Source organism: Actinacidiphila guanduensis (genome assembly GCF_900103985.1).
Taxonomy (GTDB): domain Bacteria; phylum Actinomycetota; class Actinomycetes; order Streptomycetales; family Streptomycetaceae; genus Actinacidiphila; species Actinacidiphila guanduensis.
In genome coordinates this window covers 343,663-399,232 of sequence record NZ_FNIE01000003.1, presented here as the reverse complement: position 1 = coordinate 399,232, position 55,570 = coordinate 343,663, and the positions used below count along the sequence as shown (strand labels likewise).

Below are 55,570 nucleotides of genomic sequence, written 5' to 3'. Positions count from 1 at the left end.
GGCTACGTGCTCGTGCAGCCCAGCGAGCTCATGCCGCCGCAGAACCTCGACCTGCACGGCCTGCGCGCGCAGTACGGCCTCGGGCCCCAGGGCGTCCGCGGGAGCAACCAGGGCAACGTCTGGGGGCGTTGACGCCCCCAGCGCCCACCGCCCGCGCGCCCACCGCACGCAGGGAGGCCGCCTCACGCAGGGAGCCCCCGTCCGCATCCGCGCGCGGGGCTCACCTCTGCTCAGGGTCCGCCGCCATGGCGGCGGGGCCGGCCGCCAGGGCGCCTCAGAGGAGCATCCGGGTGCGGGCGAGCAGCGCCGTGACCGAGCCGTCGGCGACCTCGGCCACTTCCGGGAAGGTGAACCAGCGCAGCGCCAGCGACTCCTCGCTGACGGCCTCCACCGCTCCCTGCGGGGCCACTGCCGCGTACTGGACGTCCAGATGCCAGGCACAGGGCGTCAGGTGACGGTCCAGCTGCACAGGGCCCGGCACCAGCAGCTCCAGGTCCGCGATGCCGGACTCCTCGACGCCCTCGCGCAGGGCCGCGGCCGCCAGCGCCTCGTCCTGCGGCTTGCAGTGGCCGCCGGTCTGCAGCCACATGCGCAGCTTGGCGTGCAGGGTGAGCAGCACCCGCTCCCTAGCGGCGTCCAGGATCAGCACGCTGCCGGTGAGGTGGCCGTCCTTGCACGCCTTCCACATGCCGTCGGGGTGGCCGGCCAGGTGCTCCAGGTATTCCTGGCGCAGGCGGTCCTGGCCGGTGTCGGGCGCGTGCCAGCCCGTGAGGACGCCGACGGCGTCCTGGTGGAGTGCGCTCACCTGCCGCTGTCGCCGTTCTGCCCGTCCTCGCCGCTGTCCGGGCCGCTCTCCTCGCCGCCTGGGTGCTTGCCGGTGTCCTCAGGGCCGGCGTCCTCGGTGCCCTGCCCGCCGCCCTTGGTGAGGTCCGGCCCCTTCGTGTCGGCTTCTGCGCCGCCGGCCGCCTCGCCCAGGATGCGGTCCAGCTCGGAGAAGTCCAGGGCGTCGCGGTGGACGAAGCCGTCCGGGTCGTCCAGGTCGGCCGCCGTCGGCAGCATGTCCGGGTGCGCCCACAGGGCGTCGCGCCCCTCCATGCCCCGGGCGTCGGTGAGCGAGGCCCACAGCCGGGAGGCGTCGCGCAGCCGGCGCGGGCGCAGCTCCAGGCCGATGAGGGTGGCGAAGGTCTGCTCAGCCGGGCCGCCGGTGGCGCGGCGGCGGCGCAGGGTCTCACGCAGCGCGGCTGCCGAGGGCAGGTGCGGGGCGGCGGCCGCGTGCACGACCGCGTCCACCCAGCCCTCCACGAGCGCCAGGGCCGTCTCGAGACGGGCCAGGGCCTGCTTCTGCGCCGGAGTGTCCTCCGGCTGGAACATGCCCTGCTGCAGCGCCTCCTGCAACTGCTCGGGCTGTGTGGGGTCGAGCTGGCCCACCGCCTCCTCCAGGCGCGCGGTGTCCACCTTGATGCCGCGGGCGTAGCCCTCGACGGCGCCGAAGAGGTGGGCCCGCAGCCAGGGCACGTGGGCGAAGAGCCGCTGGTGGGCGGCCTCGCGCAGCGCCAGGTAGAGCCGGACCTCCTCCTGCGGGATGCCCAGGTCCTTGCCGAACGCCGCCACGTTCGCCGGCAGCAGCGCCGCCTTTCCGGCGGGGGCGAGCGGCAGGCCGACGTCGCTGGAGCCGACCACCTCGCCGGCCAGGGTGCCCAGCGCCTGGCCGATCTGGGAGCCGAACATCGCGCCGCCCATGGAGCGCATCATGCCGAGCAGGGGACCGGAGACGGCCTGCATCTCCTCGGGCAGCACGTCCCCCATGGCGCCGGCCACGCGCTCGGCGACCGGGTCCACCAGATCGCGCCACACGGGCAGGGTGGCCTCGACCCACTCCGCGCGGCTCCAGGCCACCGCGGTGTTGGCGCCGGAGGGCAGGGACGTCACGCCGTCCAGCCACAGGTCGGCCAGGCGCACGGCCTCGGCGATCCAGTCGCGGTCGGCGCGGCCGACGCTGGCGTCCTTGACGCCGTCGGGGGTGCCCTGGGCGACGGTCTGGCGGGCGATGTCCTTGGCCATGTCCCAGTTCACCGGCCCGCCCTCGTAGGAGAGCATCTGGCCGAGCTGCTGGAAGGCGGCACCGAGGTCGCCGGGGTTCAGGGAGCCGAACATCGCCGCGAACGGGTTGTCGCCGCCGGCGCCGAAGGGGCTGCCGCCGCCGAAGCCGAAGGGGTTCGGCCGACCGTCGCCGGGCTGCTTGCCCTCGTCCCCGTCCTCGGGCTCCTCGGGAGGGACGCCGAATCCGAATGGGATGTCACTCACGGGATTCCTCGGATCTGTGTCGGGGTGTATCGGGCGCTACCTCCAGCCTAGACACCTGTCCGGCAGGATGGCTGCGTACGTATCTGAGACAACCGTGGGAGACACCCGGTGAGTTCCCCAGAAGCACACGTCAGCCCAGAGCGGAAAACGGCGCGCGCCGGATCGGGGCCGGTGGTCGCGATCACGGGGGCCGCCTCCGGGGTGGGCCGTGCGCTGGCACTGCGGCTCACCGCGTCCGAGCTGGTCCGCCAGGTCGTGGCGATCGACGAGCGGCGCGGCGACGTGCCCGGCGCGACCTGGCGGGTGCTGGACGTGCGCGACCCGGCGATCGCCGAGAAGCTGCGCGGCGCCGAGGTCGTGGTGCACCTGGCGCTCGACCTCGACCTGGAGTCCGACCCCAAGGCCCGCTCGGCGTTCAATGTGCGCGGCACCCAGACCGTGCTGACCGCGGCGGCTGCCGCAGGGGTGCACCGGGTGGTGCTGTGCACCTCGGCGATGGTCTACGGCGCCCAGGCGGACAACGACGTGCCGCTCGCCGAGGACGCGCCCTTGCGCGCCACCTCGGAGGCGAGCTTCGTCGACGACCTGCTGGAGATCGAGCGCCTGGGCCGCCGCGCGCCGCGCGCCCACCCCGGCCTCAACGTGACGATCCTGCGCCCTGCCGTCCTGGTCGGCGGCACCGACACCGCGCTCACCCGCTACTTCGAGTCCCCCCGCCTCCTGGTGGTCGCCGGCAGCCGTCCCTGCTGGCAGTTCTGCCACGTCGAGGACCTGGTCTCGGCACTGGAGTACGCGGTGCTGGAGCGGGTCGACGGCGAGATGGCAGTCGGCTGCGACGGGTGGCTGGAGCAGGAGGAGGTCGAGCAGCTGTCGGGCATCCGGCGCATGGAGCTGCCGCCCTCCATCGCCTTCGGCGCCGCCTCCCGGCTGCACCGGCTGGGCCTGACCCCTTCCCCCGCGGGTGATCTCGCCTACACCATGCATCCCTGGGTGGTCAGCGGGAGCAAGCTCCACGAGGCGGGCTGGCGGCCGAAGTGGACCAACGAGGAGGTGCTCGCCGAGCTGCTGGACGAGGTCGAGGGCCGCAACTCCGTGGCCGGGCGCAGGCTCGGCCGCAAGGACGCGACCACACTGGGCGCGGCGGGAGCCACCGTCGCCCTGGTGGGCGCCGCAGCGGTCGTGCGCAGGGTGCGCAAGCGGCGCGGGCTGTGACCTCCTCGCGCCTCTCGGTGGTCCTCCCCGGCGGTGGTCCACGAATGGAAGCGTCTTTCCGTATCGCGGTATCGAGGGGAGAATGAGGCACCATGGAAGGCATGGCACCCGCATCGGCCACACCGGAAGCGTCCGAGCCGGCACCGGCGCACGCGACATCGCAGGAGACCGCCGGCGAGCCGGCGCGTACCGAGACCGTGCGCCTGCTGGCGGTGCGCGACACCCCGCTGTCGGTGGACGAGGTCTTCGCCGCCGTGGGTGACGACGCGGCCGGCGGCACCACGTTCTTCGTCGGCACCGTCCGCGACCACGACGGGCACGGCGGCGCCAAGGTGACCGCCCTGTCCTACACCGCGCACCCCAGTGCCGAGGCGGAGCTCCGCCGGGTGGCCGAGAAGGTCGCCGCGGACTTCCCCGTGCGGGCGCTGGCCGCCGTGCACCGGGTGGGCGACCTGGCGGTCGGGGACATCGCGGTGATCGTCGCGGTGGCGTGCCCGCACCGCGCGGAGGCGTTCGCGGCCAGCCGCCGCCTGATCGACGACCTCAAGAGCGAGGTCCCGATCTGGAAGCACCAGGTCTTCGACGACGGCACCGAGGAGTGGGTCGGGGCGGGCGAGCGCTGCTGACGCGCGCCGCCCGGACACCCGCCGGCGCCGCAGGGCTCCGGCGGCAAGCGATCCGCCTCCATGGGCACGCGACCCGGTCGCCATTGCGGCCGGGTCTTCGCGTGTCCATGGACGGCCACCCTCCGTTCGTGGGATTCGCGGTTGCGTAACCGGACCCACCGTCGGACCGTTGTCCCACCGAGTGGTTAATCTGCTCATAGGTCCGATGGGGACCGGTCTGGGGCATTCGGGATCGGGGAGTCTTGGTGGCAGCACTCGTCTGGTTGCTCATTCCGCTGGCCGCCGCGGTCGCCGCCGCGCTGTGGGGCCGGTGGGCCGCCCGCAAGCGCAGCACCGGGGACGGCGCGTCCCTGGCCGGCTACGAGCGCTTCAGGGAGGCCATGCAGAACGCCGGCGGCCCTGTTGCCGGGGGCGAGGCGCCGAGCCCGCAGGAGGGCGGAGAGGACTCACCCCGGGGCCCGCTCGCCGGGCCGGTCCCGTAGGGTTCGGGGCATGCCACGCCGCACGGTGACGCTTCTCGCCTCGTCCCTCGTCCTGATAGCACTGCTGCTGGTGGCGCTGCTCGCGCCCACGCCGTACGCGGAGATGTCACCGGGGCCCACCGTGAACACCCTGGGCACCTACGGCGGCGCCAAGGTCATCCAGATCACCGGGCGTCAGACGTACCCGACGACGGGGCACCTGAACATGACCACCGTGCGGGTCACCGGCGCCGACTACCACATGAACCTCGTGGAGTCCGTGCTCGGCTGGCTGCGGCACGACGACAAGGTGGTCGAGCACGACACCCTGTACCCCAAGGGCCAGACCGCCGAGCAGGCCGACCAGCAGAACGCCGAGGAGTTCAGCCAGTCCCAGGACAGCGCCAAGGTCGCCGCCCTGGAGGAGCTGAAGATCCCCGTGCAGTCCCGGGTGATCGTGGCCGCCGTGGTCAAGGGCGGCGCCGCCGAGGGCGTCCTGCACGCGGGCGACGTGGTGAAGTCCGTCGACGGGCACACCGTCTCCGCCGCCGACCAGGTGGCCACCTTCGTCACCAAGCACCAGCCGGGCCAGCCGGTCACCTTCACCGTCGTGCGCGCCGCCGACACCAAGAAGAAGAACCCGCCCACCCACCAGGTGACGATCACCACCCGCACCTCGGACGACACCGGGCCCAAGCGCGCGGTCGTCGGCATCCAGGCGGGCGTGGAGCACCTCTTCCCGTTCACCATCGACATCCGCCTGGCCGACGTCGGCGGCCCGAGCGCCGGCATGATGTTCGCCCTGGGGATCATCGACGAGCTGACCCCGGGCAGCCTGACCGGCGGGCAGTTCGTCGCGGGCACCGGCACCATCGACGACAACGGCAACGTCGGCCCGATCGGCGGCATCAGCCTGAAGACGATCGGCGCCCGCGACAAGGGCGCGAAGTTCTTCCTCACCCCGGCCGACAACTGCGAGGAGGCCGCCAAGGACGTCCCGGGCGGCCTCACCCTGGTGAAGGTCAAGACGCTCGACGACGCCATGGCGGCGCTGAAGGACATCCGCGCCGGCCACCTGTCCGCGCTGCCCAGCTGCACCAAGTAGCGCCCCGCGCAGGGACAGGCGGGGACAGGCAGGGTTAGACGCGGACAGGCGGGTGGACGGTGCCCGGCCGGGCAGGGGCGGGCCGGGGGAGGCGGGGTCAGTCCTCGAAGGTCGCCGCCAGCGCCTCGGCCAGCCCCGGCACCAGGTCCGGCCCGGTGAGCACCTCCGTGGGGGTGTCCTTCTCGCGCAGCCGCAGCGCCGAGTCCCGGGTGCCGTCGCGCAGGACGCCCACCGTCATCCGCACCTCCTGCCGGTCGGGGTGCTCGGCGACCCAGGCGGCCAGGGCCGCCTCGTCCAGGCCGTCGGGGATGGCGGCCTCGGCGGACGGCGGCAGCATCAGCCGCTCCACGCTCAGCGCGCAGCCGGCGATCACCTCGGGCCAGGCGATGGTGGCCAGGAAGTCGTCGAGCGCTTGGCCGGCGGGCAGCTCTTCCTGCTCGATGGGGGTCAGGCTGCCCGGCACCGACTCGTCGCCGAGCCCCAGCTGCTCGGCCAGGGCGGGCTCCTGGGCGCGCAGGCCCGCCGTGTCGACCAGGGCGAACAGCCGCGCGGGCTGGTCCCAGCCGAGCCCGGCGGCGTAGCTGTCGATCTCCAGGACGGCTCGGGTGAGCGGGCTCGCCGACAGCGGCGCGCCCTCGTTCGCGGTGTTCGCAGTGTTGGACATGTCAGTATCCTGCCTCTTCCGCCACCCGGATCGGGAACCGGCCAAAGCGTCGATAAGTTGCACCTGTGGGAGGCCGGGCAGCGGCACCCGTGACCGACCGATCCACGACGAGGTGCGCACTTGGTATTCGAGATGCCGGACCGGGGCAGGGCGCCGTCCGGAACGCGGCCCGCCCCGGCCCGGGCCGCGCGGGGTACGCGCGCGCTGCTCGTCGCGGTGGCCGTCATCGCCGTGCTCATGGTCGCCTTCGTGATGTCCGCCGGCCTGTGGACGGACCTGCTGTGGTACCGGTCGGTGCACTACTCGTCGGTCTTCACCACCGTGCTGTGGACCAGGGCCGGGCTCTTCGCGGTCTTCGGCCTGGCCATGGCCGGCGCGGTCGGCCTGAACATGTACCTGGCCCACCGGCTGCGCCCGCCGCTGAGCGCCATGTCCGCCGAGCAGCACAACCTGGACCGCTACCGCATGGCGCTCGCCCCCTACCGGGGCTGGACGGTGCTCGCCGTCAGCGCGCTGGCCGGCCTGGTCGCAGGGGTGGCGAGCGCCTCCCAGTGGCGCCTGTGGCTGCAGTACGCGCACGCCACCTCCTTCCACACCAAGGACCCGCAGTTCCACAAGGACGTGTCCTTCTACGCCTTCGACCTGCCCTGGTACCGCTTCCTGCTCGGCTTCGGCTTCGCCGCCGTGGTGGTCTGCCTGGTGGCCGCCGCCCTGGTGCACTACCTGTACGGCGGGCTGCGCCTCACCTCCCCGGGCGGCGGGCGCGCCACCCGCGCGGCCACCGGCCACCTGGCGGTGCTGATCGGCCTGTTCGTGTCCTTGAAGGCGGTCGCCTACTGGCTGGACCGCTACCGCCTCGCGGTGAAGTCGGGCGGGATGAAGTCCGCCGGCGGCTGGACCGGGCTGCGCTACGTGGACGCCAACGCCTACCTGCCGGCCAAGACCACGCTGTTCTTCATCGCCGTCATCTGCGCCCTGCTCTTCTTCGCCACCGTGTGGCGCGGCACCTGGACGCTGCCGGGCACCGCCTTCGGCCTCATGATCCTCTCGGCGATCCTGATCGGTGGCCTCTACCCCGCAATCGTCCAGAAGTTCCAGGTGCAGCCCAACGAGGCGGCCAAGGAAGCGCCCTACATCCAGCGCAACATCGACGCCACCCGGGCCGCCTACGGCATCGACCGCACCGTGCAGACGCCCTACAAGGGCACCAGCACCGCCTCCAACGCCAAGCTGCGCGCCGACACCTCCGGTGCCGCCGAGATCCGCCTGCTGGACCCGGACGTGGTCGCGCCCACCTTCCAGCAGACTCAGCAGGGCGGCAGCTACTATTCCTTCCCTTCCACCCTGGACGTGGATCGGTACACCGTGGACGGCCGGGAGCAGGACACCGTGATCGGCGTGCGGGAGATCGACAGCGACGACATCCCGGACGGCAGTTGGATCAACGACCACTTCCGGTACACCCATGGGTACGGGGTGGTCGCCGCCAAGGGCACCGAGGTCACCGGCGGCCATGGCGGCGCGGCCGCCGGGGCGGGAGCCCAGGACCAGTCCGGCCGGCCCGTCTACACCGAGGGCGGCCTGCCCGCGACCGGCGACCTGGGCGGCTACCCCCAGCAGATCTACTACGGCGAGCAGACCCGGCAGTACGCCATCGTCGACGGCCCCACCAAGGAACTCGACTACGCCGACGGCTCCGGGGTGCGGACCACGCGCTACTCCGGCCCCGGCGTCTCGCTGGCCAACCCGATCACCCGCGCCGCCTATGCGCTCAGCTTCGGCGAGCCGAAGATCCTGTACTCCGGCGCCATAGGCGACGACTCGAAGATCCTCTACAACCGCACGCCCACCCAGCGGGTGGAGTCCGTCGCGCCCTGGCTCACCGTCGACGGCGACCCCTATCCGGCGGTCGTCGGCGGCCGGGTGGTGTGGATAGTCGACGCCTACACCACCACCGACGGCTATCCGTACGCCTCGCGCACCACGCTGGGCGCCGGCACCGCCGACTCCGCGACCGGCGGCCAGGGCCCGGGGGCGACCCGGCAGAACCAGGTCAACTACGTCCGCAACTCCGTCAAGGCCACCGTGGACGCCTACAGCGGCGCCGTGCGGCTCTACCAGTGGGACACCCAGGACCCGGTGCTCAAGACCTGGATGAAGGCGTTCCCGCACACCGTGCTTCCCAAGAGCGCGATCCCGGCCGGCCTGCTGTCCCATCTGCGTTATCCGCAGGACCTGTTCACGGTGCAGCGGCAGATGCTCGCGACCTACCACGTCACCGGCGCGGCGGAGTTCTCCGGCGGCAGCGGCGACTGGCAGGTGCCCGCCGACCCGGCCACCAAGTCCGGCAAGCCCGTGCCGCCGTACTACTTGAGCCTGAAGATGCCCGGGCGCAGCAGCCAGGACTTCTCGCTCACCTCCACCTTCACGCCGGTCAAGCGGGGCAGCCTCGCCGCCGTCCTGGCGGTGGACTCCGACGCCACGAGCCCCGACTACGGCACCCTGCGGCTGCTCGAACTGCCCGCCGACGCGCCCGTGGACGGCCCGGCGCTGGTGCAGGGCACCTTCGACTCCGAACCGGCCTACGCCAAGGCGATCTCCCAACTGCGCGGCAAGGGCTCCACCGTGGAGTACGGCAACCTGCTGACCGTGCCGCTGGACGGCGGGCTGCTCTACGTCGAGCCGGTCTACGTGCGCGGCGCCGGGACCGACTACCCGGTGCTCCGCAAGGTGTTCGTCAGCTTCGGCCGTAACAAGGCGCTGGAGGACACCCTGGGGCAGGCGCTCGACGCCGTGTTCGGCAGGTCGCCCGCGGCGGCGGCCCCCGCCGGAGCGCACTCGCCGCCGGGCGGCACCTCGCGCGACCCCGCGCTCCAGGCCGAGTTGACGAGGGCTCAACAGGCGTACGACGACGCCCGGGCGGCGATGCAGAAGGGCGACTGGGGCGCTTACGGCGCCGCGCAGAAGCGGCTGGGCCAGGCGCTGGCGCAGGCCCGCAAGAACGCCACCAACTAGTGCATGAAAAGGCCATGGTCAAGGAACTTTCGCCCTCTTCACTTGATCGGGGGGCGGCAGGTTTGAAACGTTTGGCGTGCCGTCTTGTCGGGAAGTCGACAAAACGCTGAAGAGACCGCCTGGGTTGCGATATACCGGGTGTACGCCGCTCACAGGTGGGTGCGACCATGGCGCTTATGGGGGATGGTGCAGGACTGCTGAACACTCGTCAGAACCACGAGGAGCGTGGGCCGGCGGGCGAGAAGGCCATGACCGTGGCCGACCTGCTGCCCGGGCCCCGCGCCGCCCTGCCCGCGTCCGGACCCGCCGTACGGGACACGCCGGACGCCGCTCTGCCCGCACCCGGGGACACTGCGCCCGGCGGTACCGGTCAGACCGAGCCCGCCGCACCCGCGCTCCTCAGTGAACTGCCCGACGAGGACACCCTCGCCATGCGCGAGGAGGCCGAGATAGCAGCTCGCCACCGCAAGGCCGCCGACGCCGGCGACCCCGCCGCGATGAGCGCGCTCGGCACTCTGCTGCTGCGCCGCGGCGACCTCGACGGCGCCGAGCCGTACCTGCGGGCCGCCGTCCAGCACGGCGACCGCGCTGCCGCCAACAACCTCGCCCTGCTGCTGCACCAGCTCGGCCAGTCCGAGGAGGCGGCCGGGTGGTGGCGGGTCGCCGCCGTCGCGGGGTCCGCCCCGGCCGCGCACGCGCTCGGCCGGCACTTCCGCGAGCGTGGCGAGGAGCCGGCGGCGGAGTACTGGCTGTGCCAGGCCGCCGAGGCCGGGCACCCGCTGGGCGCCTACGCGCTGGCCGACCTGCTGCACCACCGGCGCGACCCGGGCGCCGAGCGGTGGTTCCGCGCGGCCGCCGAGCACGGCCACCGCGAGGCCGCGTACCGGCTGGCCCGCATCTGCGCCGCCCGCGGCCACGACCGCGAGGCCGAGCAGTGGTTCCGGCAGGCCGCCGCCCGGCGGCACCGGCGTGCCGCTCTGCGGCTGGGCGCCCTGCTGGAGGAGCGCGGCGACACCAAGGAGGCCGCGCACTGGTACCTGACCGCCGCCCGTGACGGCGAGGCAAGGGCCGCGTGCGCCCTGGGCTTCCTGCTGCGCGACTCCGGCGACGTCGAGCAGGCCGCCACCTGGTGGCGCCGCGCCGCCCAGGCCGGCGACGGCAACGCGGCGAACGCGCTGGGCGCCCTGCACGCAGAGGAGGGCGAGACCCAGACGGCCGAGCGCTGGTACCGCACCGCAATGGAGGCCGGCGACGTCAACGGGGCGTACAACCTCGGTCTGCTGTGCGCGGCCCAGGAGCGCGTCGCCCAGGCCGAGCAGTGGTACCGCAAGGCCGCCTACGCGGGGCACCGCGAGGCCGCCAACGCGCTGGCCGTCCTGCTTCTCCAGCGCGGGGACGCCGCCGGCGCCGAGCCGTGGTTCTCCAAGGCGGCCGAGGCCGGCAGCATCGACGCCGCCTTCAACCTCGGCATCCTGCACGCGGGGCGCGGCGAGGAGGCCGCAGCCCGCCGCTGGTACGAGCGGGCCGCTGCGGCCGGGCACGCCGAGGCCGCCCTCCAGGTGGCGATCGCGCTGCAGCGCGAGGGCGACTCCCACGGCGCCGAGCGGCACCTGCGCTGCGCGGCCGGCGGCGGCAGCCCCGAGGGCGCCTACCGGCTGGGAGCGCTGCTCGACGGCCGGGAGGAGGCGCGCGAGGAGGCCGACGCGTGGTTCGAGCGGGCGGCGCGCCAGGGGCACCCCAGGGCGCAGGTGCGGCTCGGCATGGGCGCCGCCCGGCGCGGCGACGTGGTCGAGGCCGCGCACTGGTACCGGCTGGCCGCCGAAGCCGGCTCGCGGCAGGGCGCGTTCAACCTCGGGCTGCTGCTCGCCCGCGAGGGCAGCGAGCCGGAAGCCGCCGTGTGGTGGACCCGGGCCGCGGACGCCGGGCACGGCCGGGCCGCCCTGCGGCTCGCCCTGCTCTCCGCGCGCCGCGGCGACCTGCCCTCGGCGCAGAGCTGGTGCGCCCGGGCGATCGAATGCGGCCCGCCCGAGGTCGCCGAGCGCGCCGAGCGGCTGACCGCCGCGGTCACCCACGAACTCACCGCGTGAGTCCGCAGAGTGGCCGGCGGCGGGCACCCTGCCGCTCCGCCGCCCGGCCCGCGCAATGGATTTGGTGCCCGGCCCGGTGACCTGTAGACTCAACATCACAACGACGCGGGGTGGAGCAGCTCGGTAGCTCGCTGGGCTCATAACCCAGAGGTCGCAGGTTCAAATCCTGTCCCCGCTACCACGAAGGTCAGGCCCGGAAGTCCGCTTCCGGGCCTGACCTTTTGTCTGACCGTCAGGCCGATGTGCGCCACGGGCGCCGCCAGGCGGCCCGCGCCGGTCGGATCGTCGGCCCGCTGCACGCCGCCCGCCCCCGGACTCCCTCCAGGTTTCGGCATCTTCCGGCAAAGTCAGGGCGAAGCGCCTTGGTGGGGCCGCCCTCGCGGCGGGATGCTGGGGGCGGACGATGCCGTGCGGGGCCGGGAGGCGGGTTGCTGGGCAGACGGCGCCGGGAGCGCGTACAGGCCGCCGCCGCGCAGGCGGTGGACACGGGCCGCTGGCAGGAGTGGTGCCGGCGGTGCCGGGAGGGGCGCAGGCCCGAGGACGCGGTCGCGCTGCTCGCCCGGCTGCGCGAGGCCGCCCAAGGGCCGCCGCAGACGGCCGCCGCGGCCCTGGCCGCGCTCGCCGAGGACCCCGCGGCACTCCTGCTGCTCCTCGACCGCCACGCCCGCGCCGGCGGCCCCGCTCCGGTGGCGCAGCCGACCGTACGGGTCCCGCGCGTGTGTGCGGGCACCCGGCCCAGGTCCGGCCGACAATCTGAGCGCCAGGACCCGCAGTCGGCCGCCCTTGGGCGCGTGCTGGCCGCCATGGAGGCGGACGGCAGGGTGCGCGAGGCCGCGGTGGACGCCCTGGCGTCCGCCTCGGGGCCGCTGAGCGCCGCCCTGCTCGCGGTCCGGGCCGCCGATCACGTGCCCGAGGTGCGCCGCAAGGCGGCCGCGGCCCTGGTGGCGCGCACGGCACCCGACGAAGTGGCGGCCGTGGTGGGCGTATTGCTGCGCACGGCCCGCCGCCATGGTGCCCAGGTGCTCGGCGACACCTACCGCGCCGCCCTGTGCGAGCCCTCGGCACGCAGGGCGGTCCGGGCACTCGCCGCGGCCGCCGACCCGCCGGTCCGCCGCTATGGCGTCGAACTCGCCCTGGACCTGGGCGCCTACGTCCGCGGCGACCTGCTGCGCACCGCCCTGTACGACCGCGACCAGGTGTGCCGCAGGCTGTGCGCGCAGCGGCTGCTGGAGCTGGACCCCGGGCAGGCGGAGCGGCTGCTGCGGGCGCGCGGCGCCGGGGTGCGGGAGCTGGCGGTCGTGGCGCTGTCCGCGGACGTGCCGGCGACGCGGCTGCTGGGCCCGCTGGCGGACCGGGCCAGGATGGTGCGGGCGCAGGCCCGCTGGAAGCTCTACCAGCGCGAGGAGCCGCCCGCCGAGGTCTACCGCACCCAACTGCGCAGGGCCGTCAAGCGCGACGCCCCGGCGCGGCTGCTCGCGGGCCTGGCCACCGGGCTCGGCGAGTGCGGCGACGCGGCGGACGCGGCCCAGCTCGCCCGGCTGCTCCCCGACCCGCGGCCGCAGGTGCGGCGTGCCGCGGCGGGCGCGGTGGGGCGGCTCGCCAAGCCGTACGAACTGGTGCCGCTGCTGGGCCCGTTGGCCAACGACCCGGACCCGGGCGTGGCCCGGGAGGTGTTCGAGGCGCTGGCCAGGGTGCCGTGCGACGTGCCGCCGGAGACGGTGTGGATCGGGCGGACCCGGACCGAGCCGGCGGTGCGCAGGCTCGCCGAGCGGATCACCGCCCGCGGCCGCGCGGCCCGCGCGGAGCAGGCTCAGCCGGCCGACCTGCAGTCGGGGCACAGCCCGCGGTAGGTGACCTCGACCGCGGAGACGGCGAAGCCGAAGCGCTCGGTGTCCGGCAGGGCGGCCAGGGGGTCGCCGGTGGGGTGCACGTCACGGATGGTGCCGCAGCCGGCGCACACCAGGTGCTGGTGGGCGCGGTGGGCGTTGGGGTCGTACCGCTTGGCGCGGCCGTCGGTGGCGACCTCGATGACCTCGCCGATGCTCACCATCTCGCCCAGGGTGTTGTAGACGGTGGCGCGAGAGATCTCCGGCAGCCGCCGTGCGGCGCGTGCGTGCACCTCGTCCGCGGTCAGGTGGACGTGGTCGCCGTCGAGGACCTCGGCCACGACCCGCCGCTGGGCGGTCAGGCGCCAGCCGCGTTCGCGCAGTCGTTCCAGCAGGTCGCTCATGTGTCCAGGGTAGCAGCGGCAGTCCTGAAGGAGAACAGATCCGTTACTGATCACCATCTTGACTTAGACGCAGTCCATTGTAGGATCGGATGCATACGAAGGACGGGGACCCTCCCGGAGTGAGGGGCGCGACTTCGGCAAGCGGTCGGACCCGCCGCGTTACCAGGCCCTACGCGGCGGGTCCGACGCCTGACCGAACGGCCGGAGGGGCCGGACGCCAAGGGGCTCCGGCCCCTCCGTTCTGCCCTGGTGCGGCCCTGTTGCCCGGAGAGCGTCCAAGGTGCACTCGGAATGCGCAGAGCGCGCGACGGGTCCGCTCAGGCCGGCACTGTCGAGGCGGCCGCTTCGGAGCCCGCACGCACCGGCGCCCAGCGGCGGATGATGTCGCGGACCGAGACCACGCCGACCGCGTCCTGGCCGTCGAGCACGATCAGGTGGCGGAAGTTGCCGCGCACCATCGCCTGCGCCGCCTCCTCCAGGGTCCAGCGCGGGCCGGCGAAGACGACGGAGGTCGTGGTGTGCGCGTCGGCGTGCTCGCGGTCGGGGTCGAGGCCCGAGCCGACGGCGTCGAGGATGTCGCGCTCGGTCAGGATGCCGAGTCCGTAGGTGTCGGGGTCGAGGACGATCGCCGCGCCCACCCGGCGGGCGGACATCAGGCGGGCGGCCTGGCGGAGGGTGTGCGCGGGTCCGATGGTCAGTACCACCGTGCTCATCGCGTCGCGGACCAGCATGTGGGGGCACCTCCTGAGGGTGGAAAGGCGCTCCGTGAACGGTTTCACAAGTTCACAAGCGGGGGCTTTCTCATGTTCACATGCTCACCGCCACGCGGCAAGGGGGTGTGCCTCACCCGTCCGGGTGAAGTCGCTCAGCTGCCGCCCAGATACCCCAAGAGCTCTTCGTGCAGCAGCCCGTTGGAGGCCGCCGCGTCGCCGCCGAAGGGGCCGTCGACGCCGTCCAGCGAGGTGAAGCGGCCGCCCGCCTCGCGGACGATCACGTCGTTGGCCGCCATGTCCCACAGGCTCAGCTCCGGCTCGGCACACACGTCCACCGAGCCCTCGGCGACCATCATGTACGGCCAGAAGTCGCCGTACCCCCGGGTCCGCCAGCAGGTGCGGCCGAGTTCCAGGAAGCCCTCCAGCCGGCCGCGCTCCTCCCAGCCGGACAGCGAGGAGTACGCGAAGGAGGCGTCCGCCATGCGGCCCACCCGCGAGACGTGCAGCCGGGTCGCCGACGACAGGCTGCGCCCGCTGTAGGCGCCGCCGCCCTTGGCCGCCCACCAGCGCCGCCCGAGCGCCGGCGCCGACACCACCCCGACCACGACCTCGTCGCCGCCCTCGCCGCGTACCGCCAGCGCGATCAGCGTCGCCCACACCGGCACCCCGCGCACGTAGTTCTTGGTGCCGTCGATCGGGTCGACGATCCAGCGCCGCGTGCCGTGGCCGTCGCTGCCGTACTCCTCGCCGAGCACGGCGTCGCGCGGCCTGGCGCGGGCGAGTTGACCCCGGATCAGCTCCTCGGCGGCCTTGTCGGCCTCGCTGACCGGGGTGAGGTCCGGCTTGGTCTCCACCTTCAGGTCGATCGCCTTGAAGCGCTCCATGGTGGCGGCGTCGGCGGCGTCGGCCAGCACGTGGGCCAGCCGCAGATCGTCGTTGTAGTCGGGCATGGCCGCCACCCTAGCGATCAGGAGGTGCCCCGAGCACGGCCGGAGCCGGTACGGGCGCGCCGCCCCGGCAGAGGCCCGACACAGCCGCAGCGGGGCCACGGCAGGGCCCCAACGGGCCCAAACCGGGCCGCAGCAGGGCCCCGTGGGCCGAAGGAGGCCCGCGGCAGCGGCGGTCAGTGCGAGGAGCCGGAGATCTGCAGGCCGATCACGCCCACGATGACCAGCGAGATGGAGACCAGCTTCAGCGCGGAGACCAGGTCGCCGAGGAACGCCATGCCGTAGATCGCGGTGCCCGCCGCGCCGATACCGGTCCACACCGCGTACGCCGGGCCGACGTCGAGCTTGCGCAGCGACAGGGTGAGCAGGCCGAACGAGCCGAGCGCGAACAGGCAGAAGGCGACGGTGGGCCACAACCGGGTGAACCCGTGCGAGAGCTTGAGGCAGACCGCGAAGCCCGTTTCGAAGAGCCCCGCGACCACCACAAGGAGCCAGGCCATCGCCGCGTCCCTCCGTATCCGTTCCGATTCCGCTCGGCGGGCCCGCACCCCTACGTGTCCGGCGCCCACCCGCTGTGTCCGCTGCCGATCATCACACAGCCTGCCCGCGGATCGGAGGGCGGTACCGTCAGTCGCCCTCGCGGCGCTCCCTGGTGGCCAGCAGCCGGCGCAGCGAGTCCAGCCGCGCGGGCTCGGCGTGGCCGTCGGCGACCCAGGCGTCCAGGGCGCAGTCCGGCTCGTCGTGGGAGCAGGCGCGCGGGCAGTTCTCGGTGCCGGGCTCCAGGTCGGGAAAGGCGTGGATGACGCGCGAGGGGTCGATGTGGGCCAGGCCGAAGGAGCGCACGCCCGGGGTGTCGATCACCCATCCGGCCTCGCCCGGCAGGGGCAGCGCGAGCGCGGAGGTGGTGGTGTGGCGACCGCGGCCGGTCACCGCGTTGACATGGCCGGTGGTGCGCTGACGCTCCACCAGCGCGTTGACGAGCGTGGTCTTGCCGACGCCGCTGTGCCCGACGAACGCCGTGACGTGCCCGGCCAGTTCCTCGCGGATGCGGTCCACCCCGCCGGTCAGGAAGTCGTCGCGATTGGTCACCACGTACGCCAGGTCGAGCGCGCCGTAGGTCTCCAGCAGCGGTTCCGGCGGGGCGAGGTCGGACTTGGTGAGCACCAGCAGTGGCCGCAGCCCCGCGTCATAGGCGGCGACCAGGCAGCGGTCGATCATCCGCGGCCGGGGCTCGGGGTCGGCCAGGGCGGTGACGATGGCGAGCTGGTCGGCGTTGGCGACGACCACCCGCTCGTACGGGTCGGTGTCGTCGGCGGTGCGGCGCAGCACCGAGGAGCGCTCCTCGACGCGCACTATGCGCGCCAGGGTGTCCTTCACGCCCGACAGGTCGCCGACGACCGCCACCCGGTCGCCGACCACCGCGGACTTGCGGCCCAGCTCGCGCGCCTTCATCGCGGTGACCTCGCGGTCCTCGACCAGGACGGTGAGCCGGCCGCGGTCGACGGTGAGCACCATGCCCTCGGCGGCGTCCTCGTGCTTGGGGCGGATGCTGGTGCGCGGGCGCGAGCCGCGGCTGTTGGGGCGGACCCGGACGTCGTCCTCGTCGGGGTTCTTGCCGTAGCGGCGCATGGCGGGCCTAGCCCCCCATCCCGGCCGGCTCGGTGCCCGCCAGCATGTCCGCCCACAGCTGCGGGAACTCCGGGAGGGTCTTGCCGGTCGTCGCCACGTTCTCCACCTCGACGCCGGGCACGGCCAGGCCGAGCACCGCGGCGGCCGTGGCCAGGCGGTGGTCCTCGTAGGTGCGGAAGACGCCGCCGTGCAGCGGGCGGGGGCGGATGCGCAGCCCGTCCTCGGTCTCGGTGACGTCGCCGCCCAGGCCGTTCAGCTCGGCGGCCAGGGCGGCCAGCCGGTCGGTCTCGTGCATCCGCAGGTGGGCGATGCCGGACAGGTGGGACTCGCCGTCGGCGAGCGCGGCCACCGCGGCGACCACCGGGGCCAGCTCGCCCACCTCGCCGAGGTCCGCGGTGATGCCGTGCACCCGGCCGCCGCCGGTCAGTGTCAGGCCCCGCTCGGTCAGCGTGCACGAGCCGCCCATCCGGGTGAACAGCTCCCGCAGGGCGTCCCCGGGCTGCGTGGTGCGGCGCGGCCAGTCGGGGACGGTGACGCGGCCGCCGGTCACCAGGGCCGCGGCCAGGAAGGGGGCGGCGTTGGACAGGTCGGGCTCCACGGTCAGGTCCCGGCCGAGCAGGGCGCCCGCGGCCACCCGCCAGACGTTCGCGGTGCCGCCGTCCTGGGGCGCGTCCACCCTGGCGCCGGCCTTGCGCAGCATGTCCACGGTCATCCGGATGTGCGGCAGCGAGGGCAGGGTGCGGCCGGTGTGGTGCAGCTCCAGGCCCTTGTTGAAGCGCGGCCCGGACAGCAGCAGGGCGCTGACGAACTGGGAGGAGGACGACGCGTCCACATCCACGGCGCCGCCGGCCAGCGAGCCGGCGCCGTGCACGGTCAGCGGCAGGGCGCCGCGGCCCTCGTCGTCGATCCGGGCACCCAGGACGCGCAGGGCGTCGATCACCCCGCTCAGCGGCCGCTCCTGGGCCCGCGGGTCGCCCTCGAAGCGGACCTCGCCGTCGGCGAGCGCGGCCACCGGCGGCAGGAAGCGCATGACCGTGCCGGCGTTGCCGACGTCGACCGAAGCCGGGCCGTGCAGCCCCGCCGGGATGATCCGCCACACCTCGCCGCCGCCGGGGTTGACCAGCTCGTCGATCTGGACGCCCATCGCCCGCAGGGCGTCGGCCATCAGCACGGTGTCGCGGCTGCGCAGCGGCCGGCGCAGCCAGCCGGGCTCGCTGGAGAGCGCGGCCAGCACCAGGGCCCGGTTGGTCACCGACTTCGATCCGGGCACCTGGACGGTGGCGTCCACGGTGCCGGGCGCGGTGGGGGCCGGCCAGAGGTCGGTCTGCGCGGTGCTCTCGCTCATGGCCGCAAGCGTAGTGGCTCGGGTACGGGGAGATAAGTCGGCGAATGTGGCGAAACCTACTGGAAACAGGATGGCGGGCGTATTCGGCCGCCCGGGTCACCGCTGCAGCAGCCAGCGGCCGCCCGCGACCAGGGAGCACAGGGCCACGGCGTAGAAGAGCAGCAGCCACAGCGCCACCGGGGTGTGGGTGAGGCGGGCCAGCTGGTCGGCGTCGGAGGAGCCGCTGCGGTCGCGGCGCCGGGTGCGTTGCAGCTCGGCCACCGGCCGGGAGCCGCCCAGCAGCAGGAACCAGACCACCAGGTAGGCGAAGGCGGCCTGCACCTGCGCCTTGGTCAGCCAGGACACCAGGAAGAACAGGGCGCCGGTGATGATGACCGTCAGGGCGCCGTACGCGTTGCGGATCATCACCAGCATCACCAGCAGCAGGGCGGTGGCACCCCACAGCAGCGCGGTGATGTGCCCGGCGGCCAGCAGCCCGGCGCCGGCCAGGCCCAGCAGCGGGGGAGCGGTGTAGCCGGCGGCCGCGGTGAGCACCATGCCGGGCCCGTGCGGGCGGCCCTTGGAGACGGTCAGGCCCGAGGTGTCGGAGTGCAGGCGTATGCCCTGCAGGCGCCGCCCGGTGACCAGGGCGAGCAGGCCGTGCCCGCCCTCGTGCGCGATGGTGACCGCGTTGCGGGTGACGTGCCAGACCCTGCGCACCAGGACGGCGCCGAGCGCCAGCAGCGCGGTGATCCCGACCAGCCAGCGCGACGGGTCCGGCTGGGTCCCGGTCAGCCGGTCCCACATCTCGGTGATGCTCGCGACGTTCATGCGGTGCCCAATCCCTCTTCCGTGCGGTGCTGCGGTCGGCTGTGCGGTTGCTCGTGCGGTGCGCGTGGGCGGCTGCCGTCGGGCTGCCGCGCAGTCTGCCGTGTGGTCGTGTGCGGTCGTGTGCGGTTGTCCGGCCGCCGCTTCCGCGGGGCCCTGCCTGGCCCGCGCGCGGCCGTGGCAGTGTGGCAGCCATGTGCGGTCGATACGCGGCAAGTCGCGAACCCCAGGAGCTGACGGACCTGTTCGGGGTCCGGGTGTGGAACCCCGAGGAGGCCGCACCGCCCGACTGGAACATCGCGCCCACCAAGAACGTCCACGTCATACTCGACCGTCCTGTGCGCGACTCCGGTTCCCCGGCGCCCGTGCGGCAGATGCGCACCCTGCGCTGGGGCCTGGTGCCCTCCTGGGCCAAGACGCCCGACGGCGGGCCGCCGCTGATCAACGCGCGCGCGGAGACCGTCCACGAGAAGCCGTCCTTCAAGCGCGCCCTGACCGCCCGGCGCTGCCTGGTGCCCGCGGACGGCTACTTCGAGTGGGTCACCGGCGCCGAGGAGCGCGCCCTGGAGGAGAAGGGGCGGGGCAAGCGCGCCCGCAAGCAGCCCTACTTCGTCACGCCCGCCGACGGCTCGGTCTTCGCCATGGCCGGCCTCTACGAGTTCTGGCGCGACCGCACCCTGCCCGACGACCACCCCCGCGCCTGGTGGGCGACCTGCGCGGTGATCACCACCGCCGCCGAGACCACCGACCTGGCCGGCTACCGCGGCACCGGCCCGCGCTCGCTCGCCGACATCCACCCGCGGATGCCGCTCATGCTCGGCCCCGACCGGTGGGACGCCTGGCTCGACCCGGCCACCACCGACCCCGCCGACCTGCTCCCCCTGCTCGCCCCGCCCCCGCCCGGCATGCTGCGGGCCTACCCGGTGGCCACCGCCGTCAGCAACGTCCGCAACAACGGCCCCGAACTGGTCGCCGAGCTGCCCGCCCCCGAAGAGGAGACACTGTTCTGATGACGCGAGCCGCGCGGACCGAGACCGTGCCGACCGGCCTGGGGGACGCCCGCATCACCTGGCACAGGGGCGAGGGCGACCGCTGCGTCCTCGCGCTCGGCCACGGCGCCGGGGGCGGCATCGAGGCGCGCGACCTGGCCGCCCTGGCGGCGGGGCTGCCCGGCCGCCAGGTGGCGGTCGCCCTGGTCGAGCAGCCGTGGCGGGTGGCGGGCAAGAAGCTCGCCCCGGCGCCCAAGCGGCTGGACGAGGGGTGGCGCGCGATCTGGCCGCGCCTGGCCGCCCCCGGACTGCCCGTCGTCTCCGGTGGCCGCAGCGCCGGCGCCCGCGTCGCCTGCCGCACCGCCGCCGAACTGGGCGCCCGGGCCGTGCTGGCCCTCGCCTTCCCGCTGCATCCGCCCGGCCGGCCCGGGAACTCCCGTGTCGAGGAGCTGACCGCGGCCGCCGCCGCCGTACCGCTGCTCGGCCTCCAAGGCGGCGCGGATTCCTTCGGGACGCCGGACGAGTTCCCGGCCGGCCACCGCCCGGTCGAGGTGCCGTACGCCGACCACGGCTTCGCGGTGCCCAAGCGCGCCCCCGTCACCCAGGACGACACCCTGGCGCTCATCGTCGGCACTGTGGCGTCCTGGCTGGCGGACATGGGGCTCGCCGCCAAGGAGTGACGGTGCGCGCCCGCGGCGTCGCGCTGAGCACAAGGGATCGCACCTGGCGCCCATGGCGTCGCGCTGAGCACCAGGGATGGAACCTGGGCACTCAGGGTGATGGCGCTGAGCACCAGGGATCGCACCTGAGCACTCAGGGTGACGGCCCTGAGTGCCAGGGGTGCCAGGGCGGCTCCTTGCAGGCTGCACTGCTGGGGGCCATCCCTGGGCGCGAGGGGCGCCCACCGCCCCTGGGCGCGCGACTGGACACCCCTGTATGCCTCCGCGCGCCCGAGCACTCATCCCCGGGAATGACGACAGCGCGGGCGATGTTGTGCAGGTCGACAGGACCGCGACAGCAGTGTCGGGGCACGGGTGAGAGAGGCAGCGCATGGTGTCAGCCGCATGCCGGCCACGCCAGGAGGCGACCGTTCAGATGGGCGCACAGGTGGTCCCGGCCACTCCGGGGCAGGCCGCCGCCGCGCCGTATCTGAACTGGGCCGAATGGGCCACCAAGGACGACGCCAAGGGCACGTCCGGCACGTCGGGCGGGCGTGCAATATCCTCCGAGACGAGCGTGTCCGCTTCCGGGCGCGCAAGCGTCACCAAGGAGGTGGGTCCGGTCACCGGCACCGACGACAGCACGGCGGATACCGCGCGTGCGTCCGGTCAGGGAGTCGAGGAGAGCGAAACCGAGCGCAGCGCCCGCTTCGAGCGCGACGCGATGGGCTACCTCGACCAGATGTACTCGGCCGCGCTGCGCATGACGCGCAACCCCGCCGACGCCGAGGACCTGGTCCAGGAGACCTACGCGAAGGCGTACGCGTCCTTCCACCAGTTCCGCGAGGGCACCAACCTCAAGGCGTGGCTGTACCGCATCCTGACCAACAGCTTCATCAACTCCTACCGCAAGAAGCAGCGCGAACCGCTGCGCAGCGGCTCGGAGGAGATCGAGGACTGGCAGCTGGCGCGGGCGGAGTCCCACATGTCCACGGGGCTGCGGTCGGCCGAGTCGCAGGCCCTTGACCACCTGCCCGACTCCGATGTGAAGTCGGCGCTGCAGGCGATCCCCGAGGAGTTCCGCATCGCGGTCTATCTCGCGGACGTCGAAGGCTTTGCCTACAAGGAGATCGCGGACATCATGGGTACTCCCATCGGCACGGTGATGTCCCGGCTGCACCGCGGGCGCCGCCAGCTGCGCGAGCTGCTGGAGGACTACGCCCGGGACCGCGGGCTCGTTCCTGCGGGCGCGGCGAACGAGAAGGGCGCGGATTCATGAGCTGCGGCAACGCACATGAGACGGACTGCTCGGAAGTGCTCGACCACCTCTACGAGTACCTCGACCAGGAGATGTCCGACGACGCCCGGACGAAGTTCAAGGAGCACTTCGAGGAGTGCCACCCCTGCCTGGAGAAGTACGGGCTGGAGGTGGCCGTCAAGAAGCTCGTCAAACGCTGCTGCGGCCACGACGACGTACCCAGCGATCTGCGCTCCAAGGTGATGATGCGGATCGAGCTGGTGCGCAGCGGCCGCCCCGGCGCCGAGGGCGACCTGCGTGCCGACGTCTCCTCGGACGTCGCGGCCGGCACCGAGGCACCCTCCGCCTGAGACAGTGCCCGCACGGGCCCGGCACGCGCCTGAGCCGGGCGCACGGCGCGGGCCCGGCGCAGAGCTGACGCGGCACCCGGCAACGGGCCCGACACCACCCGACACCAAGGGCGCCGACCCGGCACCCCGCACCGCGAGCGGCTTGACCCGGCGTCAAGCCGCCCCGCCCTCTCCTCACTCGTACGGGTGAGCGCGCATGCCCTCTTCCGGCGCAATGCGGCCAAAGCCCGATTTCCCGGGGTGTACACCCCTATCCTCCTGAGTCCCGCAATTATGCGTTCGCGCCCGCCGAACCGGGAGGCCCACCGCCGTGTCAGCCGCGCACCGCCGCACACCGCCGCCTCCGCTCTGCCGGCGGGCCGGCTGCACGCGCCGGGTCCGGCAGGAGGCCCAGGACGCCGCCGTACAGGCACTCCTGCAGGCCCTGCAGCTCAAGGACCCCTACACCAGGGCGCACAGCGAGCGCGTGGGCGCCCTGGCCGCCCTCATCGCCGCCGAACTGGGCGGCAGCGGACCCGGTACCGCCGCCGTACGCCTGGGCGGCCTCCTGCACGACGTCGGCAAACTCGCCGTCCCCGCCGACGTGCTGTGCAAGGACGGGCCCCTCACCGACGACGAGCGGCGCCTCGTGCAGGCCCACCCGGCCGACGGCGACGGCGTCCTGCGCGCCATCCCCGTCCTCGCCGAGGCCCGCGCCGCCGTCCTCCACCACCACGAGCGCCTCGACGGCACCGGCTATCCGGGCGGCCTCGGCGGCGCCCGCATCCCCGAGGCCGCCCGGATCGTCGCCGTCGCCGACGCCTTCGACGCCATGACGACCACCCGCTCCTACAGCCGCGCCCGGCCCGCACCGGCCGCCCTGGCGGAGCTGCGGCGGTGCGCGGGCAGCCAGTTCGACCCCGCCATGGTCGAGGCGCTGGAGCGCGCCCTGGCGGCCGTGCGCTGGCGCACCCCCGACGCCGCGCCCTGCGGCGAGACGGCGGTGGCCGAGGGCCCGCTGCTCGCCCCGCCGCTCCTGCCGCCGCTGGCCGGGGCGGGCGCGCACGGCGCGACCTGGGCATGGTTGGATGCCGGTGCGAAGGGCAAGGAGGTCGGATGAGGCCCGCGTTCCGCAACCGGCGGGCTCGGGCTGAGACAACGGCCAGAATGTGCAAGGTTGGTGTCGTACAGGGTGGTACGGGCCGCACCGGGCCGACCGGCTGAGCGGGCAGGCGGGACGAGACGTTGAAGATCTTCGGAAGAGTGCGGCACCGGCCGTCGCCGACCTGGCGCCAGGCCACCGACCAGGCGTTCTCGCTGATCGACGACGGCCGCTACGAGGACGCGGGCGCGCTGCTCACCCGCGCCGCCGATCTGGAGCCGTGGCTCTCGGAGTCCTGGTACAACCTCGCCCTGCTGCACAAGTTCCGGCACGACTGGGCGCAGGCCCGCATCGCCGGGCTGCGCGCGGTCGCCCTGCTCGACCGCCCGGTCGGCGCTCCCGACTGGTGGAACCTCGGCATCGCTGCCACCGCCTTGCAGGACTGGCCGCTGGCCCGCCGCTCCTGGCAGGCGTACGGGCTGCGGGTGCCGGCCGAGACCGCCGAGATCGGCGGCGAGGGCTCGGCGCGGATGCCGCTGGGCAGCGCCGCGGTGCGGCTGTCGCCCGAGGGCGAGGCCGAGGTGGTCTGGGGCCGCAGGCTCGACCCGGCCCGTATCGAGGTGCTCTCCATCCCGCTGCCCTCCTCGGGACGCCGCTGGGGCGAGGTCGTCCTGCACGACGGGGTGCCGCACGGCGAGCGCGCCACCGACCGGGGCGCCGTCTACCCGGTGTTCGACGAGATCGAGCTGTGGGCGCCCTCACCGGTGCCGACCTGGCTGGTGCTGCTGGAGGCCGGCAGCCAGGCCGACCGCGACGCCCTGGAGCGGCTGGCCGCCGAGGCCGGGTACGCCGCCGAGGACTGGTCCTCCTCGGTGCGGCTGCTGTGCCGCACCTGCTCCGAGAGCCGGATGCCCACCGACGACGGCTCCGCGGCCACCCGCGACCCGCACGACCACGGCGAGCCCGGCCACCCCGGGCACCTGAGCCACCTCAGCCACGCCGGCGAGGAGCCGGGCTGGACACCCGAGCGCGAGTGCGGCATCGCGGCGCCGGCCGGCATGGTGCGCGGGCTGCTGGAGAGCTGGGTCGCCGACAGCCCCGGCACCCGCGACTGGCGGGACCTGGAAGAGGTCTGCTGACCCCTGCCGACCCCTGCGCCGCCCGGCCCTCCGGCAAGCGCGCCCGGTGGCGCCCGGAGTCCGCCGGCCGGTGCACACGCGGCCCCGCGGCCCCGTACCCTGGGGAGGATCACCCCACAGGTCCCGGGAAGGCTTACGTCGCAGATGTCCCAGCAGCACACCGAGCAAGACCTCGCGTTCGTCGACGACGTGACCGGGGCCGAAGAGCGCGAGCGGGAGCACCGCGAGCGCGGCACGGTCCACCCGATCACGGTGGTCGGCAACCCGGTGCTGCACCGCGAGTGCCGGGACGTCACCGCCTTCGACGATTCCCTGCGCGCCCTGGTGGACGACATGTTCGCCTCCCAGCGCGCCGCCGAGGGCGTCGGCCTCGCCGCCAACCAGATCGGCGTCGACCTGAAGGTCTTCGTCTACGACTGCCCCGGCGACCAGGACGTCCGCCATGTCGGCGCCGTCTGCAATCCGGTCCTGGTCGAACTCCCCGCCGACCGGCGGCACCTGGACGACTCCAACGAGGGCTGCCTGTCGGTGCCCGGCGCCTACATGGAACTGGCCCGGCCCGACTACGCGGTGGTCCACGGCCAGGACCTGGCCGGCAACCCGATCGCGGTCCAGGGCACCGGCTACTTCGCTCGCTGCCTCCAGCACGAGACCGACCACCTCTACGGCCGCCTCTACATCGACCGCCTCTCCAAGCGCGACCGCAAGGACGTGATGCGTCAGATGGCCGAGGCCACCCCGAAGTTCGCCACCGTCCCCAACGACTGAGCGGGTCCGCTCAGCGGTTGAGGGCGACGTTCTCCCGCACGGTCACGGGGAAGGTGCGGCTCGACTGCCCGTCCGGGAGCGCGGGTCGGGCCTGCGGCGGACCGTCGGGGTCGGCGGAGGGGGTCCAGGTGACCTTCCACACGACGCTGGCGGTCAGCCGGTAGCCGCCGTGCGGCGACGCCTTGCGGTACGTCACGTTGCACCCGGCGCCCTTGGTGTCCACGCTGAACTTCCCGCCGCTGGCGCTGAGGTCGTAGGTGCAGCTGGCCGGATCGGCGTCCGCGGTGCCCGCGTCGATCGTCAGCCGCGTGGGCACGGCGGTGGTCGTGGCGGCGACGTGCACGCCGAAGGCCGCGTTGTCGAGCCGGGCGGTGACCCACACCTTGGGCAGGGCCTTGTCGAAGCGGACTTCCGTGTCCAGGTTGACCAGTTGGTTCTGCCCGGTGGGGCGCAGCGTGATGTCGGGCTCGGGCAGGACGGTCCGGTCGTAGGCGAGCCCGGCGAGGGTCTTGGGGTCGATGACGGGCGCCTGCGGCGAGCTGGGGGTGGTGGGGGTGACCCAGAGCCAGGAGTGCGGCGCGTCGCATTCGCCGCCGCGGGCGGTGTCGGGGATGACCAGCTTCCACCAGGCGCCCTTCTCACCGGTGTGGTAGTCGATGCCGCCGGGGTCGTCCTGCCCGATGACCTCTTCCGCGATGTGCTCGGCCTCGTAGTGGGTGGTCAGGTAGTCCTCCATCTGCTGGGGGGAGTAGGTGGGTTCGTACCAGCAGACGGGAGGCGACCAGGCGGCGGCCGAGGAGGTCATCCTCGCGCCCGAGCCGTGGTAGCTGCGGGAGTAGTGGACCTGGGAGCTGATGGTCGAGGGGTCGGGGGCCTTGGGCGGCGGGGAGGGCGGAGCGGGGTCGGTGGTGTCCCACGATCCACCGGCGTAGCTCGGCGTGCAGAGCGCGAGCACGCCGGCCAGCGCCGTGGTGGTGACGACGAGGGGGGAGCGGAGCCGTCTCAGCGCTGGCATGCCTTCGCCCCCTTCTGCGACTGGTAGGTGGTCATCTTCCAGACGCCGTCGCTGCCCTTCTGCATCATCGCCAGGTGCTGGGTGAAGTCGTCAGGGCTCGGTGTGGTCTTGATCGTCCTGCCGGTCGTGGTGTCCTTGTCGTAGGCCGCGCGCTCGCTCTCGCAGAACGTCACGTTCGCCGTGTCCGACCCCGTGACGTGCACGGTGCGCTGGTAGAACTGCGTGGTCCCGGTGACCGAACGGTGGTGCGACTGGCCCCACTTGACCTTGTCGATCCAGCTCTGCAGCGCGTCGCCGCCGACGTAGGTCTGCAACTGCGGGAGCTTGGGGTCGAGTTTGGCGATGGCGAGGAAGATCGCCTGTTCGCCGTAGGCCTGGTCCTTCAGGATCGCGTCCTTCGTCGCGTCGCCCGTCGTGTCGGGGTCCACGACGACCTTGACGTCGCTCGGGAAGTCGAAGGTGGGGCCGTCCGCGGCCGCGGGGGTGGTCGCCGGGGCGCTCGTGGCCGGCGCCGATGTCGTGGGCGCCGCCGGGCTCGAGGTGATCTTGCTGTCGCTGCCGCCCCCGCCGCAGGCGGTGAGGAGGAGCGCGGCGGCCGCGAGCGAGCCCGTGGCGGCGAGTGCGGTGGTGCGTCGTGCCATGTGAGTGCCTGTCTCCGCTGGTCGAGGTGTGCGGGGCCGCGGGCACGCGAGGACGGCCGAGGAGACAGGCGTTGGCAGGGCTCCCCCGGGCCGGCCGAGCCACGTGTGGCGGCCACTTCTGCAACGTTGGCTGACTCACGTTATCCGCGGTCACCAGCCGTGTCCACGACGGCACGGCGGGGCGCCCCGACCCGATGGAGCCGGGGCGCCCCGCCCGGGGTCAGAAGTCCTCGGTCAGGGAGACGCTGCCCTCCACCGCGACCTGGTAGGCGGACGGGCGGCGCTCGAAGAAGTTGGTGAGTTCCTGCACGCCCTGCAGCTCCATGAACGGGAAGGGGTTGGCCGAGCCGTACACCGGGGCGAAGCCGAGCCGGACCAGCCGCTGGTCGGCCACGCACTGCAGGTACTCGCGCATCGAGTCGGTGTTCATCCCGGGCAGCCCGTCGCCGCACAGGTCGCGGGCGAACTGCAGCTCGGCGTCGACCGCCTCCCGCAGCATCTCGGTGACCTGGCCGCCGAGTTCGGCGTCGAAGAGCTCCGGCTCCTCCTTGCGGACGGTGTCCACCACGTCGAAGGCGAAGGACATGTGCATGGTCTCGTCGCGGAACACCCAGTTGGTGCCGGTGGCCAGGCCGTGCAGCAGGCCGCGGGAGCGGAACCAGTAGACGTAGGCGAAGGCGCCGTAGAAGAACAGGCCCTCGATGCAGGCGGCGAAGCAGATCAGGTTGAGCAGGAAGCGGCGGCGGTCGGCGGACGACTCCAGGCGGTCCACCGACTCCACCGAGTCCATCCAGCGGAAGCAGAACTGCGCCTTCTCGCGGATGGAGGGGATGCTCTCCACCGCGTCGAACGCGGCCGCGCGGTCCTCGGGATCGGGCAGGTAGGTGTCGAGCAGCGTCAGGTAGAACTGGACGTGGACGGCCTCCTCGAAGAGCTGGCGGCTCAGGTAGAGGCGCGCCTCGGGGGAGTTGATGTGCTTGTAGAGGGTGAGCACCAGGTTGTTGGCGACGATCGAGTCGCCGGTGGCGAAGAAGGCGACCAGCCGGCCGATCAGGTGCTGCTCGGCGGGCGAGAGCCTGGCGAGGTCGGCGACGTCGGAGTGCAGGTCGACCTCCTCCACGGTCCAGGTGTTCTTGATGGCGTCCCGGTAGCGCTCGTAGAAGTCCGGGTAGCGCATGGGGCGCAGGGTCAGCTCGAAACCGGGGTCGAGCAGGTTCCTGGCGGTCTCGGTGGTGGTCACTGGCATGCCTCGCAGGACTCGGGGTTCTCCAGGGAGCAGGCGATCGCGTCGGCGTCGGCGGCCGGCCCGGGAAGGGGGACAGGGGTGGCGGGCGCTGCCTGGGCGGCGCGGGCGATCCGGGTCGCAGGCCGGGACCGCAGGTAGTACGTGGTCTTCAGGCCGCGCTGCCAGGCGTAGGCGTACATCGAGCTGAGCTTGCCGATGGTGGGGGTCTCCATGAATAGGTTCAGCGACTGGCTCTGGTCCAGGAAGGGCGTGCGGGCCGCCGCCATGTCGATCAGGGCGCGCTGCGGCAGCTCCCACGCCGTGCGGTACAGGGCGCGCACCTCGGCGGGCACCCGGCCGAAGCCCTGGACCGAGCCGTTGGCCTCGCGCAGCGCCTCGCGGGACTGCTCGTCCCACACGCCGAGCCGCTTCAGGTCGGCCACCAGGTAGGAGTTGACCTGGAGGAACTCGCCCGAGAGCGTCTCGCGCTTGAAGAGGTTGGACACCTGCGGCTCGATGCACTCGTACGCGCCGGCGATCGAGGCGATGGTGGCGGTCGGCGCGATGGCCAGCAGCAGGGAGTTGCGCAGGCCTGCCGCGGCGATCCGGGTGCGCAGCGCGGCCCACCGCTCGGGCCAGGCGAACTCGGCCCCGTAGTGGTCCGGGTGGAGCACGCCGTCGGCGGTGCGGGTCTGGTCCCAGGCCGGCAGCGGGCCATTGCGCTCGGCGAGGCCGCAGGACGCCTCGTAGGCGGCGAGCATCACGCGCTCGGCGATGCGGGTGGACAACTCCCGTGCCTGCGGGGAGTCGAAGGGCAGCCGCAGCTTGAAGAACACGTCCTGCAGGCCCATCACGCCCAGCCCCACCGGGCGCCAGCGGGAGTTGGAGCGGCCGGCCTGCTCGGTCGGGTAGAAGTTGATGTCCACCACGCGGTCCAGGAAGGTCACCGCGGTGTGCACGGTGGCGTCCAGCCGCTCCCAGTCCATCGTGCCCTCGGGGGTGACGAAGGCGCCGAGGTTCACCGAGCCCAGGTTGCACACGGCCGTCTCGGAGTCGTCGGTGACCTCCAGGATCTCGGTGCACAGGTTGGAGGAGTGGACGGTGCGGCCGGGCCGGGCGGTCTGGTTGGCGGTGCGGTTGGCGGCGTCCTTGAACGTCATCCAGCCCTGGCCGGTCTGCGCCAGGGTGCGCATCATCCGCCCGTACAACTCCCGTGCGGGGAGCGTCTTCTGGGCCAGTCCCGCGGCCTCGGCCCGGCGGTAGGCGGCGTCGAACTCCGCACCCCACAGGTCCACCAGTTCGGGGACGTCCGCGGGCGAGAAGAGCGACCAGGGCCGGTCCTGCTCGACCCGGCGCATGAACTCGTCGGGCACCCAGTGGGCGAGGTTGAGGTTGTGGGTGCGGCGGGCGTCCTCGCCGGTGTTGTCGCGCAGTTCCAGGAACTCCTCGATGTCGGTGTGCCAGGTCTCCAGGTAGACCGCGGCGGCACCCTTGCGGCGCCCGCCCTGGTTGACGGCGGCCACCGAGGCGTCCAGCGTCTTCAGGAAGGGCACGATGCCGTTGGAGTGGCCGTTGGTGCCGCGGATCAGCGAACCGCGGGCCCGCACCCGGGACCAGGACAGGCCGATGCCGCCGGCGTGCTTGGACAGGCGGGCGATCTGCGCGTAGCGCTCGTAGATGGAGTCCAGCTCATCCAGCGGGGAGTCCAGCAGGTAGCAGGAGGACATCTGCGGATGGCGGGTGCCGGAGTTGAAGAGGGTGGGCGAACTCGGCAGGTACTCCAGCCGGTTCATCAGCCGGTAGAGGGCGGCCACCTCGTCCGCGGCGCGGGCCGTGTCGTCCTCCGCCAGGCCCGCGGCCACCCGGAGCATGAAGTGCTGCGGGGTCTCGACGACGTGGCGGGTGATCGGGTGCCGCAGCAGGTAGCGGCTGTGCAGGGTGCGCAGGCCGAAGTAGCCGAAGCGGTCGTCGGCGCCCTCGGCCACGGCCTGCTCGACCAGGGCGTCCAGGCGGGCCGCGTGCCGGGCGGCGAAGTCGGCGGTGCGGTCGGCGATCAGGCCCTCGCGGTGGCCGACCGCGATCGAGGCCGAGAAGGAGGTGGCGCCCTGGCCCGCGGCCTCCTCGGCGACGGTGCGGGTCAGCAGGCGCGCGGCCAGGCGCGAGTAGGCCGGGTCCTCGGCGATCAGTCCCGCGGCGGCTTCGGTGGCCAGCGCCCGCAGTTCGGCCGGGTCCGCGGCGGCGCTGCGGCCACGCAGGGCGGCGGCGGCCACCCGGCCGGGGTCGGTGTCGGGCAGGTCCGAGGTGAGGGCGAGCAGTTCGTGCAGGAGCGCATCCCCTGCGGGGTCGGCCGGTCCGGCCGGTCCTGTGGTGCCGGCGGCCCGCGGGGCTGCGGTGTCCTCGGCTGCGGGCGCGGTGGGTGCGAAGGTCATACGGGTGCTCTCCCTCGAACGCGGCGGCGGCCGCGCGGGAGGGACGGAAGGCAGGGCGGAGCGGGCCCGGTTCCGGGCAGGCCGCCGTGCGTCCGTCGGCCCACTCCACGAGGCCCGGACGGGTGCGCCGCACGCGTGCGCGCGGCGCGCTGCCGTCAGGCGATCGGGCTGCGCGGACGTGCCGGGGCACGGCCGCTCACCGTTGCGGGGCAGCGCCGGATTCACACCGGCTTCCCCTGCGGCAACGGTGACGAGCATACATGTGGGGGCTGGTTCAGCGAACTACCCCCAGATGTTGTGGCGTCGAGCGTGTCGCTGGTGTGTCGATACCGGCTGCGGGCGAGGCCGTACGGGGCGCCGGGGGCTGCCTTCGGCCCTGCGGCACGTAGCCGGGGAGCCGTGCGGGAAGGCTCCGCGAAGCCGGTTCGGCCTCCTCGCGGGCGCGGCGCGCCTCGGCGGCGCGCAACTGCCGGGTGATCCGCGCCTCGTGGCGGAGCCCCAGGACGGGCACGAAGGTCAGGGCGAGCAGGAGGGCCAGCAGGGCCGCGATGTCCAGGAGAATGGTCATGGGTCCAGCCTGCTCGCGGTGCTTACACCAGGACAGTGGCAGGACTGTCGTACTACCCAAACATCCTGCCACTGTGCGATGCTCGGGGGCATGCTGCAGAACGTGGCCGTGGCGGTGGTGGACGGCGTCCACCCCTTCGAACTGGGCGTGCTGTGCGAGGTGTTCGGCCTCGACCGCAGCGACGAGGGCCTGCCCGTCTACGACTTCGCGGTGGTCTCCGCCGAGGGCGCCGACGTGGCCACGCACGCGGGGTTCTCGCTGCGGGTGGCCGAGGACCTGGACCGGCTGGAGGAGGCGGACCTGGTCGCGGTGCCGGCCGGGGACGACTTCAGCGACCGGGAGTTCCCCCGCCCGCTGCTCGCCGCGCTCAACCGGGCGGTCGACCGCGGCGCCACCGTGCTCAGCGTCTGCTCGGGCGTCTTCGTGCTGGGCGCCGCCGGGCTGCTCGACGGGCGGCGGTGCGCCGCGCACTGGCGCCACGCCGCCACCCTCGCCCGGCGCTACCCCGAGGCCGTCGTGGAGCCCGACGTGCTCTATGTGGACGACGCCGGCGTCACCACCTCCGCGGGCACCGCCGCCGGCATCGACGCCTGCCTGCACCTCGTACGGCGCGAGCAGGGCAGCGCGGTGGCCAACGGGATAGCCCGGCGGATGGTGGTGCCGCCGCACCGCGAGGGCGGCCAGGCGCAGTTCGTGGACCGGCCGCTGCCGCGGGCCAAGAGCGACCCGGTCTCCGGCGTGCTGGCCTGGATGGAGCGGCACCTGGACCGCGAGGTCACGGTGGAGGAACTCGCCGCCCGCGCGCACATGTCGCCGCGCACCTTCGCCCGGCGGTTCCAGCAGGAGACCGGCACCACGCCGTACCGCTGGCTGCTGGGCCAGCGGGTGCTGCTGGCGCGGGAGTTGCTGGAGGGCACCGACGAGACGATCGACGCTGTCGCGGGCCGGGCCGGCTTCGGCAACGCGGCCACGCTGCGCCACCACTTCGGGCGCTGGACGGGCACCACCCCGCAGTCCTACCGGCGGGCGTTCCGCGGGGAGGGCCGGCGGTCGTAGCCTGCTCGCGTGCGGTCCCCGCGCGCCTTCGGCAGCACGCGGGGACCGCCCACGGCAGGACCGCTACGGGCCCCTGAGACCTCCTACGCCCCCGCGGGCTCCGGGAGTTCGGCAGCCACGCCCTGTTCGCCGGCCTCCACCGTGTAGTCGGACAGGGACGTCTCGTCGGTGCCGGCCGGCGCGCGCAGGGCGCGCAGCACCAGGGTGAGGACGACGGCGACGGCCAGGTTGAGGACGAAGGCGGTGAGCCCGATGTACCCGATCTTGCCGATCCACGGGATGGTGTCGGAGTTGCCGCCGAAGTGCGCCTGCGTCGGGCTGGACTGGTCGTACGCCTTCCAGGTGCCGTAGGCCATGCCCGCCGCCCAGCCGGCCAGCAGCGCCCAGCGGTGGAACCACCGGGTGAACAGGCCGCCGACGATCGTGGGCACCGTCTGCAGGATCCAGATGCCGCCCAGCAGCTGGAAGTTGATCGCCACCGTCTTGTCCATGGAGAGCACGAAGACGAGCGCGCCCACCTTCACCACCAGGGAGACGATCTTCGAGACGCGGGTCTCCTCGGCGGGCGAGGCGTTCGGCCGGAAGAGGTCCTTGTAGATGTTGCGGGTGAACAGGTTCGCGGCCGCGATGGACATGATGGCCGCCGGCACGAGGGCGCCGATGCCGATGGCGGCGAACGCGATCCCGGCGAACCAACTGGGGAAGATGTTCTCGAACAGCTGGGGGATGGCGAGTTGGGCGTTGTAGCCCTTGATGCCCTTGCCGACGCCGTCGGCGACCGCCATGAAGCCGAGCATGGCCAGCAGGCCGAGCATCAGCGAGTACAGCGGCAGGATCGTGGTGTTGCGGCGGATCACGTTGCGGCTCTTGCCGGACAGCACCGCGGTCACCGAGTGCGGGTAGAGGAAGAGCGCCATCGCCGAGCCCATCGCCAAGGTGGCGTAGGCCCATTGGGCCTGCGGGGCGACGGTGAGCGAACCGCGCGGCTTGCCGGTGGCCGGGTTGGTGACCGCGTACGCGGTGCCCGCCTTGTGGAAGATGTCGTCGAACCCGCCCAGCTTGTACGGGATGTAGATGATCGCCACCGCGATGACGATGTAGATCAGCGCGTCCTTGACGAAGGCGATCAGCGCGGGTGCCCGCAGGCCCGAGGAGTAGGTGTAGGCGGCGAGCACGCCGAAGGCGATCAGCAGCGGCAGGTCCTTGACGAACCAGTTGGTGGAGTGGCCGCCGCCCACCCCCAGGACGTCCAGCACCGCCTGGATGCCGACGAGTTGGAGTGCGATGTACGGCATGGTGGCCACGATGCCGGTGAGCGCGACGGCCACCGACAGCGCCTTGGAGCCGAACCGGCCGCGGATGAAGTCCGAGGAGGTGACGTAGCCGTGCTTGTGCGAGACCGACCACAGCCGCGGCAGGAAGAGGAAGACCAGCGGATAGGCCACGATCGTGTACGGGACGGCGAAGAACCCGGAGGCGCCGGCCCCGTAGATCGCCGCCGGCACGGCGACGAAGGTGTACGCGGTGTAGAGGTCGCCGCCGAGCAGGAACCAGGTCACCCAGGTGCCGAAGCTCCGCCCGCCCAGGCCCCATTCGTCCAGGTGCAGCGCGTTCTCCGCGCGCCGCCAGCGGGCGGCCAGGAAACCCATCACCGTGACGGCGAGGAAGAAGAAGATGAAGACGCCGAGCGCGACGCCGTTGACGTCGTTCTTCACCGGCCCGCACCCCCCTTGCGCAGCCGCTCCTCGCGGCGGACCAGGACGTAGGCGGTGTAGGTGAGCGCGGCGGCCACCGGCACCCAGGCGAGCTGGTACCAGTAGAAGAAGGGGATGCCGATGAAGGTCGGCGTCTGCCGCGAGTAGGAACCCACCCACAGCAGGGCGACGAACGGTGCGATCAGGCAGATCCCGGCCGCCACGCGGGAGGGCGTGACGACGGGCTGCCGGTGCGCGGGCTGGTGCTGTTCCTGTTCTTGGGCCTGGTCTGGCGGCACAGTAGGTGCTCCCGTCCCTCGAGTGATCACTGCTGTGCGCAGGAATCTAGGGGAGTGCGGTGACGCGCGTCACTACCTGTGCGTTCATCAGCCGTACGGGGGAGCGGAGAAGGGCGGGGACCGCGGGAACGGCGGGACGGCCGGGGTGCCGGGGGCGGGCTCAGTCGGTGGGGCGGCTGAGGCGGGCGACGAACTTGTAGCGGTCGCCGCGGTAGACCGAGCGGACCCACTCCACCGGCTCACCGGTGGTGTCCACCGAGTGCCGGGAGAGCATCAGCATCGGCAGCCCCACGTCGGTGCCGAGCAGCCCGGCCTCGCGCGGGTTGGCGAGCGAGGTCTCGATGGTCTCCTCGGCCTCGGCCAGGCGCACGTCGTAGACCTCGGCGAGCGCGGTGTACAGGGAGGTGTACTTCGCCAGGCTGCGGCGCAGCGCCGGGAAGCGCTTGGCCGACAGGTGGGTGGTCTCGATCGCCATCGGCTCGCTGTTGGCCAGCCGCAGCCGCTCGATCCGCAGCACCCGGCCGCCGGCCTTCATGTCCAGCAGTTCGGCGAGCCGGTCGTCGGCGGTGATGTAGCCGATGTCCAGCAGCTGGGAGGTGGGTTCGAGGCCCTGGGCACGCATGTCCTCGGTGTAGGAGGTCAGTTGCAGCGCCTGGGAGACCTTCGGCTTGGCCACGAAGGTGCCCTTGCCCTGGATGCGCTCCAGCCGGCCCTCGACGACCAGCTCCTGCAGCGCCTGCCGGACGGTGGTGCGGGAGGTGTCGAACTCGGTGGCTAGGGTCCGTTCCGGCGGAACAGGAGTACCGGGGGGCATGGTGCGGGTAATGTCCAGCAGGTGGCGCTTGAGCCGGTAGTACTTCGGCACCCGGGCGGTGCGGCCCGCGGTGCCGTTCGCGGTGGCCTGCGCGCCGCTGCCCGTGTCGCTGTCCATGCCGTGTACTCCCGACTGCTGTCGTGCTGCCGTCACCGGCTCCTCCGTTGATCGCGGTCACATGGTGGCACGGGCCGCCCCGCCGGAGGGAGGCGGTGGGCGGTCGGCGCCGCCGACGTGTCGGTCCGGTGGTCCGGTCCGATGGTGTCGGTCCGATAACGGACCCGACGGGTGTTCTTATACACCCTTGACACCCCTAAAGGTCTAGGCCAAGCTCCGGGGTACTGGTCTAACCATTAACGACCAATCCCAGACCCACGAGCAGGACGCGGGTGCGGTGGTGTGCCACCGGACCTGACATTTCGGGCGGTGGGGGGAGTCTCGGGCATCCTGAAGGAGGGTGGCATGAAGCGCAAGCTCATCGCCGCGATCGGTGCGGCGGCAGTGCTCACCGGGGTCGCGGCCTGCGGCGGCAGCAGCGACAGCAAGAACAAGAGCGACTCCGCCGGTCCGGCCGATTTCAAGGGCAAGACGCTCAACGTCTGGCTGATGAGCGGCTCCAACCCGCCCGGCTGGACCAAGGACATCACCGCCGCGTTCCAGCAGAAGTACCCCGGCGCCAAGCTGAAGATCACCGTCCAGCAGTGGGACGGCATCCAGCAGAAGCTCACCACCGCCCTGTCCGAGAGCACCCCGCCGGACGTCATCGAGGTCGGCAACACCCAGACGCCGTACTACGCGGCCACCGGCGGCCTGAAGGACCTCACCAGCGTCAAGTCCGCCATCGGCGGCGACGACTGGGTACCGGCGCTCAACGGCTCCGCGGTCTACAACGGCAAGCAGTTCGCCGCCCCCTGGTACTTCGCCAGCCGCGTCGTGGTCTACAACAAGAAGATCTGGTCCGCGGCCGGCATCACCACCCCGCCCAAGACCCAGGACGAGCTCTTCTCCGACCTGGACAAGATCAAGTCCAAGGGCACCAAGGACGCCTTCTACCTGCCCGGCCAGGACTGGTACGGCTTCGACGGCTTCCTGCTGGACGCCGGCGCCGACCTGGTGAAGAAGCAGGGCGACAAGTACGTCGGCAACCTCGACACCCCGCAGGCCGCCCAGGCGATCGACCTCTACAAGAGGCTCAACTCCTACGGCACCGCGCCCAAGGACAAGGACGAGGCCACCCCGCAGCAGTCCGACGTGTTCGCCAAGGGCGACGTCGGCGCGTTCCTGGGCCTGGGCTGGGAGGCCAGCGGCGCCATCACCAAGAACCCGGCGCTGAAGGACCAGGTCGGCTTCTTCCCCTTCCCGGGCAAGACCGCCGCCAAGCCCGCGGCCGTCTTCGTCGGCGGCTCCAACCTCGCCATCACCCAGGGCAGCAAGAACCCCGAGCTGGCCCAGGACTTCCTCACCCTGGCGATGTCCGACCAGTTCGAGGGCGAGCTCGCCAAGGAGGGCGGCGTCGTCCCGAACAAGGCCTCGCTCGACTCCCAGCTGGCCGGCAACGAGTTCGGCACCGCCTCCTCGGCCGCCGCGGCCAACGGCGGCACCACGCCGCTCATCCCGGCCTGGGGCAACGTGGAGAACGCGCCCAACCCGATCACCACGCTGTTCATGACCGGCGTGCTGCAGGGCCAGAGCCCCAGCGACGCCGCCAAGAAGGCCGACGCCGAGATCGACAAGCGGCTCAGCCAGCAGTAGGACCCCGCCCGGCCCGCCCGCCGACCGCCTGCGCGCGGCCGGCGGGCGGGCCGGGCCCAGCGCTCGCAGCGGACGGCACGAGAAGAGGGAAGCATGGCCGCGCAGTACCGAGGGACGCCGACCCGGGCCCCCGACCAGCAATCGGCGGTGGCCGCGCCCACGGCCGGAGCCCCCGTCGCGGTGGGAACCGCGCCGGCGCCCGGCCGCCCGCGCGCCTCACGCGGCAGCGCCCTGGCCGGCCGCACCACGCCCTACCTGCTGATCCTGCCGGCGCTGGTGGCCACCGCGGTGCTGCTCGGCTACCCGCTGGTGCGGAACGTCATCATCTCGTTCCAGACCCTCAACGCCTTCCAGCTGATCCAGCACACCACCCAGTGGACCGGCTTCGGGAACTACAAGGAACAGCTCACCAGCGCCGAGTTCTGGCACACCACCGAGCGGTCGATCTTCTTCACCCTCGCCAACGTCGCCCTGATCATGGTCGGCGGCACCCTGATCGGCCTGCTGCTCAACCGGCTCGGCAAGCGGATGCGGCTGACCCTTTCGATCGGCCTGGTGCTCGCCTGGGCGATGCCGTACGTGGCGGCCACCACCGTCTACCAGTGGCTCTTCGACACCCGCTACGGCGTCGTCAACTGGGGCCTGGACAAGCTCGGCTGGCACTCGATGGCCGGCTACAACTGGCTCGGCAGCCAGTTCTCCACCTTCGCGGTCATCACGCTGATGATCGTCTGGCAGTCGCTGCCCTTCGTCGCCCTCAACTTCTACGCCGGCCTGACCACCGTGTCGGCCGAGATCTTCGAGGCGGCCCGGATGGACGGCGCCGGCGCATGGCGCACCTTCTCCTCGGTGCTCTTCCCGATGCTGCGCCCCTTCTTCCTGAGCACCACGTTCCTGGAGATCATCTGGGTCTTCAAGGCGTTCACCCAGGTCTACGCGCTGAACGCGGGCGGTCCGGCCGGGCTCACCGAGACCCTGCCGGTCTACGCGTTCGTCGAGGGCGTCGGCAACCAGCACTACGGCACCGGCGCGGCGATCTCGGTGCTGACCATCCTGATCCTGCTGGCGCTGATGTCCTACTACTTCCGCATCATCCTGAAGCAGGAGGACGAGCTGTGAGGCGCTCGCTGTTCGGACGCACCTGGCCCAACGTGGTGGCCCTCGTCCTCTTCGTCTTCTTCGTCTTCCCCGTCTACTGGATGGTGACGACGGCCTTCAAGCCCGACCTGGACATCATTTCCACCACCCCGGTCTTCATCCCGTTCCACGGCACCATGGGCCATTTCGACAAGGCCGTGCACGCGGCCGGGTTCTGGACCCTGGTACGCAACAGCTTCACCGTCACGATCTGCTCGGTGGTGCTGTCGCTGCTGGTGGCGATGGCCGCGGCGTTCGCGGTGGCCCGGATGCGCTTCCGCGGCCGCAAGGCGTTCATCCTCATCGTGATGATGGCCCAGATGGCGCCCTGGGAGGTCATGACGATCTCGGTCTACATGATCGTCCGCGACCAGGACATGCTCAACAGCCTGGTGCCGCTGACCCTCTTCTACATGATGATGGTGCTGCCCTTCACCATCTGGACGCTGCGCGGCTTCATCGCCGCGGTGCCCAAGGAGCTGGAGGAGTCCGCGCTGATCGACGGCTGCACCCGGCTGCAGGCGTTCTGGCGGATCGTGCTGCCGCTGCTGGCCCCCGGCCTGATGGCGACCTCGCTGTTCGGCTTCATCACCGCTTGGAACGAGTTCCCGCTGGTGCTCATCCTCAACAAGGAGAGCGCACAGACGCTGCCGCTGTGGCTGACCCAGTTCCAGACCAACTTCGGCGACGACTGGGGCGCCACCATGGCGGCCTCCAGCCTGTTCACCGTGCCCGTCGTCGTCGTCTTCCTGTTCCTGCAGCGCCGCGCCGTCGGCGGCCTGACCGCAGGGGCGGTGAAGGGATGAGCCGGACCGCGGCCGCCGCGCCCCCGCACTCCGACGCCGACACCGCCCGCGACGCCCTGGCCGTCCTGCAGCCCGGTTTCGGCGGCACCACGCCGCCCGACTGGGTGCTGCGGCTGCTGGACGAGGGCCTCGGCTCGGTCGCGCTGTTCTCCCGCAACATCCGCACCCCCGAGCAGGTCGCCGCCCTGACCGCCCGGCTGCGCGCCCAGCGGCCCGACCTGCTGGTCACCGCCGACGAGGAGGGCGGCGACGTCACCCGGATCGAGGTCCGCGAGGGCTCGTCCTTCCCCGGCAACCTCGCCCTGGGCGCCGTGGACGATCCTGACCTGACCCGGGCGGTGGCCGCCGAACTCGGCCGCCGGCTGGCCCTGCTGGGCGTCAACTTCGACTGGGCGCCCTCGGCGGACGTCAACTCCGACCCCGACAACCCGGTGATCGGCACCCGCTCCTTCGGCGAGGACCCGGCGCTGGTGGCCCGCCACACCGCCGCCTACATCGAGGGCATGCAGTCCGCCGGCGTCGCGGCCTGCGTCAAGCACTTCCCCGGCCACGGCGACACCGCCGTCGACTCCCACCACGCCATGCCGCGCATCGACGTCGATGCCGCCACGCTCGACGCCCGCGAACTGGTGCCCTTCCGGGCCGCTTTGGCCGCGGGCGCCAAGGCGGTGATGAGCGCCCACATCCTGGTGCCCGCGCTCGACGGCGCCCTGCCGGCCACGCTCAGCCCGGCGATCCTCGGGCTGCTGCGCGCCCCGCGCGAGCAGGGCGGCCTCGGCTACGACGGGCTGATCGTCACCGACGGCATCGAGATGCGGGCCATCTCCGGCGCCTACGGCATCGCCCGCGGCACCGTGATGGCGATCGCGGCCGGCGCGGACGCGATCTGCGTGGGCGGCGGGCTCCACGACGAGCAGACCGTGCTCGACCTGCGCGACGCCCTCGTGGCCGCCGTGCGGGACGGGTCGCTGCCGGCCGAGCGGCTCGCCGACGCCGCCCGCCGGGTCCGGGACGTCGCCGCCTGGGCGGCCGAGCGGTCGGGCGCGGCGGAGGGGATCGCGCCCGGCCCCGAGGTCGGACTGCAGGCCGCCCGCCGGGCGCTGCGGATCACCCGCGCCGAGGGGTTCACCGCGCTGGACGGCCCGCCGTTCGTCGCCTCCTTCGCGGCCGAGGCGAACATCGCGGTCGGCACCGAGACCCCCTGGGGTGTGGCGCCCGCGCTGGAGCGGCTGCTGCCGGGCACCCGCTCCGGCACCTACCGCGGCTCGGACGTCGAGGCACTGCTGGCCGAGGCGGGGGAGCGGCGGGTGGTCGCGGTGGTCCGCGACGCCCACCGGCACCCGTGGATGGCCCAGGCGCTCGACGCCCTGGTGGCCCGGCGGCCGGAGACGGTCGTGGTCGAGATGGGCGTCCCCCAGTCCCCGCCGCGCGGCGCCCTGCACATCGCCACGCACGGCGCCTCCCGGGTCTGCGGGCAGGCGGCGGCCGAGGTGATCGCAGGGGCGTAGCCGCGACGGGAGTCCTGCGGGGCTCGCCGGTACGGGGCGCCTGTGCGAAGGGCGCCGCAGGACCCGGGTCAGGGGGGTCCCGCGGCGCCCTTCATCGTTGTCCGGGGCTGCCGGAAGCTACCGGCGTTCGGCTACAGCCCCTGCCAGTCGGGCTTGGCGGCGTAGGTGGCGCGGAAGTAGGGCGCGAGCTTCAGCTTGGCGGCCGCCGCCTCGTCGACCACCACCGTGGCGTGCGGGTGGAGCTGCAGCGCGGAGGCCGGGACCACCGCGGCCACCGGGCCCTCCACCGTGGCCGCGACCGCCTCGGCCTTGCCCTCGCCGGTGGCGAGCAGCACCAGGTGCCGGGCCTCCAGGATGGTGCCGATGCCCTGGGTGATCACGTGGTGCGGCACCTGCGTGATGTCGCCGTCGAAGAAGCGGGCGTTGTCCTCGCGGGTCTGTTCGGTGAGGGTCTTGATCCGGGTGCGCGAGGCGAGCGAGGAGCAGGGCTCGTTGAAGCCGATGTGGCCGTCGGTGCCGATGCCGAGCAGCTGGAGGTCCACCCTGCCGGCCGCGGCGAGCGCGGCGTCGTACTCGGCGCAGGCGGCCGCCACGTCCGCCGCGGCGCCGTCCGGGCCCATGAAGCGGTCGGGCGAGAGGCCGAGCGGCTCCACGACCTCGCGCAGCAGCACCGAGCGGTAGGACTCGGGGTGGCCCGCGGGCAGGCCGACGTACTCGTCGAGCTGGCAGACGCGGGTGCGGGAGGTGTCCACCGTGCCGGCCCGGACCTTGCCGGCCAGCGCCCGGTAGACGGGCAGCGGGGTGGAGCCGGTCGCCACGCCGAGCAGGGCGTCGGGCTTGCGCCGCAGCAGGGCAGCGACGGCCTCCGCGATGACCTCGCCGCCCGCGGCGGCGTCCGGGACGATCACAACTTCCACGCTGGTCCTGCCGTTCTGGAGAGGTGGGGGTGCGACTGCGAGGGCCCACAAGGGTGGTATAGACCAATCTACCAGAGCGGCACCGCCCGGCCCAGGCCCGGCGGGGGTGCGTAAAATCCGTGGCCCACCCATGGACAACGGATAATGGTCTAGTCCACAATACGAGTGCTGGACCTCCGCCCTCCCCGCACAGGAGGACGGACCGAGGCCACGGCGTTCTCTGCCCTGACTACGCCCGACGCCTCACCGGTCGGCCCCACCGGGCCGGAGGGGACCGCACACCCCGCCGGCCGCGGCGCCGACGGCAGCTCCGGGCTGCGGTGCTGGAGGGGTTGAGGGTCCCCTCCCGGCACCGCGGCCCGAAGTGCGTTCCGGGTCCGCGGGGTACCCTCGCAGGCGTGCCCTCCATGAACGACCTCGTACGCGAGCACACCGACCTCGACCGGTCCGACCTCGAATGGCTCCACCTGCTCGTCTCGGAGTGGCAGCTGCTCTCCGACCTGTCCTTCGCCGACCTTGTGCTGTGGGTGCCCACCCGCGACGGCAGCCGCTATGTCTCGGTGGCCCAGATGCGGCCGAACACCGGCCCCACCTCCTACCAGGACGACATGGTCGGCCACCTCGTGCCGCGCGGCCGCCGCCCGCTGCTGGACGTGGCCCTGGACGAGGGGCGGATCGTGCGCGAGGGCGACCCGGAGTGGCGCGAGGAGGTGCCGGTGCGGGTGGAGTCCATCCCGGTCCGCCGCGACGGCCGGGTGCTCGGGGTGATCGCCCGCAACACCAACCTGCTCACCGTCCGCACCCCCAGCCGCCTCGAACTCACCTACCTGCAGAGCGCGTCCGACCTCGCCCAGATGATCGCGGCCGGCACCTTCCCGTCGCCGGACGAGCACGTGGACATGGACGCCTCACCGCGGGCCGGCGACGGGCTGATCCGGCTCGACGCCGAGGGCGTCGTACAGTACGCGAGCCCCAACGCCCTGTCCGCCTACCACCGGTTGGGCCTGGCCGCCGATCTGGTCGGCCTGCACCTGGGCCGGATCACCGCCGACCTCGCCCCCGAGCGCGGCCCGGTGGACGAGGCCCTGGTCAAGCTCGCCAGCGGCTGGGCGCCGCGGGAGTTCGAGGTCGAGGGCGGCGACGGGGTGATCCAGCTGCGGGCCATCCCGCTCAAGCCCAAGGGCGTGCACACCGGTTCACTGGTGCTGCTCCGGGATGTCACCGAACTGCGGCGGCGCGAGCGGGAGTTGATCACCAAGGACGCGACCATCCGGGAGATCCACCACCGGGTGAAGAACAACCTCCAGACGGTGGCCGCCCTGCTGCGGCTGCAGGCCCGCCGGCTGGACTCCGACCCGGCCCGCGCGGCGCTGGAGGAAGCGGTGCGCCGGGTCGGCTCGATCGCCATCGTGCACGAGACGCTCTCCCAGACCCTGGACGAGATGGTCGAGTTCGACGAGATCGCCGACCGGGTGCTGGCGATGGTCGCGGAGATCTCGCCCGGCCGGGTCGCCACCCGCCGCACCGGCAAGTTCGGCATCCTCACCGCCGAGACGGCCACCCCGCTGTCGATGGTGCTGACCGAGCTGCTGCAGAACGCGCTCGAACACGGCTTCGGGCCGGGGGAGTCGGGCACGGTGGAGGTGAGCGTGACCCGCGGCCGGGAGCTGGTCACCGTCGCCGTCCAGGACGACGGGCGGGGGCTGCCGCCTGGCTTCGACGCCCAGAAGGCCGGCAACCTCGGCCTGCAGATCGTCCGCACCCTCGTCGTCGGCGAACTTGGCGGCACCTTCGACATGCTGCCCGCCCCGGACGGCACCGGCACCCGGGTCCTGCTCGAACTCCCGTTGGGGAGCTAGCCGTTGGGCCATCGGGGGGACGAGGGGATCGGCCGGGACGGTACGGGAGGCGGGGCGCCCGGGCCCCGGAACGCACGTGGGGGCCCCTGCCCGGTTGGCAGAGGCCCCTTCATGCTGTGTGCTGCTTCATGCTGCGCGTGAGATCAGGTGCTGCGCGCTGCGGCTCGGAGAGTAAAGGCTGTGGTCTGTTGTCAGGCGCTGGCGTTACGGGCCCGGTTGCGAGCGGCGCGGCGCTTCATCGCACGGCGCTCGTCCTCGCTGAGGCCACCCCAGACTCCGGCGTCCTGGCCGCTCTCCAGCGCCCACTGAAGGCACTGGTCCATGACGGGGCAGCGGCGGCAGACGGCCTTGGCTTCCTCGATCTGCAGCAGCGCAGGACCGGTGTTGCCGATGGGGAAGAAGAGCTCGGGGTCTTCCTCGCGGCAAACGGCGCGGTGACGCCAGTCCATGGCTGCTCCAACTCCTCGTGTGACAAGCGGATTGCTTGTGAATGTGAACGCTTTCACGAATCCCCCCACAGGGAACGGGACGCCACCCAGCCCTCACTGGCTGGTGCTGTCCCGCTGGTGTGAGGTAGGAGATCCGGGCTCTCCAGGGGACCGTTGGTCCGGCCGTCCCGATCGCCAGTAAGAGACTCGCAAACCTCGACCGGAGATACAACCCCTTCAAGGAAGTTTTTTTTGATTCGACGGTGTCGCCTCGATCACAGCCGTACTTCCATGGGGTGCGGGGCAGGCTAAACGTTCGAGTAAAAGGACTTTAGGCTCTTCGACTTACACAATCACACGCAGTGCACGGCGTACGCCTGTGAAGGTCGCGTTCGTTCGCAGTCCGAGGTGGTCACCGTCCACCTGGAAGGGCAGTGGCACCTGGGATTGCAAGGTGAAGTCCGTCAGATCGTGCAGGGTGACGGCGTACTTTCCGCGGGGTCCCCGCTCCGGGGTGGAGCGGAGCAGCTGCGCCGCGTAACGGGCGCCGGCCAACGTGGACATCCGGGTGATGCCGAGCACGTCCAGCGCGGTGTCGAAGGACGCCTCGGGGGAGGCGTACACCGGCTTGTTGCCGAGGTACGTCCAGGGCGAGGTGTTGCAGATTATCGCAGTGGTGAGCCCGTCGACCGGCTCGCCGTCCGGCCGCGCGAGGTCGATCGTGCCGTGTCTGCGGTGCGGGTCGGCCATGAACTGCCGGGCCACCTGCCGCAGGTAGAGCGCGTGCGTGGAGCGCTTGCCCAACTCCCGCTGCTGCTCGACCCGTCCGACCACGCCGGCGTCGAAGCCGAGCCCCGCGCAGAAGGTGAACCAGCGGGGCGGCACGCCCTCGTCCTCCGTGCCCGGGGTGCCGCTCACCAGGCCCAGGCCGACCGTGCGCGAGGAGCCGGCGCGCAGGGCGTCCAGCAGGGCGCCGGTGGCCTCCACGGCGTCGTTGGGCAGGCCCAGGGCGCGCGCGAAGACGTTGGTCGAGCCGCCGGGCACCACCGCCAGGTGCGGCAGCCCCTCGGGGTCGGGGCCGTGGTGCAGCAGCCCGTTGACCACCTCGTTGACCGTGCCGTCGCCGCCCAGCGCCACGACCAGCTCCACCTCGCCGCCCTCGGCTGCCTTGCGGGCAAGGTCGCGGGCGTGGCCGCGGTACTCCGTCGTGGCCACCTCCAGCTTCAGATCGCTGGAGAGCGCGGTGCCGATGACGTCGCGGACGCGCGCGCTGGTGGTGGTGGCGGCGGGGTTGACCACGAGGAGAGCACGCATGTCCGACAGCGTACCCACGGTTTTTCGCACCGGGCTACGCTGGCCCGGTGAGCAAGAAGAGGAAGCGCCCCGAGCGGCGGCCGGCCGCGGGGGCCGGGGGAGCGGTGCGCGCGACCGCCGCCGGCACCCGTGCCGCGACGGCCGGCACGGCCGGGGAAGCGGCGGGAAAGCCCGCGGAGCCGGACACCGCGAAGGCCCCCGAGACGCCGTCCGGCCCGCCGCCGCTGCGGCTCGCGATCACCGCGGCGGTCGCCGGCCTGGAGGGCCTCGCCGTCGCCGTGTGGGGGATCGTGACGCTCTTCGCGGGCAGCAGCGACGCCGTGCTCGGCGGGCTGCTCATCATCCTGCTCGCCGCCCTGCCGCTCGGCGCCGCCTACGGCCTGCTGCGGGCCCGCCGCTGGAGCCGCGGCCCGGCCCTGATCATGCAGCTGATCTCGCTGCCCATCGCCTGGACCATGCTCCACAGCGACGGCGCGGTCGTCCCCGGCGGCGCCGTCCTGGGCCTGCTCGCCCTCCTCGGCCTCGTCCTCCTGGTCCACCCCGCCACCACCGACGCCCTGGGCATCTCCCGCACCCCCACCCCCTGACGCGTCCCCCACACAGGGCCCCCGCCCGGCCTGCGGCCGGGACCGGTGGGATTGGGGCAGACGCGTAGCCGCAAGGGGGCGCGAGGAACTGCGCGAGAACCACTGATCGGCCTGCGGTCGGGGACGGCGGGGTTGGGGCAGGCGGGTTCCCGCAGGGGCGCGGGGAACTGCGCGGGAAGAGACCACCGGCCTAGGGACGGCATCGAGCCCTTCTGGGGCAGACGCGTAGCCGCTCTTGGGGCGCTGGGGGCACCCCCCAGGCGAAGCTCTGGGCGGAGGAACTGCGCGAGCAACCACCGCCGGCCTGCGGTCGGGGACGGCGGGGTTGAGGCAGGCGGGTTCCCGCAGGGGCGCGAGGAACTGCGCGAGCAACCCCGGGCCGGCGGGCGGTCCGGGAACCGCCGAAACCGACCACCCCGGACGGAGAACCCCTCAAGCCAAGCGCAGCGTCACTCGTCGATGAGCAACTTGTCCCGCAGCTGCGCGAGCGTCCGCGCCAGCAGCCGCGAGACGTGCATCTGCGAGATCCCCACCTCCTGCGCGATCTGCGACTGCGTCATATTGCCGAAGAACCGCAGCAGCAGGATCGTCTTTTCACGCGGCGGCAGCTGCTCCAGCAGCGGCTTGAGCGACTCGCGGTACTCCACGCCCTCCAGCGCCTCGTCCTCGGAGCCGAGGGTGTCGGCGACAGCCGGCGACTCGTCGTCGGTGTCGGGCACGTCCAGCGACAGCGTGCTGTACGCGTTCGCCGACTCCAGCCCCTCCAGGACCTCCTCCTCGGAGATCTTCAGGTGCTCGGCGAGCTCGTGGACGGTCGGCGCCCGGCCGTGCCGCTGGGAGAGCTCGCCGGTGGCCGTGGTCAGCGCCAGCCGCAGCTCCTGCAGCCGGCGCGGCACCCGCACCGCCCAGCCCTTGTCCCTGAAGTGACGTTTGATCTCGCCGACGACGGTCGGGGTCGCGTACGTGGAGAACTCGACCCCGCGCTCGACGTCGAACCGGTCGACGGACTTGATCAGCCCGATCGTGGCCACCTGGGTCAGGTCGTCCAGCGGCTCGCCGCGGTTGCGGAACCGCCGGGCCAGGTGCTCCACCAGCGGCAGGTGCATCCTGACCAGCTGGTTGCGCAGCTCGGCCCGCTCGGGGGAGCCCTCGGGCAGCGCCCGCAGCTGGAGGAAGAGCGCGCGGGCGCCGGAGCGGTCGTGCGGGTCCGGCCGGCCGGAGTCCTCGTCGTGCTCGGCCCCGTTCCCGGTGTCCCCGGCGTGCTCCGCGTCGGCGCTCCCGGCCCCGTGCTCCTGCTCGTGCTCCTGGGCCCGGTCCTGCCGCGGGTCGCCCTGCGGCTCACCGTGCCGCTCGGGCGGCGGTCCGGACCGCTGCCCTGGGTGCTCGGCCGGTGCCACGCGCTCGTGCTGATCCATGCGGTCCGCCTGCTCCGACGCGTCCATCACTTCCCTGTGGTCCGTGCGGCCCCCGGACGTCCCGGGAGCCGGTACCCCGGGCTCGGGGTGTGCTCTGGCCCGGGGGTCCTGCCCGGGCGGCTGCCGGTCCGGGCGGGCACCGCCCGGGGTGAGCGGGTCCGGCGGCTGTGCCGGCACAGCGGCGCGGCCGCGCCCGGCGGGCGCCCGGTGCTCCGCGGGGGTGCCGGACTGGTCTGCTGGCCTCACGACAGCCGCCTCACACGCCTCGCACGCCTCACGACAGCCCAGGTACGGCGCCGCGCTTCTTGTGCAGACTGATGCTGACCGTCCGGTCCTCCGCGACGGTGGAGTCCACCTCGCCGGCCAGTGCGGACAGCACCGTCCAGGCGAAGGTGTCCCGCTCCGGGGCCCGGCCGTCGGTGGTCGGGGCCGACACGGTCACCCACAGCGAGTCGCCGACCAGCCGGAACACGCAGCTCAGCACCGAGCCGGGGACGGCCTGCTGCAAGAGGATCGCGCACGCCTCGTCCACGGCGATGCGCAGGTCCTCGATCTCGTCGAGGGTGAAGTCCAGCCGTGCCGCGAGCCCGGCCGTGGCCGTCCGCAGCACCGACAGATAGGCCCCCGCCGCGGGCAGCCGGACCTCGACGAAGTCCTTCGACCCGGGGTCGCCTGCGATCTGGGACACCCACACCTCCAAGGTGGCACACGGTGATTGCTCTGGTTCGCAGCGACGCTACCGCGCCACCGGCCCGGCTGTCGCCCGGCCGGAGCATGGACGGCACCGGCTCTGTCACCCATGGTAAGCGCACGGGTACGGACCGTGGGTAGTGATTGGTGGAGTCAATGCGCATGGGCCGGCGCCTGATTGGACGTTGCGATGGTCGTACCGGTTGCACCGTCGGCCGGCCCGGTTTCCAGCGCGGCGCCCGAGGTGCCGCCCACCGCCGGCGCCCTGTCGGCCAGGGCGCGCAGCGCGGGCCCGCTCAGCCGCTGCACCGTCCACTCGTCCTGCGGCAGCGCGCCGATCGAGCGGTACACGCCCAGCGCCCGCTCGTTCCAGTCCAGCACCGTCCACTCGAAGCGCTCGAAGCCGCGCTCCACGCAGATGGCGGCCAGCGCCGCGAGCAGCGCCTTGCCGTGGCCGGCGCCGCGGTGCTCGGGCCGGACGTAGAGGTCCTCCAGGTACAGGCCGGGGGTGCCGGTCCAGGTGGAGAAGTTGCGGAACCACAGCGCGAAGCCGACCGGCTCCCCGGCGTCGTCCTGCTGCGCGATCAGCGCGGAGGCCACCTTGTCGGGGCCGAACAGCGCGTCGTGCAACTGGCCGACGGTGGCCCTGGCCTCCTGCGGCGCCCGCTCGAACGCGGCGAGTTCGCGGACCATGGCATGGATGGCGGGCACGTCGGCGGGGGTCGCTTCGCGGATCATGTCACCAGGTTACGGCCGTATGTTGTGACCGGCACAGAACTGATCGATCATCCGTCGCCGGGTCCGCTCATCCGGTGACCACCGCGGCCACCCGGGTCCCCGGCGCGAAGGCGCCACCGGCCGCGAGCGCGTACACCCCGTACAGCATCTTCGCCACGTACACCGGCTCCGGGTCGAGCCCGTGGCGGGCGGCGAACTCCGCGGCGAAGGCGGCCAGCTCGGGCGTGCCGCGGGCGAAACCGCCGTGGTGGAAGCCGTCCGCCACGCGCCAGCGGCCCCGGCGCCCGCCGAACGCCTCCTGCTGCAGCCGCAGCACCTCGCCGGGGAGGAAGCCGCCGCGCAGTACCGCGATCCCCACCGCCTCGGCCCCCGGCGCGAGCCCCGCCGCGAGGCCGGCGAGCGTGCCGCCGGTGCCGCAGGCGACCGCCACCACGTCGGCCGCGTCCCCGATCTCGCTGCCGACCTCCGCGCAGCCCCGTACCGCGGCCGCGTTGGAACCGCCCTCGGGCACCACGTAGGCCGGCCCGAACCGATCGAGCAGCGCGGCCAGGACCTCGGGTTCGGCCTTGCGCCGGTAGGTGGCGCGGTCGGCGAAGTGCAGCAGCATGCCGTCGGCGGCCGCGGCCGCGAGCGAGGGGTTGAGCGGCCGGCCGGCCAGCTCCTCGCCGCGGACCACCCCGACCGTGCGCAGGCCCAGCAGCCGCCCGGCGGCCGCGGTGGCCCGCAGGTGGTTGGAGTAGGCGCCGCCGAAGGTGAGCAGCGCGGTGTGGCCGGCGGCCACGGCTGCCGCCAGGTTGGGCCGCAGCTTGCGGTACTTGTTGCCGGGCAGCAGCGGATGGACCAGGTCCTCGCGCTTGAGCAGCAGCCGCACCCCGTGCCGGGCCAGGCGCTCGTCGGCCACCTCTTGCAGCGGGGTGGGCACGGCGGCGTCGAGGGCGGTCGTCGTCCCGGTCATCCCGCCATTCTCCCCGACCGCCCCGGCCCGACCGGGACCGGACCCGACCGACCCGGCCCGACCCGGCCCGTTCCGCACACGAACCGAACCCGGAAGGACCCGGACGCACGTCCGCGGTGCCCGACCGCCCCGGGTCGGCGGGCGCGAACCAGGCGCCCTGGACCGATCTGGCCCGACCCGGTCCGCACGCGTACCGAAGCGGGACCGACCCGGACCGCATACGAACCGGGCCCGTCGTCCTCGACCGTCCTCAGTCGCCCTCGGCCCGTGCCCGCGCCGCCCTCGGCGATGTCACCCGCGATCGTGACACCCGGGCGGGGCGCGCGCGGTGAGGGAGGCGCGGTTTCTTCGCGCACCGGCTCCCGGGAGGGCGGCTGGCAGGGCATCCTTGGTCCCGTGCAGGAAAAGGTCCCGGTGCCCGTGCCGGGGAACGCCACTGCGGCCAGTGACGCGGGCGACGCGCTCACCGCGACCGTGCGCGGGCTGCTGCCCTCGCTGACGCCCGCCGCCGCCCGGATCGCCACCCTGATCGTCCAGGACCCCGCCCAGGTGGCGCGCAGCACCATCTCCGAGCTGAGCGCGCTCGCCGGCACCAGCGAGTCCTCGATCGTGCGCACCGCGCGGGCGCTCGGCTTCACCGGGTACCCCGAACTGCGGCTCGCGCTGGCCGCGTCCGCCGCCCGCCAGGGCCCGCGCTCCACGCTGTCGGCCGGCATCACGCCCGAGGACTCCGCCGAGGAGGTCATCGCCAAGCTGGTGCACACCGAGTCGCAAGCGGTGCTGGAGACCGCCACCCAGCTCGACCCCGCCCAGCTGGACGGCGCGGTCGCCGCGGTGTGCGGGGGCGGGCAGCTGCACATCGCCGGGGTCGGCGCCTCGGGCCTGGTCGCCCAGGACCTCCAGCAGAAGCTGGCCCGGATCGGCCGGCCCTGCCACGCCCACGGCGACTCGCAGTCCGCCCTGACCAGCGCGGTGCTGCTCGGCGAGGGCGATGTCTTCCTGGTGGTCTCGCACTCCGGCGAGAGCCGCGACGTGCTCGCCCCGCTGCGCCGGGCCGGCGAACTCGGCGCCACCACCGTGGTGATCACCAACCACCCCATGTCCACCGCGGCCCGGCTCGCCGACTACGTCCTGGTCTCCGCCGGCCGCGAAACCACCTTCCGGCCGGGCGCGATGGCCAGCCGGATCAGCCAACTCGTGGTGGTGGACTGCCTGTTCGTGTGCGTGGCGCAGCGCACCTTCGAGGTCTCCAGCCGCGCGCTGCGGATCACCCACCAGGCGCTGGAGAGCGACCGGTCGAGTTGACCGGCCGCTCTCCCTCAACGGAGCCCGCGGGGGCGCCGCTTGTATACGTTCCTGCCGCGAACTGCGGTCAGGAGGCCGGCACGACGTCCACGTCGTCGGCGTTCACGAACGCCATCCGGTGGTTGTAGACGATCTCGTACACCTTCGTGGTGCCGATGAAGTCGTGCTGGTCGTAGGGCGCGGAGCCGTCGTAGTAGATGGCGAAGTACGAGTCGGTGTTGCGCGCCGGGCCGGCGGCCACGTAGGACTGCCCGGCCGGGATCGCGTACTTCTTCGCCGGGCTCTGCGGGCGGGGGGCCTTGCCGCCCTCGAAGGCCACGAAGTCCGGCGGGTAGACCGACGCCTCGGGATAGGCCGTGGTGTAGACGGGGATCGAGGTGCGGCCGGCCTTCGGGACGATCCGCTCGGCCTTGCTCGGCACGGTCGTGGGGTGCGCGGCCGAGTTCTGGAACCACGCCTCCTGGCCGCCGAACCAGATGGCGGTCCAGCCGGGCCTGCGGTCGGCGACGACGTACTGCTCACCGGTGGGCGCCTTGTCGCCCCAGTCGTTCATCGCGTTCGTACCGGCCCCGGTCGCATGCAGGTAGGGGTCGGCGAGCAGCGGCGCGTCGGTGGACGGCTGGGTGTACAGCGGCACGAAGCTGCTGGGGGCGTCCGCCGAGGTCACCGGGCAGTCGTAGCTGCGGTACGGGCCGGGGAACTGCTTGTAGCCGGCCACGTCGTCGCAGTACGTGGTGGTCTGCTTGTTCGTGGCGAAGGCCGGGTCGATCGTGACCACGTCGCTGCCGGGCCCCGCCGTCGCCTTGATCGGCGCGCCCAACAGGTCGAAGAAGTGCGCCCAGTCCCAGCCCGGTCCCGGGTCCCAGTGCTGGGTGGCGATGCCGGACTCGCTGCTGCCGGGGATGTTGTCGTGGCCGAGGATGTGCGCGCGGTCCAGCGGGATGTCGTACTTCGCCGCCAGGTACTTCACCAGGGTGGCCGTCGAGCGGTACAGGTCCTCGCTGAACCAGGCGGCGCCGTGGGTGGCCCACGCCTCCTGCTCGATGCCGATCGAGTGCTGGTAGAAGGAGCGGTTGGCGCTGTCCCAGGCGATGTCCTTGTCCGGGATCATCTGGGTGACCTGGCCGTCCTGCGAGCGCACCACGTAGTTGGCGCCGGCCGCGTAGGTCGGGTCGCGGAACAGGTCCAGGGTGCCGTCGTAGGTCTCGTCGGTGGTGTGCAGCGTGATGTAGCGGATGTCCAGGCCGCCGTTCGGGCGGTCGGCGAGGTCGTGGCTGCCGTAGTCGGCGAGGTTGTTCGGGTCGAGCAGCGTGTAGGCGCCCGGGATCACGTTGCAGTGCAGGGACTTGGGGCACTCGGCCGGCTGGTCGCTGACCGGCGGGGTGACGTCCTTCAGGCCGAGCTTGCGCACGTCGCCGCGGTTCGGGTGCAGGCCGCGCACGGGGGCCAGGGAGATCTGCTGGCCGTCCTGGGTGGTGCGGCTCGCGCCGGTGCGCATCGCGTCCCACACGCCGTCGGCGAACGCCTGGGCGACCTTGTCCTCGGTGGACTGGCTGTAGCGGGCCGCGGCCGCGTACCAGCCGTCGATGCCCTTGGGCAGCCGGCCGTGGGTGTAGCCCTTGGCGTACGAGGCGAGCAGGGCGGCGCCGCCGCGGATGTTCTGCGCCTCGTCGCTCTGCACGGTGGCGGCGTCGGTGCCCAGCAGCGCGGCCGCGGCGGGCGCGGTGTGCTCGGCGGGCGCCTTGACCAGGTCGGCGTAGCGCGGGGAGAGCGTGGACAGGCCGTCGGCGTCGAGGTCGGCGCTGGTCAGGTCGGTGAGGTTCATCGGGCCGTAGCCCGCCTCGGCGTTCTCCTGCCCGGCGTGCGCCTCCCACCGGGTCTCGTAGTACGACACGGCCTCCAGGACGGGCAGCGGGACGCCGAACTCGGCAGCGGCCGAGGCGAACTCGGCCTGCCGGGTGGTCTGCGGGCCGTCGGCCGCGGCGGTGGTCGAGCCGACCGCGGCGGCGGACAGGCCGGCCAGCAGCGACAGGGCGGCGACCAGCGTGACCGCTCTGCGGCGGCGGGGTTGTCTGAACGGGCGGTGCATCCGGGCTCCTTGCTCCTCGCGGTGCGGTGGTGCGTGCCGAGAGAAGGGTTGTGAACAGGGGTGGTCGGGACGTGCTTGACGCAGCCTGGCGAGGGCGACTGGCAGTTAGCAACCTGCTGGACGTAAATCCTGGAACTTTTTTCCGCGGCCACTCCGGGTCGCGTCCACCCTCCTTCCGGGCCCGGGACCCCTGCCGGGCACCGGCCGACCGCCGTGCGCCGCACTGGCGTTGACGCGCACGTCAACGTCTACGGTCGAAGGCATGCGCATCGGGGAACTCGCGGACCGGGCGGGCACCACCACCCGCGCCCTCCGCTACTACGAATCGCTCGGCCTGCTGCCGCCGGCCGCCCGGACCGGCAACGGCTACCGCTCCTACGGCGAGGAGCACCTGCGGATGCTGGAGCAGATCCGCTCCTTGCAGGACTTCGGCTTCGGCCTGGAGGAGACCCGCCCCTTCGTGGAGTGCCTGCGGGCCGGCCACGCCTCGGGCGACGCCTGCGAGGGCTCGCTGGAGGTCTACCGCCGCAAGCTCGCCGAACTGGACGCGTGCGTGGCCCGCCTGCAGGAGGTACGGGCCTCGGTCGCGGCCCAACTCGCCCGCGCGGAGCTGGCGTCGGGGCTGCGCGAGCCGATGTGCGAGCTGGGCCGGGACACCGCCGCCCCGGCCGGCTCACCTGCAGAAGCCCTTGCCGGCCCTTCCGGTGGCGCCGCTGCCGGGGAGCCGTCCGTACCGACGAGAGGACACCCCCGAGATGACCCCGACCACCCATGAGGCCACTCCTGCCCTGCCTGCCATCCCCGCCACCTCTGCCGCCACCGCTCACGGCGGGGTCCCGGTCGTCACCGACGCCACCTTCGCCGAGCAGGTGCTGGCGAGCGGTCTGCCGGTCCTGGTGGAGTTCACCGCCGACTGGTGCGCGCCGTGCCGGATGATCGCGCCGGCGCTGGCCGAGATCGCCCGCGAGGAGGCCCACCGCCTGCGCGTCGTCCGGATCGACGTCGACACGAACCCGGCCACCCAGGCGGCCTACGGCGTCCTCTCCATGCCCACCCTGCTCCTCTTCCGCGCGGGCGAGCCCGTCCACGCCCTGGTGGGCGCCCGCCCCAAGCGCCGCCTCCTCCAGGACCTCGCCCCCCACCTGTGAGCCGCTCCTGACCCTCTCGGCGGCCGCCGGGGTCGCAGCCGGACCGCAGCCGGACCGGAGAGGCCCCGGATGCCGTACGGCCCCGCCCGCGCCGTCCCCGGAAACGGGGGCGACGCGCGGGCGGGGCCGTCGGGATGCCTCGGGTGTGCCGCGCGAATGGTGCGGCACGGTGTCCTGAACTGCCTCAGGACCGCTTCAGGACTGCTTGGTCTCCCAGAAGATCTTGTCGATCTGGGCGATGAGGTCCAGAGCCTTCTGGCCGGTCGCCGGGTCGTTCGACGCCTTGGCGGCGCTGAGCGCCTTCAGGGTGTCGTTGACCAGCTGGTGGAGCTGGGGGTACTTCTCGAAGTGCGGGGCCTTGAAGTAGTCGCTCCAGAGCACCGAGACGTGGTGCTTGGCCAGCTCCGCGCGCTGCTCCTTGATCAGGACCGCGCGGGTGCGGAAGTCGGCGTCCTCGTTGGCCTGGTACTTCTCCTGGACCGCCTTCACGGACTCGGCCTCGATACGGGCCTGGGCCGGGTCGTACACACCACAGGGCAGGTCGCAGTGGGCGCTTACCTTCACCTTGGGCGCGAACAGGCGAGTGAACATGGCTGTCCTTCCTCGTGATCGTCTTTCAGGTGCGACATTACTCCCTGGAGTAGTCGTTTTCTCGGGTGCCCCAGGTGGCTTAGGGCAAAAGTCTGGTGCCACCCTTGGGGTGTCTTGGGGTGGAGGAACGAGCCAGGAGGCTTAGGGATGCGGGAGCGGGCGACCAGGCTGCAGTGGCAGCTGGTCGAGGTCACTGGTCCGTCGATGGCACCCACGCTGCTGCACGGGGACTGGCTGCTGATCCAGAAGGTCAGCAGCGGCTCCGAGCAGGTACGCGAGGGCGATGTGGTGGTGGTGCGGCATCCGCTGCAGCAGGACCTGCTCATCGTCAAGCGGGCGGTCGAGCGCCGGGACGGCGGCTGGTGGGTGATCGGCGACAACGCGTTCGTCGCCAACGACAGCCGCGAGTTCGGCGTGGTGCCCGACGACATGGTGGTGGCCAGGGCGCGCGGGCGGTTCCGGCCGCCGGGCGAGCTTCAGCGCTCGGTCGCGGGAGCCGCCTCCTGGGTGACCTCCTGTGTGCGGCCGCTGCGGGCGGACCGTTCGTTCTCCAGGCGCTTGCGCGCCCGGTAGGCGGCGACGTTCGCACGCGTGGCACACCGGTCGGAGCAGTACCGGCGCGAGCGGTTTGTCGATGTGTCGACGTAGGCGTTGCGGCACGGCGACGCCTCGCAGATTCCCAGCCGGTCCACACCCAATGAGGTGAGCTGGACCGCCAGGCCCATGCAGGCGCTCGCGGAGTACGCGGCCGCCGCGTTCGCCGCGTGGTCGGCCAGGTGCATGTGCCAGTCGGGCCGGCCGGTCTCGGCGTTCACGTGGTCGTGGCCCGAGATCTGCGGGCTCACCGGGAACTCCAGCATCAGCGCGTTGAGCAGGTCCACCGCCCTGACCTCGTCGCCCTCGTCGGCGGCCTCGAAGATCCCGCGCAGCCGGGTGCGGACCGCCCGCAGCCGCGCCAGGTCGGCGTCCACCACCCGGCCGGCCGGCCCCCCGGCCGGGCCCGTCAGCTCCCGTACGGCGTCGACCGAGGTCAGCGAGTCCGTGCCGCGCCGGGGCTCCTCGGTGTTGACCAGCCGTACGGCGTACTCCGAGTAATAAGCCAGTTCCACTTGTGGTCCTTACTCCGTGCGGTCTACGCTCGGTAATGACTGCATGGGCTTTCAGGGTATTACGTGAGGGAGGGGATCGACGTGTCCGCCGA

General features: G+C 73.0%; 53 protein-coding genes, 1 tRNA gene, 1 pseudogene and 1 riboswitch (1 of these 56 cut by a window edge). Of the genes and pseudogenes, 27 read left to right on the top strand and 28 right to left on the bottom strand.

Going from position 1 to position 55,570, the window contains the following annotated elements:
* Positions 1–132, top strand: the end of a protein-coding gene (locus BLR33_RS08040) for an AIM24 family protein (RefSeq protein ID WP_093783583.1). The gene continues 630 nt to the left of window position 1, outside the view; the window shows 132 of its 762 coding nt (coding positions 631–762); its start codon lies off the left edge, out of view; its stop codon occupies positions 130–132.
* A 142-nt stretch (positions 133–274) separates the two neighbouring features.
* Here BLR33_RS08040 and BLR33_RS08035 read toward each other — a convergent pair whose 3' ends face one another.
* On the bottom strand, positions 275–805 hold the full coding sequence (locus BLR33_RS08035; RefSeq protein ID WP_093783582.1) for an NUDIX hydrolase: 531 nt from the start codon (positions 803–805) through the stop codon (positions 275–277).
* Positions 802–2,304: a zinc-dependent metalloprotease gene (locus BLR33_RS08030; RefSeq protein WP_093783581.1), complete on the bottom strand. Its 1,503-nt coding sequence runs from the start codon at positions 2,302–2,304 to the stop codon at positions 802–804. The genes BLR33_RS08035 and BLR33_RS08030 overlap by 4 nt, the downstream gene beginning before the upstream one ends.
* A 108-nt stretch (positions 2,305–2,412) precedes the next feature.
* Here BLR33_RS08030 and BLR33_RS08025 point away from each other — a divergent pair, with 108 nt between their 5' ends.
* From BLR33_RS08025 to BLR33_RS08010, 4 genes are all read left to right on the top strand, one after another.
* Positions 2,413–3,516 (top strand): SDR family oxidoreductase, encoded by a 1,104-nt coding sequence (locus BLR33_RS08025; RefSeq protein ID WP_093783580.1) that lies wholly within the window; start codon positions 2,413–2,415, stop codon positions 3,514–3,516.
* A gap of 101 nt (positions 3,517–3,617) precedes the next feature.
* Positions 3,618–4,142 (top strand): molybdenum cofactor biosynthesis protein MoaE, encoded by a 525-nt coding sequence (locus BLR33_RS08020; RefSeq protein WP_093783797.1) that lies wholly within the window; start codon positions 3,618–3,620, stop codon positions 4,140–4,142.
* A gap of 245 nt (positions 4,143–4,387) precedes the next feature.
* Positions 4,388–4,624 (top strand): hypothetical protein, encoded by a 237-nt coding sequence (locus BLR33_RS08015; RefSeq protein WP_093783579.1) that lies wholly within the window; start codon positions 4,388–4,390, stop codon positions 4,622–4,624.
* Positions 4,625–4,634: 10 nt separating this feature from the next.
* Positions 4,635–5,708 carry a YlbL family protein gene (locus BLR33_RS08010; protein ID WP_093783578.1) on the top strand — a complete coding sequence of 358 codons (1,074 nt, stop codon included), beginning with the start codon at positions 4,635–4,637 and terminating at the stop codon, positions 5,706–5,708.
* Between the two features lie 97 nt (positions 5,709–5,805).
* Here the strand turns inward: BLR33_RS08010 and BLR33_RS08005 are convergent, their stop codons facing one another.
* Positions 5,806–6,372, bottom strand: coding sequence for a PPA1309 family protein (locus BLR33_RS08005; protein WP_093783577.1), 567 nt, complete (start codon positions 6,370–6,372; stop codon positions 5,806–5,808).
* A 132-nt stretch (positions 6,373–6,504) separates the two neighbouring features.
* On the opposite strand from BLR33_RS08005, the gene BLR33_RS08000 reads away from it, so the two are divergent.
* The 4 genes from BLR33_RS08000 (at position 6,505) to BLR33_RS07985 (ending at position 13,324) form a co-directional block, all read left to right on the top strand.
* A complete protein-coding gene (locus BLR33_RS08000; RefSeq protein ID WP_093783576.1) occupies positions 6,505–9,387 on the top strand; it encodes a UPF0182 family membrane protein in 2,883 nt (960 codons plus the stop codon).
* Positions 9,388–9,818: 431 nt separating this feature from the next.
* The gene (locus BLR33_RS07995; RefSeq protein ID WP_093783796.1) at positions 9,819–11,474 is read left to right on the top strand and encodes a tetratricopeptide repeat protein; all 1,656 of its coding nucleotides are present in this window, start codon (positions 9,819–9,821) and stop codon (positions 11,472–11,474) included.
* A gap of 104 nt (positions 11,475–11,578) precedes the next feature.
* Positions 11,579–11,655 (top strand) — tRNA-Met (locus BLR33_RS07990).
* Positions 11,656–11,902: 247 nt separating this feature from the next.
* Positions 11,903–13,324 carry a HEAT repeat domain-containing protein gene (locus tag BLR33_RS07985; RefSeq protein WP_245771248.1) on the top strand — a complete coding sequence of 474 codons (1,422 nt, stop codon included), beginning with the start codon at positions 11,903–11,905 and terminating at the stop codon, positions 13,322–13,324.
* Here BLR33_RS07985 and BLR33_RS07980 read toward each other — a convergent pair.
* From BLR33_RS07980 to BLR33_RS07950, 7 genes are all read right to left on the bottom strand, one after another.
* Complete coding sequence (locus tag BLR33_RS07980; protein ID WP_093783575.1) at positions 13,285–13,704, bottom strand: Fur family transcriptional regulator; 420 nt, start codon at positions 13,702–13,704, stop codon at positions 13,285–13,287. The two genes, BLR33_RS07985 and BLR33_RS07980, sit on opposite strands and share 40 nt — an antisense overlap.
* Before the next feature lie 317 nt (positions 13,705–14,021).
* Positions 14,022–14,435 (bottom strand): CBS domain-containing protein, encoded by a 414-nt coding sequence (locus BLR33_RS07975; RefSeq protein WP_093783574.1) that lies wholly within the window; start codon positions 14,433–14,435, stop codon positions 14,022–14,024.
* A 134-nt stretch (positions 14,436–14,569) separates the two neighbouring features.
* Positions 14,570–15,367, bottom strand: coding sequence for a histidinol-phosphatase (hisN, locus tag BLR33_RS07970; RefSeq protein ID WP_093783573.1), 798 nt, complete (start codon positions 15,365–15,367; stop codon positions 14,570–14,572).
* A 173-nt stretch (positions 15,368–15,540) separates the two neighbouring features.
* A complete protein-coding gene (locus BLR33_RS07965) occupies positions 15,541–15,864 on the bottom strand; it encodes a DMT family transporter (protein ID WP_093783572.1) in 324 nt (107 codons plus the stop codon).
* Positions 15,865–15,991: 127 nt separating this feature from the next.
* Entirely contained in the window at positions 15,992–16,993 is a 1,002-nt protein-coding gene (gene rsgA / locus BLR33_RS07960; RefSeq protein ID WP_093783571.1) for a ribosome small subunit-dependent GTPase A, read from the bottom strand.
* Positions 16,994–17,000: 7 nt separating this feature from the next.
* Positions 17,001–18,338: a 3-phosphoshikimate 1-carboxyvinyltransferase gene (aroA, locus tag BLR33_RS07955; RefSeq protein WP_093783570.1), complete on the bottom strand. Its 1,338-nt coding sequence runs from the start codon at positions 18,336–18,338 to the stop codon at positions 17,001–17,003.
* 96 nt (positions 18,339–18,434) lie between these two features.
* The gene (locus tag BLR33_RS07950) at positions 18,435–19,148 is read right to left on the bottom strand and encodes a M50 family metallopeptidase (protein ID WP_093783569.1); all 714 of its coding nucleotides are present in this window, start codon (positions 19,146–19,148) and stop codon (positions 18,435–18,437) included.
* A 191-nt stretch (positions 19,149–19,339) separates the two neighbouring features.
* On the opposite strand from BLR33_RS07950, the gene BLR33_RS07945 reads away from it, so the two are divergent.
* From BLR33_RS07945 to def, 7 genes are all read left to right on the top strand, one after another.
* Positions 19,340–20,155: an SOS response-associated peptidase gene (locus BLR33_RS07945; protein ID WP_093783568.1), complete on the top strand. Its 816-nt coding sequence runs from the start codon at positions 19,340–19,342 to the stop codon at positions 20,153–20,155.
* A complete protein-coding gene (locus BLR33_RS07940; protein WP_093783567.1) occupies positions 20,155–20,814 on the top strand; it encodes an alpha/beta hydrolase family protein in 660 nt (219 codons plus the stop codon). Before BLR33_RS07945 ends, BLR33_RS07940 begins: the two co-directional genes overlap by 1 nt.
* A gap of 592 nt (positions 20,815–21,406) precedes the next feature.
* Positions 21,407–22,072: a sigma-70 family RNA polymerase sigma factor gene (locus BLR33_RS07935; protein WP_176930191.1), complete on the top strand. Its 666-nt coding sequence runs from the start codon at positions 21,407–21,409 to the stop codon at positions 22,070–22,072.
* On the top strand, positions 22,069–22,401 hold the full coding sequence (rsrA, locus tag BLR33_RS07930) for a mycothiol system anti-sigma-R factor (protein WP_093783565.1): 333 nt from the start codon (positions 22,069–22,071) through the stop codon (positions 22,399–22,401). The genes BLR33_RS07935 and rsrA overlap by 4 nt, the downstream gene beginning before the upstream one ends.
* 310 nt (positions 22,402–22,711) lie before the next feature.
* The gene (locus tag BLR33_RS07925; protein WP_176930176.1) at positions 22,712–23,500 is read left to right on the top strand and encodes an HD-GYP domain-containing protein; all 789 of its coding nucleotides are present in this window, start codon (positions 22,712–22,714) and stop codon (positions 23,498–23,500) included.
* Positions 23,501–23,625: 125 nt separating this feature from the next.
* Positions 23,626–24,621, top strand: a complete 996-nt coding sequence (locus BLR33_RS07920; RefSeq protein WP_093783564.1) for a tetratricopeptide repeat protein — start codon at positions 23,626–23,628, stop codon at positions 24,619–24,621.
* Between the two features lie 144 nt (positions 24,622–24,765).
* Positions 24,766–25,389 carry a peptide deformylase gene (gene def / locus BLR33_RS07915; RefSeq protein ID WP_093783563.1) on the top strand — a complete coding sequence of 208 codons (624 nt, stop codon included), beginning with the start codon at positions 24,766–24,768 and terminating at the stop codon, positions 25,387–25,389.
* Between the two features lie 10 nt (positions 25,390–25,399).
* Here def and BLR33_RS07910 read toward each other — a convergent pair whose 3' ends face one another.
* From BLR33_RS07910 to BLR33_RS07890, 5 genes are all read right to left on the bottom strand, one after another.
* On the bottom strand, positions 25,400–26,404 hold the full coding sequence (locus BLR33_RS07910; protein WP_093783562.1) for a hypothetical protein: 1,005 nt from the start codon (positions 26,402–26,404) through the stop codon (positions 25,400–25,402).
* On the bottom strand, positions 26,392–27,045 hold the full coding sequence (locus tag BLR33_RS07905; protein ID WP_093783561.1) for a hypothetical protein: 654 nt from the start codon (positions 27,043–27,045) through the stop codon (positions 26,392–26,394). The genes BLR33_RS07910 and BLR33_RS07905 overlap by 13 nt, the downstream gene beginning before the upstream one ends.
* Positions 27,046–27,265: 220 nt before the next feature.
* Positions 27,266–28,291, bottom strand: coding sequence for a ribonucleotide-diphosphate reductase subunit beta (locus BLR33_RS07900; RefSeq protein ID WP_093783560.1), 1,026 nt, complete (start codon positions 28,289–28,291; stop codon positions 27,266–27,268).
* A complete protein-coding gene (locus BLR33_RS07895; protein ID WP_093783559.1) occupies positions 28,282–30,699 on the bottom strand; it encodes a ribonucleoside-diphosphate reductase subunit alpha in 2,418 nt (805 codons plus the stop codon). Before BLR33_RS07895 ends, BLR33_RS07900 begins: the two co-directional genes overlap by 10 nt.
* Before the next feature lie 137 nt (positions 30,700–30,836).
* A riboswitch (cobalamin riboswitch) is annotated at positions 30,837–30,963 on the bottom strand.
* Positions 30,964–30,973: 10 nt separating this feature from the next.
* Entirely contained in the window at positions 30,974–31,267 is a 294-nt protein-coding gene (locus BLR33_RS07890; RefSeq protein ID WP_093783558.1) for a hypothetical protein, read from the bottom strand.
* Between the two features lie 90 nt (positions 31,268–31,357).
* Between BLR33_RS07890 and BLR33_RS07885 the strand changes: the two genes are divergently transcribed.
* Positions 31,358–32,323 carry a GlxA family transcriptional regulator gene (locus tag BLR33_RS07885; RefSeq protein WP_093783794.1) on the top strand — a complete coding sequence of 322 codons (966 nt, stop codon included), beginning with the start codon at positions 31,358–31,360 and terminating at the stop codon, positions 32,321–32,323.
* A gap of 83 nt (positions 32,324–32,406) precedes the next feature.
* Here the strand turns inward: BLR33_RS07885 and mctP are convergent, their stop codons facing one another.
* From mctP to BLR33_RS07870, 3 genes are all read right to left on the bottom strand, one after another.
* A complete protein-coding gene (mctP, locus tag BLR33_RS07880; protein WP_093783557.1) occupies positions 32,407–34,038 on the bottom strand; it encodes a monocarboxylate uptake permease MctP in 1,632 nt (543 codons plus the stop codon).
* The gene (locus BLR33_RS07875; protein WP_245771247.1) at positions 34,035–34,316 is read right to left on the bottom strand and encodes a DUF3311 domain-containing protein; all 282 of its coding nucleotides are present in this window, start codon (positions 34,314–34,316) and stop codon (positions 34,035–34,037) included. The genes mctP and BLR33_RS07875 overlap by 4 nt, the downstream gene beginning before the upstream one ends.
* A 160-nt stretch (positions 34,317–34,476) precedes the next feature.
* The gene (locus tag BLR33_RS07870) at positions 34,477–35,247 is read right to left on the bottom strand and encodes a GntR family transcriptional regulator (protein WP_093783555.1); all 771 of its coding nucleotides are present in this window, start codon (positions 35,245–35,247) and stop codon (positions 34,477–34,479) included.
* Between the two features lie 345 nt (positions 35,248–35,592).
* Here BLR33_RS07870 and BLR33_RS07865 point away from each other — a divergent pair, with 345 nt between their 5' ends.
* The 4 genes from BLR33_RS07865 (at position 35,593) to BLR33_RS07850 (ending at position 40,333) form a co-directional block, all read left to right on the top strand.
* Positions 35,593–36,882 carry an extracellular solute-binding protein gene (locus tag BLR33_RS07865; RefSeq protein WP_093783554.1) on the top strand — a complete coding sequence of 430 codons (1,290 nt, stop codon included), beginning with the start codon at positions 35,593–35,595 and terminating at the stop codon, positions 36,880–36,882.
* 93 nt (positions 36,883–36,975) lie between these two features.
* Complete coding sequence (locus tag BLR33_RS07860) at positions 36,976–38,001, top strand: carbohydrate ABC transporter permease (protein WP_093783553.1); 1,026 nt, start codon at positions 36,976–36,978, stop codon at positions 37,999–38,001.
* Positions 37,998–38,825, top strand: a complete 828-nt coding sequence (locus BLR33_RS07855) for a carbohydrate ABC transporter permease (protein ID WP_093783552.1) — start codon at positions 37,998–38,000, stop codon at positions 38,823–38,825. The genes BLR33_RS07860 and BLR33_RS07855 overlap by 4 nt, the downstream gene beginning before the upstream one ends.
* A complete protein-coding gene (locus tag BLR33_RS07850; RefSeq protein WP_093783551.1) occupies positions 38,822–40,333 on the top strand; it encodes a glycoside hydrolase family 3 protein in 1,512 nt (503 codons plus the stop codon). Before BLR33_RS07855 ends, BLR33_RS07850 begins: the two co-directional genes overlap by 4 nt.
* Positions 40,334–40,464: 131 nt before the next feature.
* On the opposite strand, the gene nagB is transcribed toward BLR33_RS07850, so the two are convergent.
* Complete coding sequence (gene nagB / locus BLR33_RS07845) at positions 40,465–41,250, bottom strand: glucosamine-6-phosphate deaminase (RefSeq protein ID WP_093783550.1); 786 nt, start codon at positions 41,248–41,250, stop codon at positions 40,465–40,467.
* A gap of 407 nt (positions 41,251–41,657) precedes the next feature.
* Between nagB and BLR33_RS07840 the strand changes: the two genes are divergently transcribed.
* Complete coding sequence (locus tag BLR33_RS07840) at positions 41,658–43,109, top strand: sensor histidine kinase (RefSeq protein WP_093783549.1); 1,452 nt, start codon at positions 41,658–41,660, stop codon at positions 43,107–43,109.
* A 191-nt stretch (positions 43,110–43,300) separates the two neighbouring features.
* Here the strand turns inward: BLR33_RS07840 and BLR33_RS07835 are convergent, their stop codons facing one another.
* Both BLR33_RS07835 and BLR33_RS07830 read right to left on the bottom strand, forming a co-directional pair.
* The gene (locus BLR33_RS07835; RefSeq protein WP_037913060.1) at positions 43,301–43,558 is read right to left on the bottom strand and encodes a WhiB family transcriptional regulator; all 258 of its coding nucleotides are present in this window, start codon (positions 43,556–43,558) and stop codon (positions 43,301–43,303) included.
* Positions 43,559–43,882: 324 nt separating this feature from the next.
* Positions 43,883–44,851, bottom strand: a complete 969-nt coding sequence (locus BLR33_RS07830) for a diacylglycerol/lipid kinase family protein (protein ID WP_093783793.1) — start codon at positions 44,849–44,851, stop codon at positions 43,883–43,885.
* A 47-nt stretch (positions 44,852–44,898) separates the two neighbouring features.
* Between BLR33_RS07830 and BLR33_RS07825 the strand changes: the two genes are divergently transcribed.
* On the top strand, positions 44,899–45,438 hold the full coding sequence (locus BLR33_RS07825) for a hypothetical protein (protein WP_322987143.1): 540 nt from the start codon (positions 44,899–44,901) through the stop codon (positions 45,436–45,438).
* A 449-nt stretch (positions 45,439–45,887) separates the two neighbouring features.
* On the opposite strand, the gene BLR33_RS34230 is transcribed toward BLR33_RS07825, so the two are convergent.
* The 4 genes from BLR33_RS34230 to BLR33_RS07805 form a co-directional block, all read right to left on the bottom strand.
* On the bottom strand, positions 45,888–46,880 hold the full coding sequence (locus BLR33_RS34230) for an RNA polymerase sigma factor SigF (protein ID WP_245771246.1): 993 nt from the start codon (positions 46,878–46,880) through the stop codon (positions 45,888–45,890).
* A 247-nt stretch (positions 46,881–47,127) separates the two neighbouring features.
* On the bottom strand, positions 47,128–47,541 hold the full coding sequence (locus BLR33_RS07815; protein WP_093783547.1) for an ATP-binding protein: 414 nt from the start codon (positions 47,539–47,541) through the stop codon (positions 47,128–47,130).
* A gap of 155 nt (positions 47,542–47,696) precedes the next feature.
* Positions 47,697–48,281, bottom strand: a complete 585-nt coding sequence (locus tag BLR33_RS07810; RefSeq protein WP_093783546.1) for a GNAT family N-acetyltransferase — start codon at positions 48,279–48,281, stop codon at positions 47,697–47,699.
* A 67-nt stretch (positions 48,282–48,348) separates the two neighbouring features.
* Positions 48,349–49,236, bottom strand: coding sequence for a 1-aminocyclopropane-1-carboxylate deaminase/D-cysteine desulfhydrase (locus BLR33_RS07805; RefSeq protein ID WP_093783545.1), 888 nt, complete (start codon positions 49,234–49,236; stop codon positions 48,349–48,351).
* Positions 49,237–49,632: 396 nt separating this feature from the next.
* On the opposite strand from BLR33_RS07805, the gene BLR33_RS07800 reads away from it, so the two are divergent.
* Entirely contained in the window at positions 49,633–50,541 is a 909-nt protein-coding gene (locus BLR33_RS07800) for a MurR/RpiR family transcriptional regulator (RefSeq protein ID WP_245771245.1), read from the top strand.
* Between the two features lie 67 nt (positions 50,542–50,608).
* Here BLR33_RS07800 and BLR33_RS07795 read toward each other — a convergent pair whose 3' ends face one another.
* Complete coding sequence (locus BLR33_RS07795; RefSeq protein ID WP_093783543.1) at positions 50,609–52,630, bottom strand: N-acetylmuramoyl-L-alanine amidase; 2,022 nt, start codon at positions 52,628–52,630, stop codon at positions 50,609–50,611.
* Positions 52,631–52,892: 262 nt separating this feature from the next.
* Between BLR33_RS07795 and BLR33_RS07790 the strand changes: the two are divergent.
* Together BLR33_RS07790 and trxA are read left to right on the top strand one after the other, a co-directional pair.
* Positions 52,893–53,279: pseudogene (locus BLR33_RS07790) on the top strand (MerR family transcriptional regulator); the annotation flags it as partial.
* A gap of 106 nt (positions 53,280–53,385) precedes the next feature.
* Positions 53,386–53,778 (top strand): thioredoxin, encoded by a 393-nt coding sequence (trxA, locus tag BLR33_RS07785; RefSeq protein ID WP_093783541.1) that lies wholly within the window; start codon positions 53,386–53,388, stop codon positions 53,776–53,778.
* Positions 53,779–53,973: 195 nt separating this feature from the next.
* Here the strand turns inward: trxA and sodN are convergent, their stop codons facing one another.
* Positions 53,974–54,369, bottom strand: a complete 396-nt coding sequence (gene sodN, locus BLR33_RS07780) for a superoxide dismutase, Ni (protein ID WP_093783540.1) — start codon at positions 54,367–54,369, stop codon at positions 53,974–53,976.
* Positions 54,370–54,516: 147 nt separating this feature from the next.
* Here sodN and sodX point away from each other — a divergent pair, with 147 nt between their 5' ends.
* Positions 54,517–54,942 carry a nickel-type superoxide dismutase maturation protease gene (gene sodX / locus BLR33_RS07775; protein ID WP_093783539.1) on the top strand — a complete coding sequence of 142 codons (426 nt, stop codon included), beginning with the start codon at positions 54,517–54,519 and terminating at the stop codon, positions 54,940–54,942.
* On the opposite strand, the gene BLR33_RS07770 is transcribed toward sodX, so the two are convergent.
* Complete coding sequence (locus BLR33_RS07770; protein WP_093783538.1) at positions 54,846–55,478, bottom strand: CGNR zinc finger domain-containing protein; 633 nt, start codon at positions 55,476–55,478, stop codon at positions 54,846–54,848. The two genes, sodX and BLR33_RS07770, sit on opposite strands and share 97 nt — an antisense overlap.
* Positions 55,479–55,570 lie beyond the last annotated feature (92 nt).

Bases quoted from the DNA above. Each gene is read 5' to 3' on its own strand.
- BLR33_RS07895 (WP_093783559.1), bottom strand. From the start codon at position 30,699: ATGACCTTCGCACCCACCGCGCCCGCAGCCGAGGACACCGCAGCCCCG.
- trxA (WP_093783541.1), top strand. From the start codon at position 53,386: ATGACCCCGACCACCCATGAGGCCACTCCTGCCCTGCCTGCCATCCCC.
- def (WP_093783563.1), top strand. From the start codon at position 24,766: ATGTCCCAGCAGCACACCGAGCAAGACCTCGCGTTCGTCGACGACGTG.
- BLR33_RS07905 (WP_093783561.1), bottom strand. From the start codon at position 27,045: ATGGCACGACGCACCACCGCACTCGCCGCCACGGGCTCGCTCGCGGCC.
- BLR33_RS07900 (WP_093783560.1), bottom strand. From the start codon at position 28,291: ATGCCAGTGACCACCACCGAGACCGCCAGGAACCTGCTCGACCCCGGT.
- BLR33_RS07860 (WP_093783553.1), top strand. From the start codon at position 36,976: ATGGCCGCGCAGTACCGAGGGACGCCGACCCGGGCCCCCGACCAGCAA.
- BLR33_RS34230 (WP_245771246.1), bottom strand. From the start codon at position 46,880: ATGGACGCGTCGGAGCAGGCGGACCGCATGGATCAGCACGAGCGCGTG.
- BLR33_RS07945 (WP_093783568.1), top strand. From the start codon at position 19,340: ATGTGCGGTCGATACGCGGCAAGTCGCGAACCCCAGGAGCTGACGGAC.
- BLR33_RS07950 (WP_093783569.1), bottom strand. From the start codon at position 19,148: ATGAACGTCGCGAGCATCACCGAGATGTGGGACCGGCTGACCGGGACC.
- BLR33_RS07870 (WP_093783555.1), bottom strand. From the start codon at position 35,247: ATGGACAGCGACACGGGCAGCGGCGCGCAGGCCACCGCGAACGGCACC.
- BLR33_RS07965 (WP_093783572.1), bottom strand. From the start codon at position 15,864: ATGGCCTGGCTCCTTGTGGTGGTCGCGGGGCTCTTCGAAACGGGCTTC.
- BLR33_RS07850 (WP_093783551.1), top strand. From the start codon at position 38,822: ATGAGCCGGACCGCGGCCGCCGCGCCCCCGCACTCCGACGCCGACACC.
- rsrA (WP_093783565.1), top strand. From the start codon at position 22,069: ATGAGCTGCGGCAACGCACATGAGACGGACTGCTCGGAAGTGCTCGAC.
- BLR33_RS07975 (WP_093783574.1), bottom strand. From the start codon at position 14,435: ATGCTGGTCCGCGACGCGATGAGCACGGTGGTACTGACCATCGGACCC.
- BLR33_RS07840 (WP_093783549.1), top strand. From the start codon at position 41,658: ATGAACGACCTCGTACGCGAGCACACCGACCTCGACCGGTCCGACCTC.
- rsgA (WP_093783571.1), bottom strand. From the start codon at position 16,993: ATGCGCCGCTACGGCAAGAACCCCGACGAGGACGACGTCCGGGTCCGC.
- BLR33_RS08020 (WP_093783797.1), top strand. From the start codon at position 3,618: ATGGCACCCGCATCGGCCACACCGGAAGCGTCCGAGCCGGCACCGGCG.
- BLR33_RS08005 (WP_093783577.1), bottom strand. From the start codon at position 6,372: ATGTCCAACACTGCGAACACCGCGAACGAGGGCGCGCCGCTGTCGGCG.
- BLR33_RS07995 (WP_093783796.1), top strand. From the start codon at position 9,819: ATGCGCGAGGAGGCCGAGATAGCAGCTCGCCACCGCAAGGCCGCCGAC.
- BLR33_RS07805 (WP_093783545.1), bottom strand. From the start codon at position 49,236: ATGACCGGGACGACGACCGCCCTCGACGCCGCCGTGCCCACCCCGCTG.
- hisN (WP_093783573.1), bottom strand. From the start codon at position 15,367: ATGCCCGACTACAACGACGATCTGCGGCTGGCCCACGTGCTGGCCGAC.
- BLR33_RS07980 (WP_093783575.1), bottom strand. From the start codon at position 13,704: ATGAGCGACCTGCTGGAACGACTGCGCGAACGCGGCTGGCGCCTGACC.
- BLR33_RS07795 (WP_093783543.1), bottom strand. From the start codon at position 52,630: ATGCACCGCCCGTTCAGACAACCCCGCCGCCGCAGAGCGGTCACGCTG.
- BLR33_RS07910 (WP_093783562.1), bottom strand. From the start codon at position 26,404: ATGCCAGCGCTGAGACGGCTCCGCTCCCCCCTCGTCGTCACCACCACG.
- BLR33_RS07835 (WP_037913060.1), bottom strand. From the start codon at position 43,558: ATGGACTGGCGTCACCGCGCCGTTTGCCGCGAGGAAGACCCCGAGCTC.
- BLR33_RS07885 (WP_093783794.1), top strand. From the start codon at position 31,358: ATGCTGCAGAACGTGGCCGTGGCGGTGGTGGACGGCGTCCACCCCTTC.
- BLR33_RS08000 (WP_093783576.1), top strand. From the start codon at position 6,505: ATGCCGGACCGGGGCAGGGCGCCGTCCGGAACGCGGCCCGCCCCGGCC.
- BLR33_RS07810 (WP_093783546.1), bottom strand. From the start codon at position 48,281: ATGATCCGCGAAGCGACCCCCGCCGACGTGCCCGCCATCCATGCCATG.
- BLR33_RS07830 (WP_093783793.1), bottom strand. From the start codon at position 44,851: ATGCGTGCTCTCCTCGTGGTCAACCCCGCCGCCACCACCACCAGCGCG.
- BLR33_RS08010 (WP_093783578.1), top strand. From the start codon at position 4,635: ATGCCACGCCGCACGGTGACGCTTCTCGCCTCGTCCCTCGTCCTGATA.
- BLR33_RS07865 (WP_093783554.1), top strand. From the start codon at position 35,593: ATGAAGCGCAAGCTCATCGCCGCGATCGGTGCGGCGGCAGTGCTCACC.
- sodX (WP_093783539.1), top strand. From the start codon at position 54,517: ATGCGGGAGCGGGCGACCAGGCTGCAGTGGCAGCTGGTCGAGGTCACT.
- BLR33_RS07940 (WP_093783567.1), top strand. From the start codon at position 20,155: ATGACGCGAGCCGCGCGGACCGAGACCGTGCCGACCGGCCTGGGGGAC.
- aroA (WP_093783570.1), bottom strand. From the start codon at position 18,338: ATGAGCGAGAGCACCGCGCAGACCGACCTCTGGCCGGCCCCCACCGCG.
- BLR33_RS07890 (WP_093783558.1), bottom strand. From the start codon at position 31,267: ATGACCATTCTCCTGGACATCGCGGCCCTGCTGGCCCTCCTGCTCGCC.
- sodN (WP_093783540.1), bottom strand. From the start codon at position 54,369: ATGTTCACTCGCCTGTTCGCGCCCAAGGTGAAGGTAAGCGCCCACTGC.